Source organism: Candidatus Thiodiazotropha sp. AKAK3, assembly GCF_058244645.1.
In genome coordinates this window covers 57,672-111,020 of sequence record NZ_JBSYOQ010000019.1, presented here as the reverse complement: position 1 = coordinate 111,020, position 53,349 = coordinate 57,672, and the positions used below count along the sequence as shown (strand labels likewise).

The following is a 53,349-nucleotide window of genomic DNA, read 5'->3' as shown; positions in this document are numbered from 1 at the left end:
CAATTGGTCTTGGTAGTTGATTACAATCATACTGTTTTGGTTGTAATCGTAAGGAATGAATTTTGCCATTGACTAACTCCTTTTCCTTTGACTCTATTTTATCATTCCTTGGGTGAAAATGTGGGTTTTTCTACAGCTTCAACGCCTCAAACACCGGCTTGGTGAAGTTGGCGGCTTTTTTTGGAACAAAAAAGGTGACAGCTTTACCAAGTCCGCGTGCTTTGACTTGTTAAGTGTTTTTAGTTTGATGCTAGCCATAATTATTTTTTAGAGCCTCATCAAAATTTGATATGGCGGAAATTAACCTTTTGAATTCGATTTCACTCAAATCCCAGCTATCTTGCAGAACACGAATACAGCCTAAGTTCACTGTGCTTAAATGGTAGGCGATATCTTCACCTGCCAATGCTTTCTCGATTACTGCTAGATTCTGTTTATAGCCACTTACAACAGCATCACTCTTCAGAGAGAGTTCTTCGAATGTATTTTTCAGCTCCACGGCTGTAGCTTTAACTTCGTTCATAGTGACACTTAACATATACTCTAAGGCACATTGCCTTATATCCTGACTAATCACCCACTTCAACGTGACACCTTCCCGCTATCATGCAATAAATGCTGGATAGCAGGCCATTTGCACCGTTATAAACGGGAATAGTGCCTTATATCTACAATCAAAGGGAGGAAAAGCTTGTGCGTGACAACCTCCCTGTCTTCTCTATTTTTATACTAAAAATCATCATTTTACCAGTGCGTATGCTCTTTGACGCACACAATTAAATTGTGTGACGTGTTGAATTCGAGCAAACTGCCTTCTATCCAGATATTTCATAATTTGACATGACATGTGAACTAAAATAGTAATTCAGGGACGCCCATCAAATAGTGATAACTTAAGCTACTGTTTTACTAAGTAACGTGACAAATATCTCAAGATATTTGTGTGGAAGTAAAAATTCGGTGTCCCGTTTATCCTTTATAAAAGCGAGATCAAACCACCAGGCTTGGAAACTCTGTTGCCACTGCGTCTGCTCTGTTCTGGCATAGTGCAAGCGAACCCAATCCCGCTGTAGCAATCGTCCATTGGTGCCACGAAATTCATTGTCATAGATTAAGGCCAACCTTTGTGTGGCTGGGGGTCTAGTTTTTAACTACATCTTGGGGTTGCCATAAAAAACAGCGGGCAATAAGCTGACGTAGAGTAAGGGTGGGGCCATTAACTACCGGTATTAGCACAAGTCAATTTAGTAGGTATGCACCTACTTGGGGATGATTTCTGACCCATTGGTCTATCAGGGAATTTTGACGCCGATAGATGGGAAGAAAGGTGGGGCATGGCCCCACCCTACGCTTTTGGTTGGCTCAGCCTTTTGCTACTTCCAGGGCTTGACTGATGTCCGCGATGATATCGTCAACATGCTCGATACCGATGGAGAGGCGTACCATATCTGCACTGACACCTGCCGTGGCCAACTCCTCTTCACTTAATTGGCGGTGGGTGGTGGTGGCCGGATGACAGGCCAGGGATTTGGCATCACCGATATTGACCAATCTTAAGATCATCTGCAGGGCATCGATAAATCGGGCACCCGCTTCAAGCCCTCCTTCAATACCAAAACTCAGGATGCCTGAAGCTTGTCCTTTGGTAATCTTTTGACAACGTTCATAGTGCGGGCTCTCTGGCAATGCGGCGTAGTTGACCCATTTCACCTGGGGTTGCTGCTTCAGGTATTGTGCGACAGCGAGGCTGTTTTCACAGTGTCGTTCCATGCGTAACCCTAAGGTTTCCAATCCCTGCATGATCAGAAAACCACTATGAGGTGAGAGTGCAGCCCCGGTATTCCGCAAAGGGACAACCCGGCAACGACCAATGTAAGCAGCCGGTCCCAGTGCCTCGGTGTAGACTACCCCATGGTAAGAAGGATCGGGCTCATTCAGCATTGGGAATCGTTCCTTGTTACCTGCCCAGTCGAACTTACCGGAATCGATGATCACACCACCTACAGTGGTTCCATGACCACCGATATATTTGGTGAGTGAGTGGATGATAATGTCCGCACCATGATCAAAAGCACGACAGAGATAGGGGGTCGCTACGGTGTTGTCCACTATTAGCGGCACCCCGTGGCGATGGGCGATCTCTGCCAGCCGCTCCAGATCGACGATATTGCCTGCCGGATTACCGATCGATTCGCAGAACAGGGCTCTGGTCTTTGCATCGATCAGGCTCTCCAGCTTTTCATAATCATCAAAAGAGGCCATGCGGACTTCGATACCCTGGCGTGGAAAGGTATGGGCAAAGAGGTTGTAGGTGCCTCCATAGAGCTGGCTGGTGCTGACGATGTTGTCCCCACTTTGAGCGATACACTGGATCGCATAGGTGATCGCCGCCATTCCGGAAGCGAGCGCCAGAGCACCAACGCCGCCCTCCATCTCGGTCATACGCTGCTCCAGCACGGCGTTGGTTGGATTCATGATACGGGTATAGATATTGCCGGCTACTTTAAGATCGAACAGATCAGCGCCATGCTGGGTGTCATCAAAGGTATAGGAGGTGGTTTGGTAGATTGGCACCGCCGCAGATTTGGTTGTTGGCTCGGAATCGTATCCGGCGTGCAAAGCAAGGGATTCTAGTTTCATATGCTCTTCTCATCCTCATTGTTGTTAACCCGGCAACATTGACTGCTGTTGTTTATATTTCTCGGGCAAAGTGGTGCGTTATGAGCACCAGATCTAGTGGTGATTTTCCGATTGCTTAGACTATAAGGGTCAGCATAGAGCCACCGAAATCACCACTGGTCGTCTTATCCCACAATGATCAGTGGCGTTTGACGCATTTTTTTATCAATTTTTCTCAGACAACCCTATTGTTATGGATTTATCCATCCCAGACCAGTATTGTTTGCGGCTTATCAATGATTTAACCAGATAAAATCAGCATAGTAGCCGGCAAATACACAGTAGAGACAAGTTGTAACCATCCGGTTGGCCGCTTATCCTTACGCCATTAATTGATTTTCGGTTTTTCCATGCAAGAATACGCCCTCATCCTGATTAGCACTGTGCTGGTAAATAACTTCGTTTTGGTGAAGTTTCTCGGCCTCTGCCCCTTTATGGGTGTCTCCCGGAAGCTGGAGACTGCCACAGGTATGGGCCTGGCCACCACCTTCGTGCTGACCCTGTCGGCGATCTGCTCCTATCTGATTAACGAATATCTGTTGATCCCCCTGGGCCTGGAGTTTTTGCGCACCATCGCTTTCATCCTGGTGATTGCCGTGGTGGTGCAGTTCACCGAGATGGTGATGCATAAAACCAGCCCCATGCTCTATCAGGTACTGGGCATCTTTCTACCTCTGATCACCACTAACTGCGCGGTGCTCGGTGTTGCACTGTTGAATACCCAGGAGCAGCACGGCTTTATTGAGTCTGCCTTGTACGGCTTTGGCGCCGCTGCAGGCTTCTCTCTGGTTCTGGTGCTGTTTGCAGGTATTCGCGAGCGGGTAACCGTAGCTGATGTTCCTGAACCTCTGCAGGGTAACGCGATTGCTATGATCACTGCCGGCCTGATGTCTCTGGCCTTTATGGGTTTTGCCGGCCTGGTCTCTGTGTAAGGTGTTTATCTGATGCTGCTCGCTATCATCACCATTACCGGACTGGCAACCCTATTCGGTCTGTTGCTTGGCTATGCCAGTATCCGCTTTCATGTGGAAGGGGATCCAATCACCGATCAGATCGAAAAGGTGCTACCTCAAACCCAATGTGGCCAATGTGGTTTCGCTGGGTGTCGACCCTATGCAGAGGCCATTGCCAATGGAGAGGTTGAGATCAACCTCTGCCCCCCTGGAGGCGAAGGCACCATGATCGCTTTGGCGGATCTGCTGGGGCGCGATCCTGTCCCTCTGGATGCAGAAGCAGCGGAGGAGAAACCGAAGGCGATTGCGATCATCAAAGAGCAGGAGTGTATTGGCTGCACCCTCTGCCTTCAGGCCTGTCCGGTGGATGCTATTATCGGTGCAGCGAAACAGATGCATGTGGTCATCACTGATGAATGTACTGGCTGCGAGCGTTGCCTCCCCCCCTGCCCTGTGGACTGTATTGTGATGGAGCCGATCCCTCAAAAGGCTGATAGTTGGCGTTGGCCCTTTCCTCAAAGTGGCACAGAAGAGATTGCCCGGCAGGCAGATTAGTCATGTATGTTGAATCTAAAAAAGGTAAAACCCGAGAGCTATGGCGCTTTCATGGTGGACTCCATCTGCCCGACCATAAGGATATCTCCCTGCAGCGACCTCTGGGGTCTGTAGAGCTGCCTGATCGATTGATTATCCCCCTGCAGCAGCATATCGGGATGATGGCACAAGCCAGGGTGAAACCCGGTGATATAGTTTTGAAGGGTGAGTTGATTGCCGATTCAACAGCACCGGTAACTGCACCATTGCACGCGCCGACATCGGGCACTGTGGTGGAGATCGATGAACATCTTATCCCACATCCTTCAGGACTCTCCGGTCCCTGCATCGTTATCCAACCGGATGGAAAAGATAGCTGGGGTGAACTGCCAGAGCCGATCAAGGATTACCGGAATGTGGATGCCCAGACCTTGCGTCAGCGCATCCGGGAATCGGGTATCGTCGGCATGGGTGGCGCGACATTCCCTTCGGCTGTCAAACTCAACCCCGGACAGCCAATCAAGACTTTGATCATCAATGGCGCTGAGTGTGAGCCCTATATCACCTGTGATGATCGTCTGATGCGGGATAGAGCCGCCAAGGTGATGGACGGTGCGCGAATCCTGCAACATCTACTGCAAAGTGAAGTCTGTCTGATTGCCATTGAAGACAACAAGTCCGAGGCAATCCTTGCTATGTTCCAGGAGCTTCGAGAGGATGAGAATATCGAAGTAGTCCGCATACCCACCCTCTATCCGAGTGGGGGCGAAAAGCAGCTGATACAGATCCTTACCGGTCGGGAAGTGCCCACCTCCGGACTGCCTGCTCAGATTGGCGCGATCTGCCATAACGTCGCCACCACAGCCGCAGTTGCCGACGCTGTACTGGAAGGACGTCCGTTGATTTCCCGCTTGGTGACCCTCACTGGTGAGGGTGTAAAAGGACCTGGAAACTATGAAGTTCCGATCGGAATGTTGGCGAGTGATCTGATTGAACAGGCTGGCGGTTATCAGAACAATCCACAACAATTGATTCTAGGTGGGCCTATGATGGGTTTTGATCTCTCTACAGATCAGGTCCCCATCACCAAGGGCGCCAACTGCATCCTTTGCCCGACTGCGGAGGAGGCCCCCAGACCCGAAGTAGCTCAGGCCTGCATCCGTTGCGGCCGCTGTGCCGATGTCTGCCCTGCAAAGCTGCTGCCACAGCAGTTGTATTGGCATAGCCGTGCCAAAGACCTGGATAAGGTCCAGGACTACAACCTGTTCGACTGTATAGAGTGTGGTTGCTGTTCTCATGTCTGCCCCTCCCATATTCCGCTGGTACAATACTTCAGATATGCCAAGACCGAGAGTTGGGCCATGGAGCAGGAGCGACGTGAATCTGACCATGCCAAGCAGCGGCATGACTTTCGGATCGCCCGACTGGAACGACTGGAGGCGGAGCGCAAGGCAAGACTACGCAAGAAGAAAGAGACTTTAGCCAAGAAACCGGCACCAAAGAAGAAAAGTGCTGAGCCTGAACTGGATGAGAAGGATGCCAAACAGGCTGCCATCCAGGCCGCAATGAAACGTGCTGCCGAGAAGAAGGCCAAGCAGCAGCTTGCCCCTAAAAACACGGATAACCTGACTTCAGCCCAGCAGGCAAAAATCGACGAGGTGGATCAACGCCGAAAATCCGGGACCACTGAGCAACAGAATCAATCGGAGCCCCCCGCCTGATGGAATTTCCAACACACAGCTCACCCCATACCGGTCGTCCGAACCGGGTCGAAAAAGTGATGCTCCAGGTTGTGCTGGCTTTGCTCCCAGGCACCGCTGCACTGATTTTCTATTTTGGCTGGGGGGTATTACTTAACCTGCTACTGGCCATTACCTCAGCTGTCGCTTTTGAGGCCCTGGTAATCAAACTGCGCAAGCGGCCGGTAACCCCGGTTATTTTTGATCTTAGCGCAGTTGTTACAGCCATCTTGTTTGCTGTGGCAATCCCCCCCCTGCTCCCCTGGTGGATGGTCGTACTGGGCATGGCCTTTGGCATTATCATGGTCAAGCAGATGTATGGGGGGCTTGGTTACAACCCCTTTAATCCTGCCATGGCCGCCTATGTTCTGCTGTTGATCTCCTATCCGGTGGAGATGACCTCCTGGTTGCCTCCGACACTCCTGAATGACCATCAACTGACTTTTCAGCAGATAATCGCCTTCAAGTTTGCCGGTCTACTGCCTGATGGCCTGGAACTGGACGCGATCACCATGGCAACCCCCCTTGATGTCATGCGCACCAATCTTGACCTCAACATGATGATCAGTGAAATCCGTACCAGCCCGTTGTGGGGTGATTTCGGCGGATTGGGCTGGGAGTGGGCCGGCAACTGGTTCCTTATGGGGGGTATCTGGATGGTCTACAAGCGCACCATCACCTGGCAGATCCCTCTCGCTTTCATCACCGGTCTGGTGGGTATGGCGACAATATTCTGGATCTTCGACTCTGAGAGTTTCCCTTTTCCGCTGTTTCATCTCTTCAGTGGAGGCGCCATTCTGGGGGCTTTCTTTATTGCCACCGATCCGGTTACAGCCTCTACAACCCGAGCCGGGCAGTTGATCTATGGTGCAACCATAGGGGTACTTGTCTACCTCATTCGCACCTGGGGTGGCTATCCGGACGCGGTCGCTTTTGCGGTACTGCTGATGAATATGGCAGCACCTACCATCGACTACTACACCCGTCCACGGACCTATGGGCATGGTGAGATAAAACATGAATAATCGTGTTTCAATCCTCATAGCAGCTGGCATTCTTGCCTCCTTCGCCGTGGCAGGCACCTCACTGGTTTCTTTCACCCATGTCGCCACCAAGGATCGCATTTTGCAAAATGAGCGGGAAACCCTGCTGCAATCTCTTCACGCACTGGTGCCACCGGAGAGTGTCGACAACGATATGGTAGCCGATGTGATTGAGGTAGAGTCAGTTGACCTGCTGGGGAGTGAACAGACCAGTGTCTACCGTGGTCGAAAGCTACAGCAGCCTGTAGCCACGGTACTCACCTCGGTGGTGCCTGATGGCTATAGCGGCCCGATAAAGCTGCTGGTAGCGGTTCGCTACGACGGTACCCTGGGCGGTGTTCGTGTAATCAGCCATAGAGAGACTCCCGGACTGGGAGATAAGGTTGAGGAGAACCGATCGGATTGGATCTACAGTTTTAACGATAAATCCCTGGACAATCCATCATTGGCAAAATGGAGCGTGAAGCGGGATGGTGGCTATTTCGACCAATTTACCGGCGCCACCATCACACCCAGGTCCATCGTCACTGCAGTGAAAAACACACTGATCTATGTTCGCGACAACAAAGATGCCCTTTATGACCGGCAGACAACCGAGCCAGCGGCAAAAGAATAGAGACAAAACACCATGTCTGACAATAGCATCCGACAACTCATCACTGATGGCCTCTGGCACAACAATCAAGCGCTGGTAGCCCTGCTCGGGCTCTGTCCACTGCTCGCAGTAAGTAATACCGCCATCAATGGACTGGGGCTTGGATTGGCGACCACAGCGGTTTTGGTCGCTTCCAACAGCACCGTCTCTTTAATCCGGAATTTTGTACGACCTGAAGTACGCCTGCCGGTGTTTGTGATGGTAATCGCCTCTTTTGTAACTGCGATTGAGTTAGGCATGAACGCCTACTTCCATGAACTGCATAAAATACTGGGCATCTTTATCCCGCTCATCGTTACCAACTGCACCATCATAGGCCGGGCAGAAGCCTTTGCGTCGAAGAACAACCTCTGGCGTTCACTGGTTGACGGCCTGAGTGTCGGAATCGGCTTTACACTGGTACTCATTGTGCTGGGAGGCATGCGTGAACTGGTTGGTCAGGGCACCCTGTTTGATCAGGCTCATCTGATGTTTGGCGAAGTTGCTCAAGGGTTGACCCTTAAAATCGAGGACTTCCCCGGCATGTTGATCGCCATTCTTCCTCCGGGTGCTTTCATCGGTCTCGGCTTGCTGATCATGGTGAAAAACCTGATCGATAAACGTCTCGCTGAGCGAGAGGTGGCTACAACGTCCTATACCGAAGAGGCTACAGGCGCCACTGGATAGTCTTGCGGGGCAGCATAGATTCAACCTCGGACATAAGCGATGAGAATTCCCCGGTGCTATACCACTCAACCCCTGACACCGCATCAACCGATCAGCCTTGAAGAGGAGCCGGCTCATCACTTGCGCCATGTTCTGAGAATGCGCACCGGCAACCAGATCATACTGTTTGACAACAGCGGTGATGAGTTTCAGGCTCACCTCGACCAGGTATCCAGGCAAGGGGTTTCTGCTCTGGTTGGAGAGCAGATTCGACATGAGACAGAGACACAGCTCGCTATTCATCTGATCATTGGTATCTCGCGGGGTGAGCGTATGGATCTGGTACTGCAGAAAGCCACTGAGCTTGGTGTCACCCATATCACCCCAAGTTTTACACAACGGTGCGTGGTAAAACTTGATGATAAAAAACGCATCAACCGAATGGCTCACTGGCAGCGCGTAATCGTCAGTGCTTGCGAACAGTCGGGGCGATGCCGTTTGCCTATGCTTGATGAACCAGTTGAGCTATCAACTGCAATTTCTCAACATAATTCTGAACTCGCCCTGGTACTCGACCCTGCTGCCATTCAGCCCATATCTAAAATCCCTCCACCGAAATCATCAGTATCAATCCTGATCGGACCAGAGGGCGGACTGAGCGATAACGAGCGTGACCAAGCCATTCAGCAGGGTTTTCTTGGCCTGCGTCTGGGCCCCAGAATCCTGCGCACCGAGACAGCACCACTGGCTGCCATTGCCGCTATCCAAACCCTCTGGGGTGACTTTAAGTTTTAGGGCCTGTTAACACTAATCGAATCGACCCTGTTGCCCCTGAAAAAGCGCTAATCAAGGCGCACCCAAGGGCACTCCCTTACGGGCGCTAGGAGAGAGGTTTGGTCACTCCAAATGAACGACGAGTGGCGCTTTTTCAGTCCGTAGCCTGGATGAAGTGTAACGGAATCCGGGAAGATTGGTGCACTACTCTCCCGGATTCCGTTACACTTCATCCAGGCTACATTATTGCAATTTCTCAACAAAATTCTGACCTCGCCTTGGTACTCGACCCAGGAGGCAAACAACCCATATCTGATATTCCACCCCCGAAATCTTCAGTTTCAATCCTGATTGGACCGGAGGGCGGACTGAACGATGGCGAGCGGGATCAAGCCCTTCAACAAGAGTTTCCAGGTCTTCGCTTAGGTCCGAGAATTCTGCGTACCGAGACTGCACCTCTGGCCGCCATTGCCGCTATCCAGACCCTTTGGGGTGACTTCAAAGTTTTGTAAAAAAACCCGACTCTGGCTGAATACAAATTAGTTGTGACGAATAGTCACAAAGTGATCAATTGACCTCCATAAGACTGTCATTCAATAACTATAGAGTGCGCTTGCGTCAATCTTCCTGGAATCAGGACACCTATAAGAATTGGGAGAATAACCAATGAATGCCAGCTTGTTACGATCATCACTATCTGCAGCACTTTTCTGTCTTGTCTCAACCGTCTCCGTAGCCGAAACCACCATTTGGCAGATTGCTGAATTCGATATACCCGAAGCCAATCAGGGCATTGGTGTTGATGAGGAGCATTTCTATGCGGTAGACAATCATACAATCGCTAAGTACACCAAGGATGGTGAATATGTAGATGCCTGGATTGGCGAAGATGATGGTCAGGTTAAACACCTGGACAGTGCCGCTGTAGTTGATGGCAAAATCTACTGTTCACACTCCAACTACCGCTACTTCCCGATGACCAGCTCGATTGAGGTCTGGGATGCAGAAACCATGAAGCACATTGAAAGCCACAGTATCGGTATCCGCCTTGGCTCTTTAACCTGGCTGGACAAACATGATGGCTACTGGTGGGGTACCTTCGCCAACTATAACAAGGAAGGCAAACTACCAGACGGCACTAAAGCCGGCGTACCTTATGCAATCCATACCGGTGGCAATATCAATACTACATTGGTTAAGTTCAACGAGGATTGGCAGGTGTTGGAAGGCTGGATTTTTCCAACCGAATTGATGGAGAAATTTGAACTGATGAGCAACTCCGGCGGCTCCTGGGGACCGGATGGAAAACTTTACATCACAGGCCACGATCTGGCAGAAACCTATCAAATCCGTTTTCCTGAAGCCGGATCTGTGCTGGAAGTTGCTGAGAGCATATCTTTGAATATCCGCGGCCAGGGTATTGCCTGGGATCATTCTGAAGAAGGCGTGCTCTATGGCATAATCCGCGCCAATGATGAAGAGGAGGCGCAAGGAATGACAAACCGTGTTGTCGTATTTGCTTCCAACCTTACCCAAGAGAATAAGCCTGAAGAGTGCAGTGATCGTAAACCTGAGCGACGTCATCGTAGATGTGAGCGTTAATTATATACAATCTTAACCGTGCACAATGTACGCTTGTGGTGGTGTCACTCACCTACCGGCCACCACAAGTGTACAGTTATTAACCCAGTCAGTGATGACTGTGCCAATTTCTCAATTTCTTGCTAGGATAAGGAGATCACCAACCAGCAAGACAGAATGATGCAACATCAAACAGAACTTTTCCGGATTATCCTCCTGGCCCTGCTCTTTCTCGCTCCAAGCAGCCAGGTGGTGGCTAAGAAATTCTACAAGTGCACCAATGCCGAGGGTGAGCTTGTCTATCAGCAGGTGGCCTGCGATTCTGATATCAGCCAGGAGACCGTCAGCGTTTTTACTGCACCTGAACAGCGCTCTCAACTGGGCTCAAAACTAATGGGCGAATCTGAATATATCCCCCAGGGAGAAGAGCCTGCAACCACTGGAAAAATGCAATTTCAATCCAGGCTCGTCAACGTCATCAGTTTGCTGACTCCGATCAAATTTGAAATGCAGCAATACTATATGATGAATGGCGCTTGGCCTGAGAAACCTCAGGATATGGGCTATAACCCGGACAACCTGAAAAGTGCAGATATCAAGGAGGTCCTGTTTGGTGATGGCGGCGCAATCGTTGCAACGTTGAGCAATAGCTTCGGTAATGACAAGAGAGTGGTATTAGCACCAAAATTGGTTATGGATGGTACCAGCATGGAGTGGCAATGCATGGCAAATTTCCCGGCGCAATCGATGATGACGGCTGGCATGTCAATGTGTGAATCACGAACCATCAAGTAGATAAAATAAAGTGAAATATTTCTAATCTGAATACTAAATAACAGAGCCTCAAAAAGAGTTGTAGGCAGACTTGTCAGATCCAACCATCCAGGCTCATGCCCTCTACAGTCCAGAAAAAATTCAACCGATGTAGGGTGCCGGCCCTGCCGCACCATGGCTGGCTTAAATTAAAACTACCTGATCAGCAGGTTTAGAGACAAATTCCACCTCCCTCTAGAATCGCAGCTGTAATTATCCATAAGACCCGAGGTAATCCTGACCTTATGGTGCGGCAGGGCCGCACCCTACGATTCTGAATACTAAATTACAGCGCCTCAAAAGGAGTTGTGGGCAGACTTGTCAGATCCAATCACATAGGCTCATGCCCACTACAGTCCAGAAAAAATTCAACCGATGTAGGGTGCCGGCCCTGCCGCACCATGGCTGGCTTAAATTTAAACTACCTGATCAGCAGGTTTAGAGACAAATTCCACCTCCCTCTAGAATCGCAGCTGTAATTAACCATAAGGTCCGAGGTAATCCTGACCTTATGGTGCGGCAGGGCCGCACCCTACGTGTGGATTTATTTCGGGAAGTCATCAGGCTTCTGTTCGAGCTTGATGGTTTTGTTTTGGGTGGGGCATGCCACACGATAAGCTATGATGAATCGTAGGGTGCGGCCCTGCCGCACCATCAGGGTGAGAATTCCCAAAAAAGCAGATACTTTGGTTCATTACCAGCAGCGTCTCAACACCGTCTTGTCAGGTGGTTTGGTTTTTAGTTGGGCATGGTGCGGCAGGGCCGCACCCTACGATTCGTCATAGCTTCTTCATTCCCGACAACAGACTCAGCCTTTATGTGGTGTCTCCAGATATTTGGCCGACTGCATCTCCTTCAACCTGCTCGCAGTTCTCTTAAACTCAAATGCGAGCCGGGTTCCACTGTAGAGCCGATCGGGTTCAGCATCAGCACTGATAACCACTTTAACTTTCTGGTCGTAGAAGACATCGACCAGGTTGATGAAACGCCGGGTTCTGTCATCCCATGTCCCATCAAGTCGGGGTATATCTGAAATAAACACCGTGTGATGGCATCGAGCCAGTTCAATATAGTCGTTCTGCCAGCGTGGCGGCCCGCATAGCGCATTGAAATCACTCCAGATCACACCACTGGCTCTTTTGACGAATCGCACCGCACGACCTGGCACCTCGAATCGTCCCATCTCTTCAACCGAACCACTCGCCAGACGATCGAATTCACCGCTCAGTTTGACCATAGCGTCATCACTGAGTGGGGTATGGTAGACAGAGGAAGTTTCGAAGAGTTGCAGGCGATAGTCCTGGTCACCTTCCAGTTCCAGCACTTCGTTGCCACTTTTTAGCAGTGCGATAGCGGGTAAAAACCGTTCTCTCTGGAGGCCGTTCATATAGAGACTATCGGGAGGTTGATTGGAAGTCGTGACTAAAGTGATACCCACCTTCTGCAAGCTCTCTAAAAGAGTCCGCATCAGCATCGCATCACCAATGTCTATGACATTGAACTCATCAAGACAGAGTACCCGCATGCGGTTTTCCATCTCTTGAGCGATCAGCATCATAGGTTCCTTATCCCCCTCATGCTCTTTCAATCGCTGATGAATAAGCCGCATAAAACTGTGAAAATGGTGTCGTTCGATGCCCAGTGTTTCATGTTGTTGATGAAACAGATCCATCAGCCAGGTCTTGCCTCTACCAACGCCACCCCAGATATAGAGTCCCTGGACAGCTGGAACACTCTTTTTCCACAGCCAACCTGAAGTTTTTCTTGGTTGAGTAAGTTGATCAGCCAGTCGATCGAAGGCAAACAGAATACGCTCCTGATAGGCATCCCGATCGAAACCGTTTATCTGCAGCTGCTGTTGATAGTATTGGAGTAGAGACAAGAGAGAGAATAACCCCTTGGGCCTGATAGTTACTTATCCGAATAACACTACAGCATAAATATCAAGGTGCCATGTTAAAAATAATTTCAACCCTTTGGACTACACCTGATAAATCTACACTATGGCTTGTTTCAAAGTGTGGGTATTTTTTACAGACCCTTAATCAAATCCAGAACCTGGCGCTCTATCTCATCCATATCCGGGACTATAGCCGGACTCAAATCCAGCTCGACTTTTTGTTTGATCAGAGGTTGTGGTTCTTCATCGTCAGAATTCACAGGCACAACATTATCAGCACTGACTCTGACAAGAGAGGGAATTGCATGCACTGCCATGCCGATATGAGAAAGCCGTTCATGATCACCAAGAGCATTCAAGATAAGAATCCTACCTCGGTAACCTGGAGCAACCACCGTTTCACCCAACATCCCTTCATAGGAGATGACAGGAATCATCACACCACGCCAGGCAAGATGCCCCAGGAACCACTCGGGTAGCTCATCACCCGCATATTCAGGTTGTTGATAGCTCATGACTTCGGCTACCGATGCGTTAGGCAGCAGAAGCTGGCGTTCGTGCAGAGGGATTATTACGCTTCTGACCTCTTTGACTACCGCTTGGCTCATTGTCTGTTTTCCGCCAGGACTTCGTTGATATTATCCAGCAAGTCACTCTCCTGATAGGGCTTACCAAGACAGCGCTTAACCCCAAGATCCATTGCACGTTGACGATGCTTATCCCCAACTCTGGAAGAGATCATGATGATCGGCAATCCATAATAATCTACGGAGTTATTGATATGTCGAGCCAACTCAAAACCGTCCATCCTCGGCATTTCAATATCAAGCAGCATAATATCCGGCACCTGTTCTTGTAACAGTGCCACTGCTTCAACACCATCTTTCGCAGTCACAACATCCATATCATGGCGTTCCAGTAAGCGACTGGTGACCTTACGCACAGTGATCGAATCATCCACCACCATGACGCGTAGACGCTCTTCCAGCTTCTTCTGTTGCTGATCGCTATCCGGTTGCATGAGCGGTGCGGCATGGGTTGCGTCCATACGAACCAGAGAAGCAAGATCGAGGATCAAGGCTACACGACCATCGGCGAGAATAGTGCCGCCGGTAATCCAACGCACACTGCCGACCTGCTTACCTAATGTCTTCACCACGACCTGACGACTACCCAATAGCTCATCAATCTGTAGCGCTACCTGATGTTCGCCGGTCTGTAACAGCAACAGTGGCAACCAACGCATACCTTCATGAATCTCATGCTGCCCAGTTCCCATCATACGCCCGAGGTAGTTCACCTTATAGTGCTTACCACCGTAATCGAAACTCTCCTGTTCGCCTGAATAGCATTTCTGAATCTCATCGCGTCGTATCCGCACAACACCGCTGATACTACCGTGAGGAACAGCATAGATCTCTTCGCCCACCCGAATCAGCAGGGCATCGGTAATAGCCAGAGTGAGGGGTAAACGAATAATGAAACTGGTACCGCGTCCTGGCTGAGAATCGATCTCCAGTGAGCCACCGAGTTGTTTCACCTCACTGGTCACCACATCCAAGCCAACGCCTCGACCTGAAATCTGGGTTACCTCTTTCGCTGTACTGAAGCCAGGCAACAACACACATTGGATCAGGTCATCATCGCTTATTTCAGCATTGGCATTGATCATGCCCTGTTCCAATGCCCGTTTACGAATCGCTTCGATATCAAGACCTTTGCCATCATCTGACAGGGTGATCATTACATCTGTCGCTTCCCGATCAAGATAGAGGGAGATACGACCTGTCTCCTGCTTACCCGCAGAGAGCCGATTCCCTGGAAGCTCAATGCCATGAGAGACTGAATTACGAAGCAGATGCTCAAGCACTGGAACCATACGATTCAGAATACTGCGATCAAGCTCGCCCTCTATTCCAAAGCATTCCAGATTGGCTTTTTTACTCAATTGAGCTGCTGTCTGCCTGACAAGGCGCTGCATCCTTGGTACCAAGGTTGCGAATGGCACCATTCGAGTTCGTAGCAATCCATCCTGCAGATCGGTTGAGATGCGTGACTGTTGAAGCAGTAAGGTATCCGTCTCACGTTGCAGATCGCGTAACGACTCATTGATGTTACCCAGGTCATTAACAGTTTCTACCAGCGCTCTCGACAACTGCTGCATGGTGGAAAATCGATCCAGTTCCAGTGGATCAAATTCAGTCTTTTCCTGCTCTAGTTTTTCGTTATCCCGTTCCCAGCGATAGAGAATCTGTGCCTCAGTTTCAATCTCAAGACCACGCAACTGAGTAAAGAGACGGGAGACTGTCTGTTCAAGCTCCGCGAGGTTGAAGCCCAGGACACTGTTTTGTTGCTCCAGGCGCGAGCGATAGATACTAACCTCACCGGCATGGTTAACCAGTCGATCCATCAAATCCGCATTGACTCGAACCTGCTCCTTGTTGGGTTTGAAGCTGGCTTTCTTATCCTCTTCACTTTCCGGATTGAGCAGCTTGGCAATCTCTTCATTGAAGGGCAGTACCTTGGCAGTCGGCGACTCCTCTTCCTTCTCTTCAACTAACTCACTCTCTGCAACTTCCTGAATGGTTTCAACCATCCCGGCATGGACAGGTGTGAGTTCTCCACCCAGGAGATTATGCAGCTGTTCAACTTGAACATCTGATGCAGGAACCTTACCGGTCTTGGCAATGGTATCAATTTGGAAAGCCAGGTGATCGATCGCGTGGCGAAGAGTATCTGTAACTGTTTCGATGGGATCGATTTCCTCTTCAGCCACAGCTGTCATCACTGATTCGACAGCGTGACTCAAGTCGCCGACAGGCATAATACCCGCGAGACGAGCACTGCCTTTTAGCGTGTGCAGATTACGTTGCATACCTTCGGTTGCAGCTTGGTCGCTGAGATCATCGAGCCATTGCAGAAATCGATTTTCGATCTGATCCATGAACTCTTTGGCTTCTTCAACGAAGATCTGTATCAGCTCTTCATCTTCACCCACATCCAGCAACACTTCGTCATGCATTACCAGGAAAGACTCATCGGCTTGACTGAGGCTCTCTTCCTGAACCTCTTCAGGCGTAATGTCCAACTCGGAAGCGACTATTTCTATCTCATCAGAGTCCAACCCATCCTGGACAGATTCCACTTCGGGCAGGACTTCATCCTCAGAAGTTAATTGTGCCTCTGGCTCGGGCTCATCCTCGACAATTTCCAACTCCGCCAGAGCTTCATCTTCAGAAGAGGGTTGCAGCAGAGAATCGAGCTCATCCTGAACAATTTCCAGCTCTTCATCCTCAGTGGAGGATTGCACCACACTCCCAAGCTCATCCTGAAGATCGGGATCAATAAGATCTTCAACGATCTCTTCGCGCTCGGTACCCTTATCGATAAGCACCTGAATTTCGTCTATCAGGTTATCCGCTCTATGGACTTCATTAGAGGACTCGGCATCATCAGTCTGTGTAGCCAGCATGTCGAGGGTTGTACGGGTGAGACTGCTCATCACTGCGCTATCAGCAGGTATATGCCCCCTCATGACGCAATTCAGCAACGACTCCATCGCATGACTGAGGTCGCCTACCGGCTCTACACCAGCTAGACGAGAACTGCCTTTCATGGTGTGAAGCGCTCGTAGAATACCATCCAGATATTGATGGTCTGATGGGTTTTCACGCCATTTCTGATGTTGTTCTTCCAGGACTTCGAGCAGCTCTTTTGACTCTTCTACGAAGATATCAACCAATTCACGGTCTTCAGTGACCTCAAACAGATCTCCCTCATGTAGAAAGCTCATTGGTTCTTCGTAATAAGAACTCGAATCAACTTGCTCATCTGACTCAGATAAGGTGCTGCTCTCCTCGGCCTCGTCCAATGCCTTCTGCAGCTCCATTTTTTGAAGACGCACAAGCTCTTCCTGGTCAGGCTGCTCATCCTCTACAGGCTCTGAATCGGGGAATGCCTCATCTGCCAATTGCAGATCATCTTCGAGAACTTCTTCCAGGATGGCATCATCTGATAGATCTTCAGACTCAGTTTCTGGAGCAGCTGGCTGCTCTAGATCGACGAGTAGTTGGGTCGACAGATGTACTTTGCCAGTGGTTGCAGCATCCTCAACTTGAGTGGCAAGGAAATCGAAAGCTTGGCGTACTAAATCCTGAACTCTTTGATCCGGCTTCAGTTCATTTCGCAGAAGGCGTTCGTATAAACTCTCCAGCGCATGACTCAGATCACCAATGGGATTAATCCCGGCAAGCCTGGAACTACCTTTCAGTGTGTGTAGTGTCCGCTTGATGTCATCGACCACTTTTTCATCATTCGGAGAGTGCTGCCAGCCGGTATAGCCATGTTCAAGGGCTTCCAACAACTCTCGTCCCTCTTCGATGAAGATTTCAAGCAACTCCTCGTCGCCTTCCACCTCGAAGAGGTCATCAGACTGCAGGTAACTCACTACTTCATGAAAACCTGAATCTTCCGATAGTGGCAGCTCTGACTCCTCTGAATCAGTTTCAAGGCTCCCGAAATCCTGTAGCAGCAGATCGGATGCAATATCCACCTCGAACTCTTCGGACTCACTATCATCCGTAGCTTCGATTTGGATATCTTCTGCTAAGCTTTCGACCTCATCGAGAGTCGAAACATCTTCTAAGGAGAGTTCATCTAAGTGAAATGCTTCTTCCAGAGTTTCACTCTTCTCTTCAACTGAAGCCTGTATTGCCTGCAAGGCTCCATTCAATCCGGCAAGATAGGTATCGACATGTGGCTCGGGTAGAGAATCTTCAGGTAACCAACTTAACAGTTGACGAATATATCCAACGCTACCGTCAATCAGATCAACCACTTGAGGTTCAGCAGGCAACTGATGTTCGTGTACTGCTCTGACATAGTCTTCCATGGCTTCGCTGAGCATTGCGATGGGTGTAATCCCAGCCATGTGAGCACTACCATGTAGTGTGTGGCATGCCCTCACGACCTCTTCGGGTACCAGCATGGCGGGGGAGGTATTCGCAGCCTGTTTGAGGAATACCTCGATCTCCTGCAGGTGCTCCTCTGACTCTTCAGCAAACACTTCCAGCAACTCGGTATCGATCTCTATCTCAAGATCTGAATCGGTGAAATCGTCCTGCTCAATATCTTCCGATATACCTTCGAGAATTGCTTCCTGCAATTCAGACTGTTCCGTCCCCTCTGAAGCCTCGACTTGATCCACGAGTTCATCATCGAGTTCGAGGTTTTCCAAGCTGTACGGTTCAACCTCTGAGGATTCTCCATCTTCAGGTAACAGCGCCTCTTCTTCAGCAGACTCCACTTCGGCAACATCGTCATCAAGTGATATCGCTTCAATCTCAATCTCTTCTGATGATGCAGGTAGCTCTGTAGTGTCTATCTCTGGTTCAGCTATCTCTTCGAGAGGCTTACCTTCAGATATAGCGTGGGCACGGTTTTGTAAGAGTTCAACATTTACATCGGGACTGGTGCCTTTTTCCTGACAGTCGATCAGTACAGGTAAGGCTTCAGTGACATGATTGAGCAGATCCATCATCTCAGGTGATACCTTGATGGTCTCATCGATCATGCGATTGAGCATATTCTCCACAGACCAGGCGAGTTCACCTATCACCATCGCTCCAACCAAGCGACCACTGCCTTTTAATGTGTGGAATGAGCGCCGGAAAATGGCAAGAGCTTCTCTGTCAGCTTGGTTATGCTGCCAGCGAGGCAAGTGCTCCTGGATACTCTCCAGCTCTTCCCGGGCCTCTTCAATAAAGATCTCCAGAATTTCAGGGTCGATATCTTCCAACATCGGCTTGTCGGCAGATGCAATCTCCTCGAACTGTGGCTTATCTTCTGCTTTTTCAACAGCTGCCGGTTCATTCTCTGTTGAAAGAATTTCCACTTCTGGCTGTGGTGGTTCAATTTGCAGGCTACTGGCACCAAACTCGAGATCGGAAACCTCTTCCTCTTCAAGCTCATAGCCTTCTGCATGATCAGCAGATTCCGAGAGATCGATGGGCTCTGACGGCGTAACGTACTCTGTCACCTCGCTCTTGCCATCACTCAGCAGGTCATTCAAAGAGGCTCGTGCTATGGCGAGAATTTCTCCCCGGTCTCCAGCACCGTCAACCAGAGTCTCCAGGTAGTATTCGATACTACTGACAACATCAGCAAGGGAGTTCAACTGCTGCCTGCTCGGCGGCACGTTGGCATCCATGAAATCACTCTTGATGACACCCCCTGTTTGCGACATCAATTCAGCCGCATCTCTCAGGTTGAGCATCTGCAGAGCGCCCTCTACACGCCGAAAACCCTGGTGTACAGAATCAAGAACAGAGGTATCGTCTGTTGCCTCTGTAAAGCTGATAATCGTCTCTTTTGCCCGAGCAATCTCAACCTTCGCTTCGCGTACGGTTTGACGGATCAGATTCTGATACTCACCCTCTGGCAGACTGTCTCCCAAAGAACCTTCATCAAGGTTTTGAGCAGCACCAGGCTGAAAGGTGTGGAGAGTACTGAGGGAGGATTCCACATAGAGAATATCTCCTGCCATCTCCATCAACTCGAACTCTTCCGGCAACACACCCTGTTCAACAAAGGTTTTAACTTTGTCTGCCTGACGATTTAGACGGGAGCGTAATGCACCTTGTCCAACCATTCCCAGAGTATCAGCCAATTTGCGTGTTGGCGCTTCAAGATGACCAAGCATCTCCATATCTGCCTTTTCATCACGCATGAAAAGATCGAGGATATCTTTAATACGGGTTAACTCGCTGCTCACCGCATCCTTGATCGATTCAGCCAACTCGGCATTTGACCCGGTCAATCCGAGTCTGCCCTCATTGAGCTGATCCTCGCTCGGCATTACTGCATCGAGGTTATATGCTTCTTTTATCTTAACGATTTCAGGATGTTGCGAGTTCGCTCGGGCGATATAGTAAAGCAGATTCTTCAGCAGTGCCGCAGGTGGATCTTCCACCAGCAAATGTTCACCACCATCGATAATGACCTTCATCTTCCGGTCAAGGCGACTGAACAACTGTTTGACTGCAATCCCCGGTGCTATGGTGTTTTCAATCAACCCATGCATCAGGCCCTCAGCGACCCAGAAAAGGTGTTGGACCGTCTCAGTTCCAGCACTATTACGGATTGTGGCAAACACATCCCTCAACAGTGGCCAGCCATGGACAGTGTCCCGCTTGCGATACCAACTCAGCAGCCCCAGGTGAAACTTTTGTCTGACCTGCTTGACCAGTGTCGGCAGATCTTCGTTGATCTTATCCCCATCAGATTCGGTTTCGATTTCCGGCTTGAACAGAGCTGCCTCTGAAAGCAATGGCGCATCACGAACGGCTCTCAGATCATTCAGCAATGGCAGAATGATAAGCGGTACATCCGCATCACCACCTTGAAGCTTCTCCAGATAGTCGGGAAGCTGAATAAGGGCCAGCATCAACGCCTCGGCAGCATCCTCTTCTTGCCTGACATTGCCATCGGACATGTCACGCACCACCAGTTCCATCTCTTCAGCGAGCATGCTGGGACCGTAGACCTGCACCATTTGCAGAACCCGGGCAATCTGATGCAGGTGGTCGCCGCAGGTTGCCAGAGACGCAGTGTCACCTGGCGTCTCCACATAGGCTTCCAACGCTTGGCGAGCATGACGAATGGATACATCCAATTCGTCCTTTACCCAATTCAGGGCGCCAAAATCTTGCGCATTACTCATTTGTGATGCACTCCCGTCGAGAAACCAGTGCGACTATTGACCATGCTTATACATCCACCCAGTGGGTTGGCTTCAATTTGATCAGGCTGGCAGACGGAATCCGGCAACCGACTTTTGCAGCTGATCAGAGAGGTCGGCCAGAGCACCAATGGAATTCGCGGTCTGGTGTGTACCTTCCGATGTCTGATTGGTGATCTCCTGAATGACGCTCATTGTATCTTTAACGTTCACCGCCTGATCCGACTGAGTCTGTGCGGAGGTAGCGATTTTGCCCGTCAAGTCAGCAATATATTGCGAAACACTTTCGATCTCTTTCAGAGCTTCACCAGCGTCTTCCGCGAGGGTTGCCCCTTTAACTACACCAGAGGTACTGGCTTCCATCGAAGTCACCGCTTCATTGGTGTCTGCCTGAATGGTCTTAACCAGTGCTTCAATCTGTTTGGTAGCGTTGATAGAACGCTCAGCCAATCTTTGTACCTCGTCGGCAACAACCGCGAAGCCTCGACCTGCTTCACCGGCCATCGCGGCCTGCATCGCAGCATTCAACGCCAGAATATTGGTTTGGTCGGCAATATCATCGATCAACTCAACGATGTCACCAATCTCCTGGGAGCTTTCACCCAAACGTTTGATACGTTTAGAGGTCTCCTGGATCTGTTCACGAATGTTATCCATGCCTGTGATGGTATTACGTACCGTATCAGCACCCGTGCTAGCGATTTCCACAGAGCGCTTGGCAACTTCCGCCGATTCAGTCGCGTCTTGTGACATCTGATCAATCGCATCGGTCATTTCACCAATGGAACCATTGGCTTGTGTGATCTGTTCAGCCTGATGCTCACTCGCCTCAGCAAGATGCATCGCGGTGGCACGACTCTCCTGGGTTGCACCGGAGACCTGCTCTGAAGTCTGATTGATAGTGGTAACCAGTTCACGCAGCGCTTCGATCGCGTAGTTGATGGAGTCAGCAATAGCGCCTGTAATATCTTCGGTCACACTGGCGGTAACGGTCAGGTCACCATCAGCCAGGTCACCCATTTCGTCGAGCAGCTGCAAAATGGCCTTCTGGTTGTTTTCGTTCTGCTGTTTACTCGCCTGCTCACGACGCTGAGCATCAACGACCAACTGCATACCAAGCATTACCAGGAAGATTGCGGCAGCACCACCGAATACAGCGATCATACCTGGGCCTGCTTTGATTCCGAGTAAGGAAAACCGTCCTGGAGATTGGCCATATGCGGCAATCATAGTCTCCGCAGCGGAACTGACCTGGTCTGAAGAACCACTAACCACTGATGCAGCTTCAAGAGCTGGTAATACATCCGGGATATTCTGAATAATCTCTGCCGCATTGTCTTGGATGGTTGCGAACAGGGTTGCCACATCATCAAGACGCTGTAGAGCGATCTTGTCTTTAACCTGGGCTATGCTCATCTCCTTATCACCAGTTCGCAGACCTTCGAGAATTCGTCCAAAGAGATCTGCGTCACGGCTGAACTGATCAATGGCAGCAGCTGTTTTCTGTCCACCGGCCAGTACCTGATTAACATTCGAATTGATTCTCTGAATCAACATCTCCTGCTCAGTAGCGATGTAGACCTGACGTCTCGGTGCGTTACTGTTGATTAGAACCTCGGCCAACTCTTCCGAAAGCTCCTGAAGTTGAGGTACGAATTCCGAAATAATTGCAGAGAATTCATCAATCGCCAGAATATTTTCCTGTGCTTTGAGGATTTCATCAATGTTGCTGCGTAGTGCCAGCCATTTATTCTCAAGCTCAGCCAATTCGGTTTTTACTTCATCTGGAGAACCGGGGAGATCACTGGCAGCGCCTCCACCATTCTTAAGTTCCCACATGATATTTTCGAATCGGTCGCGACTTTTCTGCAACGGTTTAAATGATTCGAGCTCACCTCGGGCCGCAGAAAGGGCGTATTTAGCAATCCGCTGAGACAACACCTGCTGTTCAGCTGCGCGAATCAAATACTGTTCGTCGTAGGACTCCCGCTGGGTTGTATGCAAGAAGGTCACCAGTGCCAGGATAAGACACACCAGCACCAGAATAGCCAATGTGGTGATGACCTTATTTGAGGGCAGAGTTCCACCCACGCGTTTGCCTTTCATTCTTCTTTCTCCCGAAAGCTTAAGCCCAAATCCTAAATCCAGTTATTCTCATGGTGTCAGGTTGCGGCGATCTGAAACGCCGGATCGTCTGCTAATGCCTGCAGACTAAACACCGGCCAAGCCATCCCGTCCTGGTCGAATTCAAACTGAACATATTTTGAAAATTTTTCTTTAACCGACTGCATCTCTTTAGCAGACTCCCTGGTAAAGTGGCGCATACCTACCATCTCTCCTACCAGCACACCACTTAAGCCACTTCCCATAGTGAACACGAGCACCCGGCTTCTGCGAGTACGACGGGTCTTTCTACCGATAAGAAACAGCTGAAGATCGATTACCGGGATCAGGGTGCCGCGTACATTGGCAACCCCCATCATCCAAGGCTTCGAGCCTGGAACCGGAGTCAGAGCAGTTGGATAATTAAGAATCTCTTTGACACTACTGAGTGGCGCGATAAAACGACTCTCGCCAACGTAGAACATCACCCCTTCCCAATAACTCTGGATAAGTTCTTGCTGAGGGAGTCCTTTGGCACTGTCCCGGCTGCGTTGCTCCAGGTTTGCCAATAGTTGAACCACCGCTTGCGGTGTCTCTATAACGCTCTGTTGCATAGCGTCATCAGGCATTGATCAACGCCTTAATCTTGTGCAGCAGTTCTGCAGGTGAGACAGGTTTTACCATATATTCAGTAGCCCCTTGGCGCATCCCCCAATTGATATCGGTCTGCTGGTCCTTAGTGGTTACCATGATCACCGGAATCTTCGCGGTTGCTTCGTTATTCTTCAGCTGACGTGTCGCCTGAAATCCGTTGAGGACCGGCATCACCACATCCATAAGTATGAGGTCGGGCAACTCCTGCTTGGCAATGTCCACCCCTTCCTGCCCATCGGTTGCCACGAGTATCTCGTAACCATGCTTAGCAAGGATTTTTTTGAAAACGACAACCTCAGTGGGCGAATCATCGACCACGAGAATCCTACCCTTGGTCTCACCAGTAGATGGGATATTGCTCTCTACTGACTCTTCGCGACCCCTGCGAAATATATTTTTGATCATCGAATCTCTCTGCCCATTGGTTCTAGTCCTTATCGGCTGATCCAAGAATGTCTTTAAATCCAGCTTTCATCCTGTTGGATAGCAGCCATCTCAAACCAAATCGCAACTGTTACTACTTATGCAGCACTACTAACATAGCGCCGGATTGCGCCTAAAAGCTCATCCTTGGTAAATGGTTTGGTCAAGTATTGTTCTGAACCTACAATCCTGCCCCGTGCCCGATCGAACAGACCATCCTTACTGGATAGCATGATGACCGGTATATTTTTGTACACATCGTTGTGTTTGATCAGTGCACAGGTCTGATAACCATCAAGACGAGGCATCATAATATCGACAAAAATCACGTCAGGATGGTGGTCAGCGATCATAGCCAATGCCTCAAAACCATCTGTAGCCGTTGATACATCACAGCCCGCTTTTTTCAGCAGACTTTCGGCTGTGCGCCGAATGGTTTTACTGTCATCGATGACCATGACTTTGACACCAGAGATGTCCTTTTCAGTTTCATCACCACTCACGTTGAAATCCTCATGTCACGGACATATTCATAAAAATCGGTTACTCGCCCGGCACTACAGTTGTAAGGCCCCATAATTGCCACAACTGCATGCCACCACGGTAATAGAAAATTTTGTTGGCTGGGTAGCCCACTTTCAATAATCCTTTGATTGCACGAGGCGACTGGCCACACTCCGGGCCATTACACCAAAGCACAAGATCTTTTGCGTTGCTGAAATCCCATTTTTCAGTCATTTCCTCATTTCCCAATATTCCCATCTGCTCAAGCTTAAGGGAGATCGCGCCAACACTGCCCCTGGGTCTGACCCCAAAAAGCAACAGCGCCTGTTCCATTTCCGGAGTTCCAGGCTTACTCAAGCCTATAAATGGAATGTTGATGGAACCAGGAATAGTGCCACGATTAAACCACTCAGCCGTCCTCGCATCAATTAACAGACCGGTTTTATCTCGTAACTTCCCTTCCATGAAATCAAAAAGCTCAATCTCACCAATGGTCGCCACCTGAGGATCGACCTGCATTGGCTGTAAACAGAATGGTGGACATTTTCGCGCTGTCTTGGCGTAGTAACCCTGAAGTTGGTAATCGGGATCCTGAATCCGTTGCACTTTGACTGCACGGCCTTCATGTATGACATGGGTAAATGGCTTTTCAGATGATAGCTTAACCTCGAGATCTTTCCCGTTGGTTGCTTCTTCAGCAACTGCGATCAGCGGCAAAAGCAGCAAGGAGACTCGAAATATCAAGTTAATACAGCAATTCATCACTATACCTTTCAGGTTTAAGTTGATCTGGCATCGGGATAAATAAAACAATCCTTGACAACATTTCCGAGCTAATACTTCTCTACTGATTTAGAAAACGATTCATAATTTTTTTTCTGATCTCATCAATTGAAGCGCCACCAATATATTCCTCATAAACTTCTTCCCGGGCTCGTCTGGGTAACTTCTGATAAAAAGTGTAGCTCCCCATGTAACGAGACTTCAGATCCTCTTCAAATGCTATTCGAGCTGCATTCTCGACCGAGCCAACTTCACTATTCTGAGTCGATTCTCCCTTTGTCGGCAGTTCGGAATCGACCTTTTTTGCCTCAATCGAAATCTCCGACAGATAGTCATCCTCATCTGCGATAGAGACCTGAGACAGAGAACCAACCAAACACAAGGCGATTGCAGGCCGCTTAAAACTGACGCATCTCATCATTCTAAAACTGGTGGTTTGTGCCGCCATAGCAACACACCTCTCTATTTTTAAGCAATAAATGACAACACTGCGCTAGTTTTTGACTGAAATCTTATGTGCAGTGGCTCTCCTCCCTTTCGGTCAAGTCCATAACCTCGAATTTACCCCAACAAAATAGCAAGACAACCAGCCCGCATCAAGAATATACTTCCCAATTCATTAACTTAGGGGGATAAATTCAGTTACTCCTAACAACATGTAGCACATACTAGCGGCAAGCCATTGAAAAACTTAAGGCGATTCTGGTTTGGTGCCAGACCACAAGACAGACGGGGATTGGCTGCCAAGCCATAACGCCTCATCTTCTATAAATTCGTAGCATCAAGCCCAGGATGAAAAAATTCCTGTTTACGTGATTTGGCCATTTCAAAGCAGCCCAAAGAGGCATTATTATGTCCTGCTGAAGATTGACCACTAATTTTTTTAAAAATTTATTATCCAAGCAAGTAATACCACCCCAACTATACCCAGGGCCGCAAATATCTTATGACTATCCAACTCGGCGTAGTGATGGATCCAATTGACTCCATCAAGGTACATAAAGACAGCACATTCGCGATGTTGCTGGCGGCCCAGTCAAGAGGCTGGGGAATCCACTACCTTGAGCAGCAGGATCTCTCCCTAAAGGATGGCGCCTGCTGGGCAGAGAGCCGGAATCTAAAAGTTAAGGATGATGCTGACAATTGGTTCGAATTTGGTCAGTCTCAGCGAATGCCTCTGCATCAGCTGGACGTGGTACTGATGCGTAAAGACCCGCCTTTTGACATGGAGTACATATATACAACCTATCTGCTTCAACAGGCTGAGTCTGAGGGGTGTCTGATTGTCAATCGGCCCAATAGTTTAAGGGATGCCAACGAGAAACTGTTCACAGCCCTCTTTCCCCAATGCACGCCACCTACCCTTGTTACCCGAAATAGTGAAGAGATTCGTGAATTTCATGGCATTCATGGTGACATTATTCTCAAACCACTAGGTGGTATGGGGGGTGCCTCAATCTTCCGCATAACCCAAAAGGACCCGAATATCGGCGTAATCATCGAAACACTGACTCAACACGGGAGTCAATATACGATGGCGCAACGCTTTATTGCGGAGATCGACAAAGGTGATAAACGTATCCTGATGATAGATGGTGAACCTGTCCCTTATGCGCTCGCCAGAATACCTGCTGAAGGTGAGACTCGGGGCAATCTGGCCGCTGGTGGCAGAGGCGAAGGGGTACCCCTGTCAGAGAGAGACCTATGGATCGCGCAACAAGTAGGCCCGGAGCTGAAATCCCGTGGTATTCTGTTCGCCGGCCTCGATGTGATCGGTGACTATTTAACTGAAATCAACGTCACCAGCCCCACATGTATTAGGGAGCTTGACCGCCTGTTTGATTTGGACATAGCCGGCGACCTGATGGACTCGATAGCAGCTAAACTCAATTTATGATTTCAACCCAAAACCAATCTGACATTCTTGGTATCGGTCTGTTCGCTGCCACGGCCTTGCATGCCTTTGTAATTCTTGGCATTACCTTCAAGCCCTTTGAACCCAACAAGCCTGAGTTTCGGCAACAGAGCCTTGAAGTGATGGTGGTCAGACGACCCAGTGAACAGCCAAAAGAGGAGGAGGAAGCGGATTATCTGGCCCAAACCTCCCAGACCGGTGGCGGAGAGCAGAGTGAGAAGGAGAAACCGCAAATAGCTGAGACTCCCCTACCCTCAGCAGTGCCACAAGTCGCCCGGCCTCCAGAAGCTCAACAGACACTGCAACCCAAACAGGATCCGCTAACGACAGAGATCTCAGATATAAAGACCTCTCCGGATACCACTCTGCCTCAGTTGCAGCCCCTCCCCTCAGCCAGACAATTGCTGGCCAGCAAGAATATGGAAATTGCCAGACTGACCGCAGAATTGGAGCGAAAAACCGAGGCCTATGCCAAACTACCCAAACGTAAAGCGATCAGCGCCAGCACCAAAGAGTATAAATATGCCTCCTATCTTGATGCCTGGCGACGTAAGGTAGAGCGGATTGGTAACCTGAATTATCCGGATCAAGCCAAAAGAGACAGTCTCTACGGCAATCTGGTACTGCATGTTGCTGTAAAGACAGATGGCAGTGTTGAGCAGATACGCGTACTCCATTCGTCTGGTCACAAGATTCTTGACGATGCCGCTGTACGCATCGTTCGACTCGCGGCTCCCTTCTCTCCCTTCCCAAATGAAATACGTAAAGAGACGGACATTCTTGACATCACACGTACCTGGCAATTTTTGCGTAGCGGCAAACTCAACGCAGAATAACTATTGCAGCCACCTGCCAGCGATTGGATACTATAAACTATGAGCCCCAATACCAACCTGACCAACCACTTTCTCATCGCGATGCCGCAACTCGAGGATCCGAATTTCTTCCATACGGTGACTTATATTTGTGAACACTCCAATGATGGCGCCATGGGAATAGTGATCAATCGCCCGATGGAGCTCCATCTTGCAGATATTTTCGAGCAGCTGAAGATTCCGGTAAGCACCGAAAAAATCGCGGAACAACCAGTATACACTGGTGGCCCGGTACAAAGTGATCGTGGCTTTGTGCTGCATGATAGCGACTCGGATTGGTCCTCGACACTGAAGGTTACTACTGATATCAGTGTTACCACTTCGTTGGATATTCTCGAGGCAATTGCCGCCGGTAAGGGCCCTGAGCGAAACCTGGTTGCCCTGGGATATGCAAGTTGGGGAGCCGGGCAGCTGGAAAATGAGATAGCGCAAAACGTCTGGCTGAGTGGGCCAGCTGAAAACAATATCATCTTCAAACGGGCCAGCAAGGAGCGTTGGCAGGCTGCTGCAGACTTGTTGGGAATTGATCTTAACCTGCTGAGCGGTGATGCAGGACACGCATAACAAGGTGGCACAAACAGATACCCTGTTGGGATTTGATTTTGGTACCCGTAAGATAGGCGTTGCTGTGGGACAGAGCCTGACGGGAACAGCAACCCCGCTGGAAACCCTCGAATTGGTTAACCACAAGCCTGATTGGGAGCGGATTAAACAGTTGATTGATGAGTGGCAGCCTCAGGCCCTGGTGGTTGGCCTGCCGCTTGATGTGGATGATAGTGAAACCGATGCAACACAACCCGCATTACGCTTTTCACGACAGCTCGAAGGCCGTTTCCACTTGACCGTCCATCTGGCAGATGAACGATTTACCTCCTTCGAGGCCAGGGACAGGTTGGGACATCGGGCCAAACGGCTCGAAGATTATGACGCGGTAGCCGCCAAACTGATATTGGAAACCTGGTTCAATGAGCGATAACAAAACTTTCATGCACGCCGATGGCGTGGAATCCCTTGTCGATGTCATGGCAGGCAAGATCTGGACACTACTGCATGAGAGGGATATCACCGCCCCGCTGATGGTTGGCATTCGAACTGGTGGTGTATGGCTGGCTGAAAGACTGCACCAGGAGCTGGGATTGAAAGATCCACTCGGCACCCTGGACATCTCATTTTACCGGGATGATTTCACACGCATCGGCATGAACCCGGAAGTTCACCCTTCAGACCTGCCGGTTCCTGTGGATGACCGACACATCATACTGGTCGATGATGTACTGCAGACTGGCCGCACTATCAGAGCCGCTCTGAATGAGATTTTCGATTATGGCAGGCCCGCTTCCATCATTCTCGCCACCCTGGTCGACAGAAGCGGTCGGGAGTTACCGATACAGCCGGATGTCACCGGACTTCACCCCAGTCTCGAGACGGATCAACACATCACCTTGATCGGACCCGACCCCTTGGGACTGATTATTGGCGGCAAAACAAACCGGACTTCCAGAGGCGATGAACAAGGAAAGGATAGATGAGTCTGAGCAACAAGGCCCTACAGCTGGATGAGGAGCAGCGACTGCTCCATTTCCTCACAATCGACGGACTCAATCAGTCGATACTCACTGAAATACTCGATACTGCAGAAGGATTCACCGGAGTATCTGAACGTACCATCAAAAAAGTACCCCTCTGTCGGGGCAAGGTGGTTGCCAATCTGTTTTTCGAAAACAGCACCCGCACCAGAACCACCTTCGAACTCGCAGCAAAGCGACTCTCTGCAGATGTGCTCAATCTCAATATCAGTGCATCTGCCACTTCAAAGGGTGAGACCCTGCTGGATACCTTAAGAAATCTGGAAGCGATGCACGTGGATATGTTCATTGTGCGTCATTCGACCAGTGGCGCTGCCCATTTCATCGCTCAACATGCCGACCGTGGCGTGGGGGTGATCAATGCCGGGGACGGGCGCCATGCTCATCCGACTCAGGCCATGCTCGACATGTTTACTATCCGGCGACACAAAGGCGAGTTTGTTGGCCTGCGGGTAGCGATCGTGGGAGACATTCTTCACTCTCGCGTAGCCCGTTCCCAGATTCTGGCACTCAATACCTTAGGGGTCTCTGAAGTTCGGGTCGTGGCGCCGCGAACCCTGCTGCCCTCCGATGCCCGCAGCCTTGGTGTTCATGTCTATCACGACTTCGATGAGGGCGTCAGAGACGTTGACGTGATCATTATGCTACGTTTGCAAAAAGAGCGAATGCAGGGTGCACTGCTCCCCTCTGAACACGAGTATTTTAAGCTCTATGGCCTCACAGAAAGACGTTTGGCACTGGCGAATCCGGATGCCATTGTGATGCATCCCGGACCAATCAACCGGGGAGTGGAGATGGATTCTCAAGTCGCCGATGGATCAAAGTCAGTGATACTGCAGCAGGTCAGCTACGGTATAGCCATTCGTATGGCGATCATCTCGATGGTGATCGGTACGCAAAATCTGCGTACTCAGGAGGTCGCTGTATGAAAAAGAAGAAAAAAGATTTCACTATCCTCAACGGACGGGTTATCGACCCAGCCAACGGTATTGATGAAATTACTGACCTCCACATCTCTGGCGGTAAAATTCTCTGCCTGGGCACTGCACCGGATGATTTCCAGGCAAGTCGTAAATTCGATGCCACTGGCCAGATTGTCTGTCCCGGTCTGATCGACCTGAGTGTCAGCCTCAGGGAACCGGGAGAGGAGCACAAAGCTACCATTGCCAGTGAAACAGCCAGCGCCGCCCGCAGCGGTATTACAACCCTATGCTGTCCCCCAGATACCATACCGGTCATCGACACCCCGGCGGTGGTCGGACAAATACGACACAAAGCCCGAAAGGCCGGTTATTGCAGACTACTTCCCCAAGGTGCGCTGACAAAAAACCTCGATGGTGAACGATTGAGTGAAATGGCGGCACTCAAAGCCGCCGGTTGTATTGCGGTAACCAACAACTACACCCCCTTAAAGAATACCCTGGTACAACGACGCGCGATGGAGTATGCCTCCACTTTCAATCTGTTGACCATCATCCGCCCTGAAGACCAGCACCTCTGTAACAATGGCTGCGCCCACGAAGGCAAAGTAGCCGACCGCCTGGGTCTGCCTGGCATACCAGAAGCCGCTGAAACTGTGGCAGTGGCTAGAGATCTTGCCCTGGCGGAGACCACCGGCGCTGTGATCCACTTTCATGCCCTCTCAAGCGCCAGTGCTGCACGCACCATGGCTTGGGCAAAACGTGAAGGTCGCAGAGTCAGCGCTGATGTTGCAATCCATCAGCTACATCTGACGGAGCTGGATATGGAGGGTTTCGACAGCAATCATCATGTCAGACCACCTCTGCGCACAGACAGCGACCGGGATGGACTGAGAAAAGCGGTGGCTGAGAATGTCATACAGGCCATCTGCTCTGATCATCAACCCCATGAGGCGGATGCGAAATCCGCCCCATTTCCTGATACGGAGCCAGGCATATCGGGGATTGACACCCTACTGCCTCTAACCCTGAAACTTGTGGAACAAGGGGTGATGGACTTGAGCAGTGCAATCGCACGCCTCACCTGTGGACCTGCGGATATCCTCGGTCTTCCCTTGGGCAGACTCTCCCCAGGACTCTCAGCAGATATCTGTATCTACGATCCGCAACAGCACTGGCATGTCTCCACAGATCGGCTTCAAAGTGCAGGCAAAAACACACCCTTTACCGGCTGGGAGATGCCTGGCCAGGTCACACACACATTTTTAAAAGGCCGATTGGTCTTCTGTGAAGAAACTAAATGAGCAAACCACACCATAACTCTGTATTTGTTGAAGAGGCTGAAATCATCAGCCACGAAGCGTTCGAAGGCGATCAATTCGTGATGCGCTTACTGACGCCTCACTGTGCGGCCAAAGCCAAGCCTGGTAGCTTTGTCCATATAACTTGCGACCCCCAGCTTCCGATGAGACGCCCCATCTCGATCATGCGCAGCTCTTACAAAGAGGGCTGGATCGATCTGCTCTACAAACGGGTTGGAAAAGGCACCAGTCTGCTGGCACAACGCAAACAGGGTGAACATATCAGCGTCATGGGACCGATTGGCAACCCCTTTAAACCCTCACCTGAGCGCTCCAGACCCCTGTTAATAGGTGGTGGTGTTGGCATGCCTCCGATGGTATTTCTTGCTGAGAGCATGCGCGGGGAAAAAGATAAACAACCATTTATTATTCTCGGCTCGGAAGTCCCCTTTCCCTTTCAGCCAACACCTTCAAAAATCCTCATCCCAGGCATGCCGGATGGCGTCATCGCCGGAATGCCACTGCTTGATGATTGGGGTGTGGGTTCCCGTCTTGCCAGCCTTCAGGGATACAGCGGCTGCTTCCAGGGTTATGTGACCGAATTGGCTCAAAGCTGGTTCAGGAGCCTCGACAGGGAGACCCGTGGACAGATTGAGATCTTCGCTTGCGGCCCCCACCCAATGTTGCAGGCAGTGGCTGCCATGGCCAGAGAATGGAATGTTCCCTGCCAGGTTTCACTTGAAGAGTTTATGGCTTGCGCCATCGGCGGCTGTGCTGGATGTGTGGTTGAGGTAGAGACAAATGAAGGTCCGGCAATGAAGCGGGTGTGTGTAGACGGACCGGTTTTCGAAGCGTCAACAGTTTTCAGCTGAGACCTCAATGGAATGGATAGCATGAGCTCAGCTTGAGCTACCCTTTTAAATAGGCAGTGGGGGAGCGATCCGCCACTGCCGTAAGCTGTCTGATATCAGAAGCGGTGCAGATAACCCAGATTGATTGAGTCGATCTTGTAATCGACATTGTGGAGGTCACCATCGGCATAGCGCATTACTTCGAAGGTTAAGGCGTTACGCTCATTGCCGTAGAGCTCAAGACCCAAGCCAAATGCCGGAGCGACATCATCATCTCCCTTGAATCTGGGCACATCCCCCGCAAAATAGGTCACACCGGCCATTAAATAGGCTCTGGCGCGATCATCAAAAAGGTAGAGGTTACCTCTGGCAAAAAGGCTGGCCATGTAATCTATCTGATAATTGTTGTCATCGACTGTGTCACCACTGAAAATCCCAAAATGGCCTTCCACGGCTATATATTTGAAAAATTCCCGCCCACCGCGGGCGATCAGACCTGTTCCCCTGAAATCAGTATTGCTGTCATCCTCTTTATATTGAGGTGAGGCAACTATTACCCCAAAGTAGTTGTTTCCCTCAATACCTGAGCCATCGGCAAATATTTCCGCTTGAGAAACAGCGGAAGACAACAGCAGGCCAATGCCAACAATAGAAGTGGTAACTCTCATTAACTTTTCTCCGTAAGTCACATAGACACTTATTTTTTCCAACTATAGTCTAGCTGCTTGGCATCACAAGCGCCATGCCCGCAAAACTGCGAATTCGGTCGGATTGTATGTTTCTCACCCAGCCACTGTTTGCCAGCCAACATTAACCTATCAATATGCCGCAGCACTACGCCTTCGCAAGTTTTTGATAGTCCAGTCCAAACCCGGGCATACTGTAGATTATCATTTATATATCAAATAGTTAAGACAACTAAAAAATGAGCCTGGCAATGTAATCGCTCCTTTCAGCGAGCCACACCTCGATCAGTTGCATGCAGAAGCCCTGAAAAAACCTATCTATTCAGTAGGTTAATAAATAGAGGAAATAAAATCCGCTTACCCTATCCTACCCCGGATTCAGATGTGCCACCCTTTCCTACGCGCCTTATTACTCCACACCCAAACATAAGCAACACCGCTTATCAATGTTGTCAGCCCTGTTGTCCAGGTCAGCCATTCAAGCAGCGGATATGGCAAGGGAAAGGGGCCCGCATCGGTAACCACCAAAAGTACCAGCATGATCTGCAGTAAAGTATTCAATTTACTGACCAGACTCGGATTTGCATCAACCTCTTCAACACTGAAGTTATAGTAGAGCGCCCCACCCACAATAGTCAGATCACGAAAAATCACCAGAATCACCAACCAGATAGGAATTAGGCCCTGGCCACCCAGCACCAGAAATGAACTCATCAGCAGTGCTTTGTCAGCCAGGGGATCCAGCAACCCTCCCAAGTAACTCTGCCAACCAAAGCGTTTCGCCAGATAGCCATCCAATCCGTCTGAAAACCCGGCTACGGCAAACAGAATCAATGCATGGGAAAACTGCTGCTCAAACAGCAACCAGACAATAGGCAGGGTCAGCAGGATTCTTAAAATGCTGATCAGATTCGGAATGTCACTAAGCTGCATCTCTTCCTAGGGCCTGTTAACACTAATCGAATCGGCCCTGCTGAGACTATTTTTTTGTCCAGCAAGGCAGAATAAGCGAAGTGTAGTCATTCTACATGAGCGAATGATAACGACGCTGGGCGGAAAAATAGCCTCAGCCCTTCGGGTTACCCCTGAAAAAGCGCCTCTCGGCGTTGTTCGTCGTTCATTTGGAGTGACCAAACCTCTCTCCTCGCGCCTTCATTGGCGCTTTTTCAGGGTAACAGAGTCGATTCGATTAGTGTTAACAGGCCCTACCTCACTGCCAATAGAGATCAGCGCAGACGGTAATCCAACCCTTCTCCATCCACCATCTCATCGCTGATATTGTCTGGCTGATCAGGATCCGGACTCTCCTGTAACACCACCGGCTCAAGCACGGAGCCCAACTGAATACCCCGCACCAGTGCGTCACGGCCTCCATGCACCCGTAATAGGAAACTCACCTTCTCTTCACCAGCAGAGAGCAGATCCACATTTTCGATCATCGCTAAGGAGCGAAGATAATCCTGTACCAATACATAATCTGCAAGATGGGGTAGCCCATGCACCCTTAATCTCAGGTTGGCAACACCTTGACTCACTTGTTGTGGTGCAAAGCGTAGAGCAAGTGCATCCACCGCCTGCTCAATGCCCTCACGGGCTAAGGCCTGTTTGCTGTTGGCATGTGCCTGCCATCGAATGATCTTATCGGGCAGGTAGAGCATCCACTCTCCCCGCCAACTGCTGCGTCCACGATGGGAGAGCCTTCCGACAAGTATCACATCAGGCAGATAACGGTCGGATGCTCGTCGGATATTTTCTTCGAACCCACCCCACAAGTCACTGACCTGCAAGGCGTTCTGGTCTTCGATATCCATCAACGGCCAGACCAGAGGCATTCCCCTGAAGTCGGCAACACCAGTCAGCTGTCGTTTCAGCCCCGCTTCCCGCTCTGGAGAGATAAGAACTCTGCGGGTTCCCTTCTCCTCTCCCAACCAGACCAGCATGGAAGGGCGAGTCTCCCCCCAGACAGGAATACCACTCTCACGCAGCAGTCGATTGACTGCCCTCTCATCAAAGCGAGCCCATAACAATCGGTCGGGTGCATTTGCAGCAACGGCCTCACTACCTGAGTCCAGCGATTTATACCTATACTGCTGGACTAATCCAGACGCTCTTTTGAGCAGTTGAGCCAAATCGGAATTGTCACGCAGACTACTATCTCCACTGACTTTCACCAATACCCCGGCAAATGCATCACGAATGCCTTTGGTACGCGCTTCAGCACTCTGTCCCGAGACCGGCACTTCGGCTTCATACAAATTAGTCACCGACTCGGCATATGCTGAGGAGCAGAGCGCCAACAACAGGGATAGAGTCAACAGTTTGAAAAATAGCTGCACTGGAAATTGATTCATTTCAGATCACATACTCCTAGGGCCTGTTAACTAATCGAATCGGCCATCTTAACGCGCTTGGAAAAAAGATGAAAATTCATGGCTCACAAACCTACCTGGGCTATGATCTTCTGTTAGAATTCCGTTCTGAATTTTATGACAATCTGGAGAACTGCCTCGTGGCCCATGAGTCCAATCCAAACCAACCTGCTTCGTTAAGTTACCGGGATGCCGGAGTAGATATAGATGCAGGCAATGAACTGGTCGAACGTATCAAACCGATTGTCAAACAGACCTTTCGTCCGGGTGTACTTGCCGGCTTAGGTGGTTTCGGAGCCCTCTTCGAGCTGCCTTTGGATCGTTACCGGGAACCTGTACTGGTTTCCGGAACTGATGGTGTAGGCACGAAACTGAAACTTGCCCTGGAGTTGAACAAGCACGATACCATCGGCATCGATCTAGTTGCCATGTGTGTCAATGACATCGTAGTGGCCGGTGCAGAGCCCCTGTTCTTCCTCGACTACTACGCCACAGGTAAGCTGGACATCGAAGTAGCAACGGACGTAGTACGGGGTATCGCAAAAGGGTGTGAACTGGCTGGCGCCGCTCTGACCGGGGGTGAAACGGCGGAAATGCCTGGCATCTACGACTCTGGTGACTATGACCTTGCTGGCTTTTGTGTCGGTATCGCAGAAAAGAGTCAACTGATACAAGCGGATCGTGTCAAAGCTGGAGATACCTTGATCGGCCTCGCATCATCAGGCCCACACTCCAACGGTTACTCGCTGATTCGTAAGATTCTTGAAGTGAGCGAGGCAGACCTGAACCAGCCGATAGGTGAAACCAACCTCGGCCAAGCCCTGTTGGCGCCAACCCGGATTTATGTCAAATCCTTGCTGGCACTGATGCAAAAGGTCGAGATTCATGCCCTTGCCCACATAACAGGTGGTGGATTACTTGAAAACCTGCCTCGGGTATTGCCAGCAGATTGCTGTGCAGTGATCGATAGTGACAGCTGGACCCTCTCTCCAATCTTCAACTGGCTTCGTCAACAGGGTAATCTGGCGTCTGACGAAATGTTGAGAACCTTTAATAGTGGCGTTGGTATGGTGGTATGTGTCTCTGAAGAGGATGCCCAATCCACCCTGAAACTACTCAACGATCTGGGCGAAACAGCGTGGGAGCTGGGTAAAATCGAGTCTGCTTCTGAGCATGACAAAGCTGTAGTGGTAACCGGATCCCTGGCATGACCCCATTGCAGCGACTCCGGGTCATAGTATTGATATCAGGCAAAGGCAGTAATCTGCAAGCGATAATCGATGCAGCCCAGGCGGACCTGCCTATCCAGATTACCGCAGTCATCAGCAACCGAGCTGGGGCATTTGGTCTGGAACGGGCATCATCAGCTGGAATCGAAACCGCAATACTCGACCACAATGAATATCAGGATCGTTCAAGCTATGACCAGGCATTGATGACTCTGATCGACGGATACAATCCCGACCTGCTTGTATTAGCCGGGTTTATGCGCATTTTAACCAACGAGTTTGTAGGCCACTATGCAGGACGAATGTTGAACATCCATCCATCCCTGCTGCCTAAATATACCGGTCTGCGCACCCATAGCCAGGCGCTCGCAGCCGGGGATAAACTGCATGGTGCCAGCATACACTTTGTGACTGAAAAGCTGGATGGTGGCCCACTCATTGCTCAAGCCCAGGTAACTGTTCTAGCACAGGATAATGCGGATAGCCTGGCAAAACGGGTACTGGAGAAAGAGCACCAGCTCTACCCATTGGCGCTGCGCTGGTTTGCTGAGGAGCGACTTAAACTGAATGAAAATGGAGAGGTCATTCTGGACAACAGGATTCTGCAACAACCGGTGGTATTCACGCCTCAGGACCCTATCAGGTAAGCCTATGAGCCGCCGCCCACTCCTTGTAAATTGGCTGTTGGGACTGTTTTTTATCTCATCTCTATCGCTTACTGTAGCTGCGAGTGAAGTGCTGGAGCCCTTTTCAGCAGCATTCAAAGTAAAACGTAACATCATCCCCCTGGGACGTTTAACTCTGAAATTCAACCTGGATCAGAGTGGTACGGCATACACCTATAGTGCACACACTCAACCCGGTATGTTGGCCGGAATATTCAGCAGACATGAAGTGATCGAAGAGAGCAGTGGCAGCATCCAGCAAGGGCAGATCATTCCCGATCACTACACCTACAAAGATGGGGATGAGAATTCCGAGAGTAGTATCGTAGAGTTCCATTGGCCCAAACAGAGCGCCGCAACCACCAGCCATGGCATAACCTGGTCCCAGGCCATTACAAGCGACACCCAGGATAAACTCAGTCAGCAACTGCAAGTAAGGATTCATTTGGCTCAGGGTCAACGGCAGATCAGTTACCAGGTAGCAGATGGCGGCAAGTTGAAACATTATCACTTTGAAGTCGTAGGGGAAGAGAGGGTTGAAACTGACTATGGCACCTATCAGTGCCTGAGGGTTGAGCGCAGTAAGGCTTCAAAAGAGTCTGACTACACCATATGGTTCGCCCCTGAGCTTGGCTACCTTCCGATCAAAATTGAACGTGTCCAAGGGGGGAAAACCTACCGAATGGTACTCAATGAACTGTCGATGCCTTGATTGGCACCACACCAGGTTATGCATACCCTCATAATCCAGTCACTACAATTTTGTTAAAGAGAGTTCATAGTACTGATTTCAGTTTTCGGCTATTGGTAATTCATCAATTCTCATATCTCGAAAGCTGACATATGCTGGCTTTTGAATCCCCTCGCAGTGGAGGAGATTTCGGCGGCAGTAAATGGTAGCTGGAGATAGAACTAATCCTGCAGAAACAGATTCATAACGTTCTTGAACAAGCCTCCTGGAGCAATGGTAATGGAGGCATTTTGATGATTGATTTCGTGCAGATCGTACTGGGTTATCTCTACCCCAGCCTCCCGATACATCTCAGCGGACAACTTGATATCATCTGACCAGCGGGAGAGAAAATCCTCGCTAGGGGTCACATAGACGATACGCCCCACCTCCTCCTGGATCAGCTTGGAGGCACATCGGGGACAGGGCGGATGGGTGACATAGACGGTGCAACCACTCAAATCCCTTTTTGCAAAAATCATCGCATTCTCTTCGGCATGAATGGTCAGATTGAGCTTGCATGCGCGATCCCCCAGACGCTCCTGCTTATCCTCCACACCAGCAGCAAATCCGTTGTAACCGAGTGAGATGATGCGGTTGCCGTCAGTAATCACAGCGCCAACCTGCGATGAGGGGTCTTTACTCCAAGCAGATATGTAGGAAGCCAGTCCAAGAAATCTCGTATCCCACTTCGTCATTCGGCCTGACTTTCCCCAGCAGAGGCAACCTTAGCCGCAGCCTCTTCCATCATGCTCTTCAGTTCACCATTCTGGTGCATCTCAAGGGTGATATCGCAGCCACCCACCAACTCTCCATCAATGTAGACTTGGGGAAAGGTTGGCCAATCGGCAAAACGTGGCAGATTCTCAAAAATCTCAGGATCGGCCAGTACATTCACATAGGCAAAAGGCACTCCGCAATCCTGTAGTGCGGCAGCAGCCCTGGAGGAGAAACCACACATTGGAAATTGTGGCGTTCCCTTCATGTAGATCACAACCGGATTGCTCTCGACCTGATCTTTGATTCGATCCATTACGTCCATCTTTGCACCTCGAAATAGTCGTTTGTCGTACTTAACTGGAGTCTTATCTGACACTTTTCAAGCACGGATTATTTAGGGAAATTCTAACGCTTTGGCAACTAAGAAAAAACCTCTGATAGAGAGTGCTTACTCACTGCTTATTCCTGCAGCATAGCTTAAAACCCTTAGAAGCACAGGGTAAACGGTTACCTCATTGTCACGAAGCATGACAGACTCTACTACTGAGCAGCCAGGAAGCGGATCACTGATTGCATAGTTGATAACAGATTTCATGGCTTGGGGTATGGTCATTAACGCCTAAATAGATTTGACAAACTTGCTGCCAAGAAGTTAAAAATCGATATCATCGAACTTTCTATATTGCGTTCAATATCTAATAGCCGGATTCTTCTCTGGTTTATCCAACATCGAAACGGGTTGTAACCTCCCAGTGACCGAAGACCAAAACCCCGATTTGACGCGTTGCGTCTCGCTTCTCGAAAGCCATATTGGCTTCAAGCTGGAGACCATCCTCAAACATGCGCTACAAGCCAGGGACAGCTACACGCTCGCCCACTCAGAGCGCGTGGTCTCAATGGCAGAGTGTATCGGTCGCCAACTAGGCCTGAGCGATCATCAGATGGACATACTCTCTTTAGCTGCCGGTTTCCACGACATCGGTAAGATCGGTATTCCAGATCATATCCTGCTGAAGCCAGGTAAGCTCTCTGGGGAAGAGTATGATGGCATTAAGCAACACCCGATCATTGCCTCAAACATGCTCCGCTGCCTGGGTAATCCAATTCTCGATGAAGTTGCGGTCTGTGTGTTGCACCATCATGAGCAGTGGGACGGAAAAGGATACCCTGAACGGCTGAAAGGGGAGCAGATCCCTATCATTTCACGCATTATCTCAGTAGTGGATGCCTACGATGCGATGACCACGACACGCAGCTACCGGCGACAAATTGAGATTGATAAAGCCTTGGAGATTATTACTCAGGAGAGCGGCAGCCAATTCTGTCCAGAGGCTGTCGATGTGCTACTAGAGGTCTGTTCACAGAAGCCCTAGGCAAACCCTCTGCTCGGCGCTGCCCTTTGATGAGGGATGAGCCATTGTTGTCGCCCTGACTATCGTTATATCTAGGTTGCGGCCAGTAAATGCTTTTGTAACCAAAATTCAAACAACGCGATATGCCAGAGCTTACTACCGCGAATCCGTGTGTGGTGCATCTCCGGAGAAGCCATCAACATATCAATATATTTCTGCTGAAAAACCCCACGTTCCCGTGCTGCCTGGGAGTTCAGAATATCACTCATGAACTCCAGAAATTCTCCTCGCACATATTTCAGGGCCGGCATAGGAAAGTAGCCCTTTGGGCGATCAATCACTGAATCGGGAAGGATACCTCTGGCCATGGCTTTCAGTGGATACTTCCCACCGTCCCGCAACTTAAGCTCCGGTGGGCATCGGGCAGCCAGCTCAACCAGATGATGATCAAGAAAGGGCACCCTGGCTTCCAAACCCCAAGCCATGGTCATGTTATCCACACGTTTAACGGGATCATCGACAATCAGCATGGTTTGATCGGTATGCATTACTGCGTCGATCAATGTCTCGCCATTGCTCTCCCGTAACTTACTGGCAATCAGTTCCCGAGTGTAATCACCAGCCCCGTATTGATCAGTAACCATACGTAGATACTCGTCATGATCACGATCAAAGTAGTGCTTTGCAAAACGATCTACAGCTTCACCTTCCCTCTCCTCCATGATGCGTGAGTACCAGAAATAGCCCCCAAACACCTCATCTGCACCCTGTCCGGACTGCACTACCTTGATCTGTTGTGAAACCTGCTCACCCAAAAGGAAGAAAGCCACCGCATCCTGTCCAAACATCGGTTCCGACATATTGTCGACCGCCTCGGGCAGTCGCTTCAACACATCCCCATTCGGCACCAGAAACTTGTGGTGCTGTGTCTGATACATTTCAGCAACGGGATCTGAGTATTCAAACTCATTGCCCTTCTCTTCCGGCTGATCCTCAAATCCAACAGAAAAGGTGCGCAAATCATCTACACCGGCCTCAGCCAGCAGGGCTACCAACAGACTCGAATCAAGCCCGCCGGAAAGCAATACACCAACCGGAACATCAGCAATTTCATTACGTCTGCGTACAGCTTCGCGCAGTTCATCATGGATAGCCTCGAGCCACTCCCCATCGGACATCGGCTGAGCGGGGCGGATAGCGCTGTAGTGCCAATAGCGACGGATATGCTGTTTGCCATTGGCCTCGATCATCATGCTGTGGCCAGGGGAGAGCTTTCTAATCCCTTTAAAAATCGTATGCGGCGCAGGTACAACACCATGCAGGGTAAACTGGTAGTGCAGTGCCACCTGATCCAGGGAGGTATCCACATCGCCTGCTGCAAGCAGCGCCTGGGTATTGGAGGCAAAACGAAAACAGTTACCGCTCTGGCTATAGTAGAGTGGTTTGATACCAAACCTGTCCCTAGCCATGAACAGGCGTTGTCGCTGAGCATCCCAGATTGCAAAGGCGAACATACCAGAGAGACGACCAACACAATCCTCACCCCAGGCGTGATATGCCTTGAGAATGACCTCTGTGTCACCATTGGAGAAGAACTGGTAACCCATACCAATCAGGGTTTCACGCAACTCCTTGTAGTTGTATATGCTGCCATTAAAAACAAGGGTCAGATTGAGCTTTTGATCCACCATCGGCTGGTTGGCATGCACTGAGAGATCGATAATGGATAGCCTGCGATGCCCCATTGCCAAGGATCCATCACTAAAACTGCCCCCATGATCCGGCCCACGCCGCCGGATCTGCTGGTTCATTCGGTCGATTGCTCCCAGATCAGCAGGGGCGCCATCAAACCGTAATTCACCACATAATCCACACATTATTTTTCCCAATTATCCTGTTATCGATTGATTCAAGAGATTGCCCTGGCAAGGTGCCCGATGACGACTGGTAGTCTGTGAACTCACCCTCGGGTTTTCCCATACACCATATCGTAGCACTCGACCTGAGCCGATGGTGCTATCTCATAAGGCATGGCCACCTGAGCACGCTCGAACCGGAGTCGTGTTATCGGGCACCTTAGTCCCATGCGTAAATGACTTCAACATCGGCTTAATATCCCCCAGCCAGGTAGCCATACAGTTGTTAGGGCCTGTTTAAGGTATCATTCCTCCTGACAAGACGACAAAAGGACAGGATAATGTCAAGGATGACAGATAGAGAAAACAGTTCCACTGAGTTAGACCAAGCCAGAGCAATTCTGCAGCATAGCTTCGGCTATCACGATTTCCGTCCACCCCAGGACCAGATCATTCACCATCTGCTGACAGATGGGGACGCCCTTGTGATCATGCCGACCGGTGGTGGTAAATCTCTCTGCTACCAGATTCCATCAATGATCAGATCGGGGGTTGGGATAGTGGTATCACCACTTATTGCCCTAATGAAGGATCAGGTCGATGGATTGACCCAATTGGGCATTCGAGCCGCCTATCTCAACTCAACCCTGACAGCTGAAGAGAGCAGCCGGATAGAGCAGCAACTGCTGGCTGCAGAGATCGATCTGCTCTACGTCGCACCAGAGAGGCTCCTCACACCGCGCATGCTGGATCTGCTGCACCAGAGTCGACTGGCTCTGTTTGCCATCGATGAGGCCCACTGCGTCTCCCAATGGGGTCATGACTTTCGTCCGGAATATATTCAGCTCAGCCAACTGGCAGAACAATTTCCGCAAGTCCCCAGGGTTGCCCTGACAGCAACAGCCGATCTGGCCACTCGACAAGAGATAGCACAACGCCTCTCTCTCGGCAGTGCAAATCAGTTCGTCGTTGGATTCGATCGACCCAATATTCGCTACCAGATCATGGAGAACGATGGAAATAGTCGACAGCGATTATTGAGTTTCATCCAGCTGGAGCATCCAGGAGATGCAGGCATAATCTACTGTCTGTCACGCAAGCGTGTAGACGAAATCTCAAGCTGGCTGCGGACTGAAGGCATTGATGCCCTGCCCTACCATGCGGGCTTGGACAACCAGACACGACAAGCACATCAAAACCGCTTTCTACGTGAAGACGGTGTTGTCATTGTTGCGACCATCGCTTTTGGAATGGGCATAGACAAACCGGATGTGCGATTCGTCGCTCATCTCAACCTGCCCAAAAGTATCGAAGCCTATTACCAGGAGACCGGTCGCGCCGGTCGCGACGGCTTACCTGCCGATGCCTGGATGATCTATGGGCTTCAAGATGTCATTACCCTACGCCAGATGCAGGCAGGTTCTGATGCTGACGAATCCCATAAGCGCGTGGAAAGACATAAACTGGATGCAATGCTGGCCTTGTGCGAAATCACCAGCTGTCGCCGCCAGGCACTGTTGGACTATTTTTCTGACACACTGGAGTCTGCCTGCGGCAACTGTGATACCTGCCTACAACCCCCCCAAACCTGGGATGCAACTGAAGCCGCCCAGAAAGCACTCTCATGCGTGCATAGAACGGGACAGAGATTTGGGGTCAATTACTTAATCGATGTTCTATTGGGTAAAGATAATGACCGCATCAGACGCTTCAATCACAATCAGGTCAGCACCTACGGCATCGGTGCCGAATTCAGTGCTGGTGAGTGGCGGGCTATCTACCGTCAATTAATTGCTCATGGACTACTCGCTGTCGACCTGGAAGGTCATGGCGGACTTCATCTCACAGAAAAAAGCCGACCTGTGCTGCGTGGTGAAAGCAAGCTCTTTTTGCGCAAATTGCGGAAACCAGAAAAACGCAGTGGGCGCAAAACCTCAAAAGATAGTGCCCGTGTAAAAGCAAACCAGAACCTTTGGGAATCCTTGCGCACACTGCGCAAATCCCTGGCAGAAGATCAAGGGGTGCCCGCCTATATGATTTTTCATGATGCCACGCTGATGGAGATGCTGGAAAAGCACCCACGGACTTTGCAGCAGCTTGCCCAGATCTCAGGTGTTGGTGAGCGCAAACTGGAAGCCTATGGCGATCAGTTTCTCAGCTGCCTGAACAACTTCGACGAGCTATCGACTGACAGTGGATTCGATACAGTATCAGAAACTGTAATGCTACTGAAAAAAGGAGAGGCCATAGAAGCCATTGCCGATCAGCGTAGCCTGACGCTGACAACAGTCTATAATCATTTGGCAACAGCAATTGAAAGCCGTGGTTTGCCACTGGCGCAGGTATCAACCCTCTCCAGTGAGCAACTAAAGGCAATACGTTTCGCCTTTGAACAATTTGCTGATGATGGTAAATTGAAACCGGTCTACGAAGCACTTGAGGGAGTATATGATTATGGTTTGCTTCGCTGTATACAAGCCGCATTGAATGTTGAAGCATCTATAGCAACCCCTGAGTAACTCATTCTGCTCAGTTAAAGAGAGGAAATGCATCTATTAGCCAGCTATGGTGAAGACCATTAACGGGGTTGGCGACAAATTTTAAGTCCATACCCTGCTCAGTGCTTTCTTTACAGAACAGTTTCTAAAACAATTACTTAGATCCATTCTAAAATGTGCGATTTAGTATCCCAAAAAACCAAACCAGTTCTCATTTTTTCAGATTCAATGACACTAAATATTTGAATCGATTACAGTCAGCGACAGACATACAACAAATCGACTTGGAAACACCATGGATCCCAAAAGCCTTGTAAACAATTTAGACCACCTTGTCTCTTTGCCAGATGTCTGTATCAAGGTAAATCAATTATTGGGAACAGGAGACTATTCGGCCCCCGAAGTGGCAGATATAGTCATTCAGGATACCGACATATCTGCGCGTATTCTCCGCCTGGTCAATAGCCCTGCATTTGGTCAACGCTCAAAGATAGAAACATTATCGCGAGCAGTGACGCTGATGGGTGCAGATGAGCTGCGCAATCTGGTGTTGGCTACTGCTGCCCAAAGTACCTTCGTTGGCATCCCTGAAGAGATGGTCAATATGGCGGATTTCTGGAGCCACTCGGTAACCACCGGGGTAATGGCGAAAATCCTGGCTGAACGTTGTAATGTTCTGCACAGCGAAAGACTCCTTGTGATGGGTGTGTTGCATGACATCGGCCGACTGGTGATCTACTTGTCACTACCGAATGAGTCAAGGGATATTCTTCATATCACCGGTGGAGATAACTGGATTCTGCCGCAGACTGAACAAGAGATACTTGGCTTCACCCACCTTGATGTCGGTGCGGAATTGATGCGCTCCTGGCAACTCCCAGAGAGTTTCATTGAAGTAGCGGGATATCACAATGCACCTGAAAACGCAGTTGAAAACCCTATAGAGGTCTCACTCATCCATATTGCAAAAGCAGTTGCCAACGGCCATATGGTTGGACTCTCGGTGGATGAGATGCTCTGGGCCATTGCCCCCACAGCCTGGGAGACCACAGGCCTCAGCGCAGATACGGTTGCCTCCCTGGTAGAAGAGATGGTTGCCAAGAGTGAAGAGACCATGGGTCTGATTCTTGCGCCAGCAAAGCGTATGCAGGCTTAAGGGCACCTCTATTAACTGCTTGTGCCCTCTGGTTTTACGACCCGTAGAGCGCGACCTGAAGCATGCATCTGCTGCGTTGTGATGCTTGAGAAGGGTACGCCACTCCCGGCTACGTGCGCCTTGCTTTAGCGCGATTACAGAACTCTGACTGTTAGCGCATTTCTCCGCACTATCCACCAAACAGAGGTTCTCCAAACTTCGGGTTACAGTTTCGCTGCTTTCTGCCGTTCTGTTCAATGTAAACACCATCATCCAGACGTGCTTTACTATTGGAGTGCTATATTAATAAATCACGGCTCTCTCTTTTCTGCAATTCAAACAGATATAGGGCGTTTCTTTGTTTTTCAAACCGGGACTTCTTGAAAACAGACTCTACTTGGTAGTCGATGACTTCGGCGACATGCGCAGCATGATGAAAAACATGCTGATGGCTTGTGGGGTCAGAGAAATCACCCTCGCCAGAAATGGCGCCGAAGCCATCGAACAGATGGAAGAGAAACGTTTCGATGTAGTGCTGTGTGACTATAACCTGGGGCCAGGCAGAGATGGCCAGCAAGTTCTTGAAGAGGCCAAACATCGACAGCTGTTTGGTCTAGGGTGCGTCTTCGTTATGGTCACCGCGGAAAATACTCGGGAGATGGTGATGGGTGCTGTGGAGTATGAACCTGACTCCTATTTGACCAAGCCCTTCAACAAAGATCTCCTCAAGACAAGACTGGAAAAACTTATTGCCAGAAGAGAGAACCTATTGCCAGTGGAAAAGGCAATGGAGAAACGTGACTTATCCCTGGCTCTACGTATCCTGGATGAAAAAATCGACACCAAACCTTCCAATATCAATGAACTGAGAAAAATCAAAGGAGAGGTTCTACTCAACAGCGGAAAGATACGCCAGGCTCAAGAGGTTTACGAAGAAGTTCTGGCAATCCGAGACCTGGCCTGGGCACGTCTTGGCCTGGGAAAGTGTCTCTATCAGGCTCAAAAATATGACATTTCCCTGACACAGTTTCAACAACTCATATCACAAAACCCGAATTTCACGCCTGCATACGATTGGCTGGCCAAGTGCCATAAAAGCCTGAAGCAATATTCTGAAGCTCAGGAAGTTCTCAAAAGCGCGGTGAAAATCTCTCCTAAAGCAGTTCTCAGACAACAGATGCTGGGTGAGATTGCGCTACTGAACCAGGATGATCAGACAGCAGAGTCGGCTTTCTCGAATGCCGTAAAACATGGCCGGCACTCAGTCTATAAAAACCCATCTAACTATGCCAACCTGGCTAAGGTGGCTAGCAAAACTCAAACTGGGGCTGCTGCTGGTCTGGACGTCATCAAACAGATGAAACGTGACTTCAAGAAGGACGCCAAGGCCGATCTCTATAGAGCCTCTACTGAGAGCCTTGTGCATCAGGCCATGGGGAATGATGAACTTGCAAAGGCCTCCCTGGAGGAAGCCATTGCTATCCACGAAACCCTTGATCAAAGTAACTCCACAGACTGCGCCATTGAACTGGCAAAGACCTATAGCCATTTTGGTATGGAGGATAAGAGTATCGAACTGTTAAAGGACACAGTTCTCAACGACCATACAAATCAGACCCTGGTGGATGAAGTCAAGCTGACCATGGCTTCTCTTAACATGGATGAACAGACATTGGACTCTGTTGAAACCATACGTAAAGAGGTAGCCTCCCTGAACAGCAAAGGTGTTGAATTGGCCAGAAATGGCCAACTGGAGGAAGCCGCAGAATTATTAAAAGAGACCTCAACCCGAATGCCATCCAACAAGACGGTCAATCTAAATATCGCACTGGTGTTGCTGATGAGTATGGAGCGACATGGATCAAGCAGTGAAAGGATAGATGATATTAAGAGTTACCTTGCAAGGGTTGCAAGGAGCGACTCTGACAATCCTACACTACAAAAACTCTATAACAGGCTTAAAACTTCGATGACTAAAGCACCAAATTAGTTATCAGCCTGCGGCAAACACAAGAGATATGACATGAATTTTTCGGACATACTGGCATCACTCATACACGATATGAAAAACTCACTGGGCATGGTGATCAACACACTGGATGAGCTTGCTGAAGAGGAGAAGAATCATGAAAACCCAAAATTCCTCACCCTGCAACACGAATCAAAGCGACTCAACAACAACCTGATTGCCTTACTCTCACTCTACAAAATAGATAATGGACAACTCTCTGCAAATATAGAAGAGATAGATATTGAGGAGTTTCTGCACGAGATCACTGTAGACAATCAAACCATCGCAAACACCAAAGGTGTGACGATAAACTTTGAATCTGAGGATGGCTTGGTTGGCTATTTCGACGAATGGTTAATTCGTGGCGTTATTAACAGCCTGATTGGAAATGGCTTGCGTTACACTCAAAGTCAAATCGTTATCCACGCCGAAATGGTTGAGGAGTATCTTGTTCTGAGTATCGATGATGATGGCGATGGATTTCCACAAAGCATGATCGACGCCCAAACAGCATTCAATAATAAAAAAATGAGTGAAGGCCAGACACAGCTGGGGATCTATTTTGCTTCGATGGTTGCGGGTATACACAAGAATAATGAAAAAGAGGGATTCGTCAAACTTTCCAATAACCAGCATCTGAGTGGTGGATGTTTTTCAATTTGGCTGCCTTGACTGCAACCAGGTACAACCCTACTGCGTTGTAGATTTTCCCCACCCCCCACCACCAGGGGTTTCAATAGTCAGTAGATCACCGGTATCTGCTATCAGACTCACCTTGCCACCAATAACTGATTCATTGTGCCTGTTCACGCCACGGCCTCCTGAACCGCCACCGGATATACCCCAAGGAGCGTGACTGCGACGCTCGGTCAGTAGCGTTATCTGGGTTGGTGCTAAAAATCGAAAGCTGCGAATCAAGCCTTCACCACCTTTGCGGATGCCCTCACCCCCCGAATTTTTACGTAACGCATAGCGTTCGATACGTAGTGGAAAACGGCTCTCTATAACTTCGATAGGGGTGTTGAGTGTATTGGTCATATGGGTCTGCACCCCATCTATGCCACCCCCCTGTCTGCCAGCTCCCATACCGCCACCAATGGTCTCATAGTAGTCCCAGCGAAGAGCCTCATCATCACTGCCCATAGCAAGATTGTTCATACTGCCTTGACTCGCTGCAGGTATATCATCCGGCATAACCTGTGCCAGTGCCCCTAGCACCGCATCCACAATGCGGCTGCTGGTCTCAACATTTCCTGCGGCAACCGCTGCCGGCCGTCGGGCATTGAGAAGAGAACCTTCCGGCACAATCAACTCAATTCGCCTGAAACTCCCAGCACATGCTGGCGTCTGGGCAGGCATCAGACAACGAAAAGCGTAATAGACTGCAGCTGCCGCCACCGACATCGGAGCGTTTATATTCCCCTCTACCTGCATCGCAGAACCTGTAAAATCAACCACCAGCCTCTGCTGTTCTACAACCAACCTGACCCGGATCGGGATATCCCGGTTACCCTGACCATCATCGTCCATCAGATCCTCAAAACAGTACTCACCCAAGGGTATACGTTTCAAAGCTTCACCAGCCAAACGTTCAGCATAGCCATTGAGTGCTACCAGACCTTGCAGAAACCCCTCACGTCGCCACGCTTTAACCAGCCCATCCAAGCGCTTCAAACCACTCCGATTCGCACTGATTTGAGCAGCAAAGTCCCCTCTCGACTCAACAGGATTACGATTATCTGAGGTAATCTGATTTAAGTAGTGTTCATCCAGTTCACCCAGCTTGAACAGTTTGCCGGGTGGAATAATTCTCCCCTCTTGTTCGAGAGAGTTCGAGATCGGCATAGATCCCGGAGAATCGGAGCCAATATCCGCATGGTGAGCCCGGTTAACAACGAAAGCGGTCAATTGATTATCACAATAGAGCGGAGCGATAAGGGTAACATCCGGCAGATGGGTGCCCCCCATAAAGGGGTCGTTGAGCACCACCATATCCCCTTCATGCCAATCAATTCGAGAGACTATATCCGCCATGGCAAAAGCCATACTGCCAAGGTGGACAGGAATATGTGCTGCCTGAGCACAGAGTTCACCTGCCGCGTCGAACACTGCACAGGAGAAGTCGAGTCGATCGCGAATATTCGGGGAAAAAGCTGCATTACGCAGCACCGCTCCCATTTCGTCGCAAACGGCCTCCAGGCGTGAGGAAAATATGCTCAGTTCTATCGGATCCATGGATTCATCAATCAGTCAATCGAAAGTGGTATCATTCTCCCTCACAACGAACCCAGTTGCATCCCCGCCATAGCATGGATAGAATAGCCGACCATTCTACTTGGTTTTTATAAACTCCCCACCCAGGTTGACGGGGATAGTACAGAATTCGATAAAGTAACAACAAAGGAGTATTAACTCATGGCTCATGAACTACCTGCACTGCCCTATGCAATTGATGCCTTGGAACCCGTGATCTCTAAAGAGACACTGGAATATCACCATGGCAAACATCACAACACCTATGTCACCAATTTAAACAACCTGATTCCTGGTACGGAATTCGAGAGTGCCAGCCTGGAAGATATCATCATGAAGTCTTCAGGTGGTGTATTCAACAACGCTGCTCAGATTTGGAATCACACCTTCTACTGGAACTGCCTCAGCAGCCCAAGTGATGACAAAGCGCCAAGTGGTGCTCTGGCAGATGCCATCAACAGCACCTTTGGCTCCTTTGACGAGTTCAAAAAACAGTTCGCAACTTCAGGCGCAACCAATTTCGGTTCTGGCTGGACCTGGCTGGTACAGAACGAAGATGGCTCTCTGGAGATCTTCAATACTTCCAATGCCGGCTCTCCAATGACCTCCGGTAAAAAGGCGCTGCTGACAGCAGACGTTTGGGAGCACGCTTACTACATTGACTATCGTAACGCACGTCCTGCCTATTTAGAGGCCTTCTGGAAAGTAGTCAATTGGGATTTCGTTGCAAGCAATATGAGCTAAATTCTCCACTCCCGGCGCATGCCAGGAATCCTGGAGTACAGACACCATCATCCCGGCGCATGCCGGGATGATGGTGGTGCTGGGATTAGGTAGCAGTACTTATGCATTCATCTCTCGCACCAATTCTCGGAGCCGTGTTTTCGTGATATCGCAATTCCGTTACTCAGCCGTAGTCTATATCCTCTCGAACTAAATCCAATCCATATTCAACACAGCTCATTTCTTAAAAGTGTCATCTGAATGGCATCAACACGAAATAGGTTCCTTCTATTGTTGCACATCGGAACTCTGAGTTTCCGAAATAAAAGTGTAAGAATAATCTGAGGAATCGAGTATGCGACTTAATAAAAAATTCCAGGCAGTGCTATTCATCACCATAGCAATGTTAACCGTTAGTAGTTGTTTTGGCGGTAATTACAGAGACCAGAACGATGATGATAATCGATATGAAAAGGTTAGAATGAACATTGAGCTAGGCCCCCGTCCATTCTATCTGGTCGACAATATGGATGAGAGCCCGCTGAAACAAGAACTTCAGGAATGCAATAAGAAAAAATTTAAAAAGAGTGACTTCTCCATTGGACACCGTGGTGCTGCAATGCAGTTCCCTGAACATACAATGGAATCTTATGTCGCCGCAGCTCGTATGGGTGCCGGCATTGTCGAATGCGATGTAACTTTCACCAAAGATCGTGAACTGGTTTGCCGTCACTCTCAATGCGATCTGCACACAACCACCAATATTCTTGCCACACCTTTGGCGGCGAAGTGTTCAGAACCATTCGTGCCCGCAGTGATAGACCCCACTACCGGTGAAGTCATCACACCAGCCTCTGCCCGCTGCTGCACCAGTGATATTACACTGGCTGAGTTCAAGACCCTGAAAGGCAAAATGGATGCTGGCAACTCAGCTGCCACAACAGTAGAAGAGTATCTAGATGCCACACCCAGCTGGCGTACAGATCTCTACACCGCTGTCGGCACCCTGATGACCCACGCTGAAAGTATCGAACTATTCCAACAATTAGGCACAAAAATGACTCCAGAATTGAAGTCTCCAAGTGTTGAGATGCCGTTCGAGGGTGACTATACCCAGCAGGATTATGCACAACAGATGATTAATGAATATAAGGCTGCCGGCGTAAAACCGAAGAGTGTTTTTGCGCAATCCTTCAATCTGGATGACATACTCTACTGGATCGAGAATGAGCCTCGCTTTGGTAAACAGGCTGTTTATCTGGATGGCAGCGACAATCCTCAAGAGGCGACAGCCACTATCGATATGATGCCTGACCTTGCCGCACAAGGTGTTCAATATCTGGCACCTGCAATGTGGGCATTGGTAACCGAAGCACAGGGCAAAATCGTACCTTCTGAGTATGCGATCGCCGCTAAGGCTAACGGCATCGATCTGATCACCTGGACTCTGGAACGTTCAGGCCTGTTGGCCAATGGTGGTGGCTGGTACTATCAAAGCATCACAGATGTAACCAACAATGATGGCGATATGTTGGAGTTGCTGGATGTACTCGCACAAGACGTAGGCATTAAGGGAATCTTCTCTGACTGGCCTGCTACAGTCACTTTCTACGCCAATTGCAAAGGCTTGTAAACGCGCTTTGCAAAACAACACAACCTCAAGGATGAGGTTGTCTATCTCAATCCACTTCCATCACTTTGATCAAATTGGTGCCACCCTCGGTTTGCGTCGACCCGCTGGTAGCAATAGCGATATCCCCAACATATAAAAGCCCGCGCTTTTTAGCCTGCTCTATACAGAATACGATCTTATCCTCATCTGCACGACCCAGCGGATCAACAATTGGAATCACGCCCCAATTCATACACAACCGACGAGTCACTCTCGCGGAATGGGTCACAGCAAGAATCGGGCACTCCGGTCTATGTTTTGAGATCAGTCGTGAAGTAAAACCACTTTCGGTCAGACTGATAATTGCCGCAGCATGCAGTTGATCCGCCATACTGACCGCTGAGTGGCTGACCGCTTCAGTAACCACATTGGAGGTATGGGGCAGGATATGTTGTAGATATCCATACTCACGCAGTGATGCCTCTGTACGTATCGCCAGCATCTCCATGGTTCTTACTGATTCCACAGGATACTCCCCCAT

Annotated in this window: 47 protein-coding genes (1 of these 47 cut by a window edge); 28 read left to right on the top strand and 19 right to left on the bottom strand. The window is 49.7% G+C overall.

What is annotated here, in order from left to right:
- Positions 1-250: 250 nt before the first annotated feature.
- Complete coding sequence (locus AC4IE7_RS02960; RefSeq protein WP_490775308.1) at positions 251-523, bottom strand: hypothetical protein; 273 nt, start codon at positions 521-523, stop codon at positions 251-253.
- Positions 524-1,362: 839 nt separating this feature from the next.
- A complete protein-coding gene (locus AC4IE7_RS02955) occupies positions 1,363-2,640 on the bottom strand; it encodes an O-acetylhomoserine aminocarboxypropyltransferase/cysteine synthase family protein (protein WP_490775307.1) in 1,278 nt (425 codons plus the stop codon).
- 389 nt (positions 2,641-3,029) lie between these two features.
- On the opposite strand from AC4IE7_RS02955, the gene rsxA reads away from it, so the two are divergent.
- From rsxA to AC4IE7_RS02905, 10 genes are all read left to right on the top strand, one after another.
- On the top strand, positions 3,030-3,611 hold the full coding sequence (gene rsxA / locus AC4IE7_RS02950) for an electron transport complex subunit RsxA (protein WP_069003984.1): 582 nt from the start codon (positions 3,030-3,032) through the stop codon (positions 3,609-3,611).
- Positions 3,612-3,623: 12 nt separating this feature from the next.
- Positions 3,624-4,187, top strand: coding sequence for an electron transport complex subunit RsxB (gene rsxB / locus AC4IE7_RS02945; RefSeq protein ID WP_490775306.1), 564 nt, complete (start codon positions 3,624-3,626; stop codon positions 4,185-4,187).
- Between the two features lie 2 nt (positions 4,188-4,189).
- On the top strand, positions 4,190-5,887 hold the full coding sequence (rsxC, locus tag AC4IE7_RS02940) for an electron transport complex subunit RsxC (protein WP_490775305.1): 1,698 nt from the start codon (positions 4,190-4,192) through the stop codon (positions 5,885-5,887).
- Positions 5,887-6,930 (top strand): electron transport complex subunit RsxD, encoded by a 1,044-nt coding sequence (rsxD, locus tag AC4IE7_RS02935; protein WP_490775304.1) that lies wholly within the window; start codon positions 5,887-5,889, stop codon positions 6,928-6,930. Before rsxC ends, rsxD begins: the two co-directional genes overlap by 1 nt.
- The gene (gene rsxG / locus AC4IE7_RS02930; protein ID WP_490775303.1) at positions 6,923-7,564 is read left to right on the top strand and encodes an electron transport complex subunit RsxG; all 642 of its coding nucleotides are present in this window, start codon (positions 6,923-6,925) and stop codon (positions 7,562-7,564) included. Before rsxD ends, rsxG begins: the two co-directional genes overlap by 8 nt.
- A 12-nt stretch (positions 7,565-7,576) precedes the next feature.
- Positions 7,577-8,269 carry an electron transport complex subunit E gene (locus AC4IE7_RS02925; protein WP_490775302.1) on the top strand — a complete coding sequence of 231 codons (693 nt, stop codon included), beginning with the start codon at positions 7,577-7,579 and terminating at the stop codon, positions 8,267-8,269.
- Between the two features lie 39 nt (positions 8,270-8,308).
- Positions 8,309-9,043, top strand: a complete 735-nt coding sequence (locus AC4IE7_RS02920) for a 16S rRNA (uracil(1498)-N(3))-methyltransferase (protein ID WP_490775301.1) — start codon at positions 8,309-8,311, stop codon at positions 9,041-9,043.
- Positions 9,044-9,141: 98 nt separating this feature from the next.
- Positions 9,142-9,534 (top strand): RsmE family RNA methyltransferase, encoded by a 393-nt coding sequence (locus AC4IE7_RS02915; RefSeq protein ID WP_490775300.1) that lies wholly within the window; start codon positions 9,142-9,144, stop codon positions 9,532-9,534.
- A 154-nt stretch (positions 9,535-9,688) separates the two neighbouring features.
- Positions 9,689-10,624 (top strand): NHL repeat-containing protein, encoded by a 936-nt coding sequence (locus AC4IE7_RS02910; RefSeq protein ID WP_490775299.1) that lies wholly within the window; start codon positions 9,689-9,691, stop codon positions 10,622-10,624.
- A 156-nt stretch (positions 10,625-10,780) separates the two neighbouring features.
- A complete protein-coding gene (locus AC4IE7_RS02905) occupies positions 10,781-11,398 on the top strand; it encodes a pilin (RefSeq protein ID WP_490775298.1) in 618 nt (205 codons plus the stop codon).
- A gap of 826 nt (positions 11,399-12,224) precedes the next feature.
- On the opposite strand, the gene zapE is transcribed toward AC4IE7_RS02905, so the two are convergent.
- The 9 genes from zapE to AC4IE7_RS02860 all read right to left on the bottom strand — a co-directional run bounded on the left by zapE (position 12,225) and on the right by AC4IE7_RS02860 (position 25,969).
- Complete coding sequence (gene zapE / locus AC4IE7_RS02900) at positions 12,225-13,298, bottom strand: cell division protein ZapE (RefSeq protein ID WP_490775297.1); 1,074 nt, start codon at positions 13,296-13,298, stop codon at positions 12,225-12,227.
- A gap of 149 nt (positions 13,299-13,447) precedes the next feature.
- Complete coding sequence (locus AC4IE7_RS02895; protein ID WP_490775296.1) at positions 13,448-13,924, bottom strand: chemotaxis protein CheW; 477 nt, start codon at positions 13,922-13,924, stop codon at positions 13,448-13,450.
- Positions 13,921-21,036, bottom strand: coding sequence for a hybrid sensor histidine kinase/response regulator (locus AC4IE7_RS02890; protein ID WP_490775295.1), 7,116 nt, complete (start codon positions 21,034-21,036; stop codon positions 13,921-13,923). The genes AC4IE7_RS02895 and AC4IE7_RS02890 overlap by 4 nt, the downstream gene beginning before the upstream one ends.
- Positions 21,037-21,117: 81 nt before the next feature.
- Positions 21,118-23,160, bottom strand: coding sequence for a methyl-accepting chemotaxis protein (locus AC4IE7_RS02885; RefSeq protein ID WP_490775294.1), 2,043 nt, complete (start codon positions 23,158-23,160; stop codon positions 21,118-21,120).
- A 56-nt stretch (positions 23,161-23,216) separates the two neighbouring features.
- On the bottom strand, positions 23,217-23,786 hold the full coding sequence (locus AC4IE7_RS02880) for a chemotaxis protein CheW (protein WP_490775293.1): 570 nt from the start codon (positions 23,784-23,786) through the stop codon (positions 23,217-23,219).
- The gene (locus AC4IE7_RS02875; RefSeq protein ID WP_490775292.1) at positions 23,779-24,216 is read right to left on the bottom strand and encodes a response regulator; all 438 of its coding nucleotides are present in this window, start codon (positions 24,214-24,216) and stop codon (positions 23,779-23,781) included. The genes AC4IE7_RS02880 and AC4IE7_RS02875 overlap by 8 nt, the downstream gene beginning before the upstream one ends.
- 116 nt (positions 24,217-24,332) lie before the next feature.
- On the bottom strand, positions 24,333-24,692 hold the full coding sequence (pilG, locus tag AC4IE7_RS02870) for a twitching motility response regulator PilG (RefSeq protein ID WP_490775313.1): 360 nt from the start codon (positions 24,690-24,692) through the stop codon (positions 24,333-24,335).
- An 85-nt stretch (positions 24,693-24,777) separates the two neighbouring features.
- Complete coding sequence (locus tag AC4IE7_RS02865) at positions 24,778-25,500, bottom strand: rhodanese-like domain-containing protein (RefSeq protein ID WP_490775291.1); 723 nt, start codon at positions 25,498-25,500, stop codon at positions 24,778-24,780.
- Between the two features lie 82 nt (positions 25,501-25,582).
- A complete protein-coding gene (locus AC4IE7_RS02860; protein ID WP_490775290.1) occupies positions 25,583-25,969 on the bottom strand; it encodes a hypothetical protein in 387 nt (128 codons plus the stop codon).
- A gap of 498 nt (positions 25,970-26,467) precedes the next feature.
- On the opposite strand from AC4IE7_RS02860, the gene gshB reads away from it, so the two are divergent.
- Genes gshB through AC4IE7_RS02820 form a run of 8 tightly spaced genes read left to right on the top strand, consistent with a single transcriptional unit; the run spans position 26,468 to position 32,990 of the window.
- Complete coding sequence (gene gshB / locus AC4IE7_RS02855; RefSeq protein WP_490775289.1) at positions 26,468-27,418, top strand: glutathione synthase; 951 nt, start codon at positions 26,468-26,470, stop codon at positions 27,416-27,418.
- Positions 27,415-28,272 carry an energy transducer TonB gene (locus AC4IE7_RS02850; protein WP_490775288.1) on the top strand — a complete coding sequence of 286 codons (858 nt, stop codon included), beginning with the start codon at positions 27,415-27,417 and terminating at the stop codon, positions 28,270-28,272. Before gshB ends, AC4IE7_RS02850 begins: the two co-directional genes overlap by 4 nt.
- Before the next feature lie 39 nt (positions 28,273-28,311).
- Positions 28,312-28,875, top strand: coding sequence for a YqgE/AlgH family protein (locus AC4IE7_RS02845; RefSeq protein ID WP_490775287.1), 564 nt, complete (start codon positions 28,312-28,314; stop codon positions 28,873-28,875).
- Positions 28,859-29,287, top strand: a complete 429-nt coding sequence (gene ruvX / locus AC4IE7_RS02840) for a Holliday junction resolvase RuvX (protein ID WP_490775286.1) — start codon at positions 28,859-28,861, stop codon at positions 29,285-29,287. Before AC4IE7_RS02845 ends, ruvX begins: the two co-directional genes overlap by 17 nt.
- Positions 29,277-29,840: a bifunctional pyr operon transcriptional regulator/uracil phosphoribosyltransferase PyrR gene (gene pyrR / locus AC4IE7_RS02835; protein ID WP_490775285.1), complete on the top strand. Its 564-nt coding sequence runs from the start codon at positions 29,277-29,279 to the stop codon at positions 29,838-29,840. The genes ruvX and pyrR overlap by 11 nt, the downstream gene beginning before the upstream one ends.
- The gene (locus tag AC4IE7_RS02830) at positions 29,837-30,826 is read left to right on the top strand and encodes an aspartate carbamoyltransferase catalytic subunit (protein WP_490775284.1); all 990 of its coding nucleotides are present in this window, start codon (positions 29,837-29,839) and stop codon (positions 30,824-30,826) included. The genes pyrR and AC4IE7_RS02830 overlap by 4 nt, the downstream gene beginning before the upstream one ends.
- The gene (locus AC4IE7_RS02825; RefSeq protein ID WP_490775283.1) at positions 30,823-32,121 is read left to right on the top strand and encodes a dihydroorotase; all 1,299 of its coding nucleotides are present in this window, start codon (positions 30,823-30,825) and stop codon (positions 32,119-32,121) included. Before AC4IE7_RS02830 ends, AC4IE7_RS02825 begins: the two co-directional genes overlap by 4 nt.
- On the top strand, positions 32,118-32,990 hold the full coding sequence (locus AC4IE7_RS02820) for a dihydroorotate dehydrogenase electron transfer subunit (protein ID WP_490775282.1): 873 nt from the start codon (positions 32,118-32,120) through the stop codon (positions 32,988-32,990). The genes AC4IE7_RS02825 and AC4IE7_RS02820 overlap by 4 nt, the downstream gene beginning before the upstream one ends.
- Positions 32,991-33,085: 95 nt before the next feature.
- Here the strand turns inward: AC4IE7_RS02820 and AC4IE7_RS02815 are convergent, their stop codons facing one another.
- The 3 genes from AC4IE7_RS02815 to AC4IE7_RS02805 all read right to left on the bottom strand — a co-directional run bounded on the left by AC4IE7_RS02815 (position 33,086) and on the right by AC4IE7_RS02805 (position 36,006).
- Positions 33,086-33,637 carry a hypothetical protein gene (locus AC4IE7_RS02815; RefSeq protein ID WP_490775281.1) on the bottom strand — a complete coding sequence of 184 codons (552 nt, stop codon included), beginning with the start codon at positions 33,635-33,637 and terminating at the stop codon, positions 33,086-33,088.
- A gap of 396 nt (positions 33,638-34,033) precedes the next feature.
- The gene (locus AC4IE7_RS02810) at positions 34,034-34,588 is read right to left on the bottom strand and encodes a CDP-alcohol phosphatidyltransferase family protein (RefSeq protein WP_490775280.1); all 555 of its coding nucleotides are present in this window, start codon (positions 34,586-34,588) and stop codon (positions 34,034-34,036) included.
- Between the two features lie 293 nt (positions 34,589-34,881).
- Positions 34,882-36,006 (bottom strand): DUF2066 domain-containing protein, encoded by a 1,125-nt coding sequence (locus AC4IE7_RS02805; protein WP_490775279.1) that lies wholly within the window; start codon positions 36,004-36,006, stop codon positions 34,882-34,884.
- A 158-nt stretch (positions 36,007-36,164) separates the two neighbouring features.
- Between AC4IE7_RS02805 and purM the strand changes: the two genes are divergently transcribed.
- Genes purM through AC4IE7_RS02790 form a run of 3 tightly spaced genes read left to right on the top strand, consistent with a single transcriptional unit; the run spans position 36,165 to position 38,630 of the window.
- Positions 36,165-37,235 carry a phosphoribosylformylglycinamidine cyclo-ligase gene (gene purM / locus AC4IE7_RS02800; protein ID WP_490775312.1) on the top strand — a complete coding sequence of 357 codons (1,071 nt, stop codon included), beginning with the start codon at positions 36,165-36,167 and terminating at the stop codon, positions 37,233-37,235.
- Positions 37,232-37,900, top strand: a complete 669-nt coding sequence (gene purN, locus AC4IE7_RS02795; RefSeq protein WP_490775278.1) for a phosphoribosylglycinamide formyltransferase — start codon at positions 37,232-37,234, stop codon at positions 37,898-37,900. Before purM ends, purN begins: the two co-directional genes overlap by 4 nt.
- A 4-nt stretch (positions 37,901-37,904) precedes the next feature.
- On the top strand, positions 37,905-38,630 hold the full coding sequence (locus tag AC4IE7_RS02790) for a DUF3108 domain-containing protein (RefSeq protein ID WP_490775277.1): 726 nt from the start codon (positions 37,905-37,907) through the stop codon (positions 38,628-38,630).
- A 200-nt stretch (positions 38,631-38,830) separates the two neighbouring features.
- Here AC4IE7_RS02790 and AC4IE7_RS02785 read toward each other — a convergent pair whose 3' ends face one another.
- Together AC4IE7_RS02785 and grxD are read right to left on the bottom strand one after the other, a co-directional pair.
- Positions 38,831-39,346: a dCMP deaminase family protein gene (locus AC4IE7_RS02785; RefSeq protein WP_490775276.1), complete on the bottom strand. Its 516-nt coding sequence runs from the start codon at positions 39,344-39,346 to the stop codon at positions 38,831-38,833.
- A complete protein-coding gene (gene grxD / locus AC4IE7_RS02780) occupies positions 39,343-39,690 on the bottom strand; it encodes a Grx4 family monothiol glutaredoxin (RefSeq protein ID WP_490775311.1) in 348 nt (115 codons plus the stop codon). Before grxD ends, AC4IE7_RS02785 begins: the two co-directional genes overlap by 4 nt.
- A gap of 430 nt (positions 39,691-40,120) precedes the next feature.
- Between grxD and AC4IE7_RS02775 the strand changes: the two genes are divergently transcribed.
- Positions 40,121-40,741, top strand: a complete 621-nt coding sequence (locus AC4IE7_RS02775; protein ID WP_490775275.1) for an HD-GYP domain-containing protein — start codon at positions 40,121-40,123, stop codon at positions 40,739-40,741.
- A gap of 71 nt (positions 40,742-40,812) precedes the next feature.
- On the opposite strand, the gene AC4IE7_RS02770 is transcribed toward AC4IE7_RS02775, so the two are convergent.
- Entirely contained in the window at positions 40,813-42,597 is a 1,785-nt protein-coding gene (locus AC4IE7_RS02770) for an N-acetylglutaminylglutamine amidotransferase (RefSeq protein ID WP_490775274.1), read from the bottom strand.
- Positions 42,598-42,926: 329 nt separating this feature from the next.
- Here AC4IE7_RS02770 and recQ point away from each other — a divergent pair, with 329 nt between their 5' ends.
- From recQ to AC4IE7_RS02750, 4 genes are all read left to right on the top strand, one after another.
- On the top strand, positions 42,927-45,095 hold the full coding sequence (recQ, locus tag AC4IE7_RS02765) for a DNA helicase RecQ (RefSeq protein ID WP_490775310.1): 2,169 nt from the start codon (positions 42,927-42,929) through the stop codon (positions 45,093-45,095).
- A 274-nt stretch (positions 45,096-45,369) separates the two neighbouring features.
- Positions 45,370-46,230 (top strand): HDOD domain-containing protein, encoded by an 861-nt coding sequence (locus tag AC4IE7_RS02760; RefSeq protein ID WP_490775273.1) that lies wholly within the window; start codon positions 45,370-45,372, stop codon positions 46,228-46,230.
- A gap of 337 nt (positions 46,231-46,567) precedes the next feature.
- Positions 46,568-48,199: a response regulator gene (locus AC4IE7_RS02755; RefSeq protein ID WP_490775272.1), complete on the top strand. Its 1,632-nt coding sequence runs from the start codon at positions 46,568-46,570 to the stop codon at positions 48,197-48,199.
- A gap of 33 nt (positions 48,200-48,232) precedes the next feature.
- Positions 48,233-48,892 (top strand): sensor histidine kinase, encoded by a 660-nt coding sequence (locus tag AC4IE7_RS02750; RefSeq protein ID WP_490775271.1) that lies wholly within the window; start codon positions 48,233-48,235, stop codon positions 48,890-48,892.
- An 18-nt stretch (positions 48,893-48,910) separates the two neighbouring features.
- Here the strand turns inward: AC4IE7_RS02750 and AC4IE7_RS02745 are convergent, their stop codons facing one another.
- Entirely contained in the window at positions 48,911-50,455 is a 1,545-nt protein-coding gene (locus AC4IE7_RS02745; RefSeq protein WP_490775270.1) for a hydantoinase B/oxoprolinase family protein, read from the bottom strand.
- 180 nt (positions 50,456-50,635) lie between these two features.
- Here AC4IE7_RS02745 and AC4IE7_RS02740 point away from each other — a divergent pair, with 180 nt between their 5' ends.
- Complete coding sequence (locus tag AC4IE7_RS02740) at positions 50,636-51,217, top strand: superoxide dismutase (RefSeq protein WP_490775269.1); 582 nt, start codon at positions 50,636-50,638, stop codon at positions 51,215-51,217.
- Between the two features lie 334 nt (positions 51,218-51,551).
- Entirely contained in the window at positions 51,552-52,829 is a 1,278-nt protein-coding gene (locus AC4IE7_RS02735) for a glycerophosphodiester phosphodiesterase family protein (protein ID WP_490775268.1), read from the top strand.
- Positions 52,830-52,875: 46 nt separating this feature from the next.
- Here the strand turns inward: AC4IE7_RS02735 and pyk are convergent, their stop codons facing one another.
- On the bottom strand, positions 52,876-53,349 hold the 3' end of the coding sequence (gene pyk, locus AC4IE7_RS02730; protein WP_490775267.1) for a pyruvate kinase. 966 nt of this gene lie beyond the right edge of the window; 474 of the gene's 1,440 nt are visible here — the last part of the coding sequence; its start codon lies beyond the right edge, outside the window; the stop codon is at positions 52,876-52,878.

Bases quoted from the DNA above. Each gene is read 5' to 3' on its own strand.
- AC4IE7_RS02860 (WP_490775290.1), bottom strand. From the start codon at position 25,969: ATGGCGGCACAAACCACCAGTTTTAGAATGATGAGATGCGTCAGTTTT.
- AC4IE7_RS02750 (WP_490775271.1), top strand. From the start codon at position 48,233: ATGAATTTTTCGGACATACTGGCATCACTCATACACGATATGAAAAAC.
- AC4IE7_RS02890 (WP_490775295.1), bottom strand. From the start codon at position 21,036: ATGAGTAATGCGCAAGATTTTGGCGCCCTGAATTGGGTAAAGGACGAA.
- gshB (WP_490775289.1), top strand. From the start codon at position 26,468: ATGACTATCCAACTCGGCGTAGTGATGGATCCAATTGACTCCATCAAG.
- AC4IE7_RS02805 (WP_490775279.1), bottom strand. From the start codon at position 36,006: ATGAATCAATTTCCAGTGCAGCTATTTTTCAAACTGTTGACTCTATCC.
- pyrR (WP_490775285.1), top strand. From the start codon at position 29,277: ATGAGCGATAACAAAACTTTCATGCACGCCGATGGCGTGGAATCCCTT.
- rsxD (WP_490775304.1), top strand. From the start codon at position 5,887: ATGGAATTTCCAACACACAGCTCACCCCATACCGGTCGTCCGAACCGG.
- rsxC (WP_490775305.1), top strand. From the start codon at position 4,190: ATGTATGTTGAATCTAAAAAAGGTAAAACCCGAGAGCTATGGCGCTTT.
- purN (WP_490775278.1), top strand. From the start codon at position 37,232: ATGACCCCATTGCAGCGACTCCGGGTCATAGTATTGATATCAGGCAAA.
- AC4IE7_RS02920 (WP_490775301.1), top strand. From the start codon at position 8,309: ATGAGAATTCCCCGGTGCTATACCACTCAACCCCTGACACCGCATCAA.
- grxD (WP_490775311.1), bottom strand. From the start codon at position 39,690: ATGGACGTAATGGATCGAATCAAAGATCAGGTCGAGAGCAATCCGGTT.
- AC4IE7_RS02735 (WP_490775268.1), top strand. From the start codon at position 51,552: ATGCGACTTAATAAAAAATTCCAGGCAGTGCTATTCATCACCATAGCA.
- ruvX (WP_490775286.1), top strand. From the start codon at position 28,859: ATGCAGGACACGCATAACAAGGTGGCACAAACAGATACCCTGTTGGGA.
- AC4IE7_RS02820 (WP_490775282.1), top strand. From the start codon at position 32,118: ATGAGCAAACCACACCATAACTCTGTATTTGTTGAAGAGGCTGAAATC.
- AC4IE7_RS02850 (WP_490775288.1), top strand. From the start codon at position 27,415: ATGATTTCAACCCAAAACCAATCTGACATTCTTGGTATCGGTCTGTTC.
- rsxA (WP_069003984.1), top strand. From the start codon at position 3,030: ATGCAAGAATACGCCCTCATCCTGATTAGCACTGTGCTGGTAAATAAC.
- AC4IE7_RS02810 (WP_490775280.1), bottom strand. From the start codon at position 34,588: ATGCAGCTTAGTGACATTCCGAATCTGATCAGCATTTTAAGAATCCTG.
- AC4IE7_RS02745 (WP_490775270.1), bottom strand. From the start codon at position 50,455: ATGGATCCGATAGAACTGAGCATATTTTCCTCACGCCTGGAGGCCGTT.
- AC4IE7_RS02825 (WP_490775283.1), top strand. From the start codon at position 30,823: ATGAAAAAGAAGAAAAAAGATTTCACTATCCTCAACGGACGGGTTATC.
- AC4IE7_RS02845 (WP_490775287.1), top strand. From the start codon at position 28,312: ATGAGCCCCAATACCAACCTGACCAACCACTTTCTCATCGCGATGCCG.
- AC4IE7_RS02955 (WP_490775307.1), bottom strand. From the start codon at position 2,640: ATGAAACTAGAATCCCTTGCTTTGCACGCCGGATACGATTCCGAGCCA.
- AC4IE7_RS02760 (WP_490775273.1), top strand. From the start codon at position 45,370: ATGGATCCCAAAAGCCTTGTAAACAATTTAGACCACCTTGTCTCTTTG.
- AC4IE7_RS02895 (WP_490775296.1), bottom strand. From the start codon at position 13,924: ATGAGCCAAGCGGTAGTCAAAGAGGTCAGAAGCGTAATAATCCCTCTG.
- rsxG (WP_490775303.1), top strand. From the start codon at position 6,923: ATGAATAATCGTGTTTCAATCCTCATAGCAGCTGGCATTCTTGCCTCC.
- AC4IE7_RS02880 (WP_490775293.1), bottom strand. From the start codon at position 23,786: ATGCCTGATGACGCTATGCAACAGAGCGTTATAGAGACACCGCAAGCG.
- AC4IE7_RS02770 (WP_490775274.1), bottom strand. From the start codon at position 42,597: ATGTGTGGATTATGTGGTGAATTACGGTTTGATGGCGCCCCTGCTGAT.
- AC4IE7_RS02815 (WP_490775281.1), bottom strand. From the start codon at position 33,637: ATGAGAGTTACCACTTCTATTGTTGGCATTGGCCTGCTGTTGTCTTCC.
- AC4IE7_RS02910 (WP_490775299.1), top strand. From the start codon at position 9,689: ATGAATGCCAGCTTGTTACGATCATCACTATCTGCAGCACTTTTCTGT.
- AC4IE7_RS02830 (WP_490775284.1), top strand. From the start codon at position 29,837: ATGAGTCTGAGCAACAAGGCCCTACAGCTGGATGAGGAGCAGCGACTG.
- AC4IE7_RS02960 (WP_490775308.1), bottom strand. From the start codon at position 523: ATGAACGAAGTTAAAGCTACAGCCGTGGAGCTGAAAAATACATTCGAA.
- recQ (WP_490775310.1), top strand. From the start codon at position 42,927: ATGACAGATAGAGAAAACAGTTCCACTGAGTTAGACCAAGCCAGAGCA.
- AC4IE7_RS02865 (WP_490775291.1), bottom strand. From the start codon at position 25,500: ATGAATTGCTGTATTAACTTGATATTTCGAGTCTCCTTGCTGCTTTTG.
- AC4IE7_RS02885 (WP_490775294.1), bottom strand. From the start codon at position 23,160: ATGAAAGGCAAACGCGTGGGTGGAACTCTGCCCTCAAATAAGGTCATC.
- AC4IE7_RS02905 (WP_490775298.1), top strand. From the start codon at position 10,781: ATGATGCAACATCAAACAGAACTTTTCCGGATTATCCTCCTGGCCCTG.
- pilG (WP_490775313.1), bottom strand. From the start codon at position 24,692: ATGGTCATCGATGACAGTAAAACCATTCGGCGCACAGCCGAAAGTCTG.
- AC4IE7_RS02790 (WP_490775277.1), top strand. From the start codon at position 37,905: ATGAGCCGCCGCCCACTCCTTGTAAATTGGCTGTTGGGACTGTTTTTT.
- rsxB (WP_490775306.1), top strand. From the start codon at position 3,624: ATGCTGCTCGCTATCATCACCATTACCGGACTGGCAACCCTATTCGGT.
- AC4IE7_RS02875 (WP_490775292.1), bottom strand. From the start codon at position 24,216: ATGATCAAAAATATATTTCGCAGGGGTCGCGAAGAGTCAGTAGAGAGC.
- AC4IE7_RS02785 (WP_490775276.1), bottom strand. From the start codon at position 39,346: ATGACGAAGTGGGATACGAGATTTCTTGGACTGGCTTCCTACATATCT.
- AC4IE7_RS02925 (WP_490775302.1), top strand. From the start codon at position 7,577: ATGTCTGACAATAGCATCCGACAACTCATCACTGATGGCCTCTGGCAC.
- AC4IE7_RS02740 (WP_490775269.1), top strand. From the start codon at position 50,636: ATGGCTCATGAACTACCTGCACTGCCCTATGCAATTGATGCCTTGGAA.